We start from the raw sequence: 57,671 nt of genomic DNA on the forward strand, positions 1-57,671 counted from the left end.
GCGTCATCAACTTTCTTAAGGTTCAACGCCAAGTTTGAACCCTTGCGGCTGTATGATACGCGGCCCTTAATAAGCTCAACTTTTGGAGAAGCTTTCTTCGCTGGCGCTGGCGCCAATTCAAGAATCCAACCTTCCAAAGTTTCTGTCACGTCTTTGGTTAGACGAGTTACGCCTTGAGCTTCGCTACGCTGCCATACAAAACCTTCAGAAGCATCACACTTAGTCAGCAGTGTTTGCTGCTGTTCACTCGTCAATCCACCAAACTGCTTGTGCAGTTTAACAATGGTTGGACGACCAAGGTCGCTCACATTTGGGTAAGCTTGTAGCAATTCAAGTGGTAAAGCGGCTGCTTTCAATGCACCACTCACCAAAGCTTCACTGCACTGGAACATTTTCGCCAGTGCTTTCTGGTCTTCAGCTTCGCCTTTATCTAGCTTCGCTTGCATCTCTTTGCCCTTCTCATAAAGAGAAAGCGGTTTATGAGCGTTAGCTACGTCTGATAGGAATTTAGCGTGTTCGCCGTTAATGTTTTCAGCAACATAGATTAGGAACTCTTTGTCAGCCAAAATACATGACATACGACGACGGCTACCATCAAGAACTTCAATCTTACCGTCTTTGTTCTTACGACCAACCGCTGGGTATTGCTGACCACGTTCTTTCAATGTTGTAAGAACATCAGAAAGCGCGTGCTCGTTTAAGAAAGATTGCTCACGAGCGTTCTCTTCAAAAACAACCGTTCGAGTAGCCACTTCAGCCGCAGGAATTCGAACCAATTCAAATGAAACCAAATCTTCGCCAGCAACAGAAAGCTCAATCACTTGAGCCTGCTCTTTTGCCGCTGTTTGCGCTTCTTGTGGTGTTGCTACGCGACGTTTGTTTGCTTTACCAAATAGCTTTGCATTTAAGTCAGATGTTTTAATTGCCATTGTTGTTATCCCTGATTAAGTGAAGGCCAGTTGCTATGTAATACGCGCTCCAATTCTAGAGCACTTTTTTGTACTGCGTCTTGAGCAACAGCTAGAGTTTTCTTACCGCCCTCAAAGTCGCTTACCGTTAGATCGAAAACCGTGCTGTAAGTGTCAGCACAGGTTTCAAAAGCACGGCTTCTTGGAATGGTTGCCATCATTACTTGGTCATTCAACAGGTAGTTCATTTCAGTCAGAACTGACACCTGTTTCTTGTTGTCGTCTTCAAACATGGTTGGCATTAGACGAACAAATTCGAGCCCTTTCCAGTCATCCGGGAACATTTCGTAAACCGTTGGTAAGTGCTGGAAGAAGTTAACCGTTGAAGCCCAATCCAAACGCTTAGCTGCACATGGAATCAGAAGTGCGTTCGACGCGTACATTGCATTCCAAACTAGAGGGTCAACGTGCGGGCCGGTATCAATCATAATCACATCGAAGTCATCGGCGATTTTGTCGATAAGCTTCTCTTTTAACAGACGAACAATATCAAGTGACTGATCTTGTGAAAGGCTTTGCCACGCTTCAGCGTTAAACATCGCATCTTCTGGGAAAGCAGAAATTGTCTTCAGGTTTGGATACTGAGTTGGCAATAGTACGTTCTTACGAAGAAACTCTAGATCGACATCTTGGCCTTCAGGCACATTGTCCAACATGATATCGACGGCAGAATAGATGCTGTCGTGCTCTGCCCCACTAATTTGTGGATTTAGGAACAGACGCAAAGAGCCCTGTGGGTCCAAGTCAATCAGACAGATACGGTAGCGCTTATCCAAATTCAGAGACAAACAAGCGGCTAAGTGAACTGCTGTCATTGATTTACCCGTACCACCCTTCTGGTTTTGTACGTTGATAATCCATGGCTTATTGTCAGCGTGCTGCTTACGTTCATGGAACTTCGGCACTTCTGCCGCGTCCATCAACATGTGAGCTTCTGTCAATGAAATCGAGTAATGATTAGCGTTGTTCTTTGTGAACTGATGGCCATCAGCTTCAAGTTTAGTGATCGCTTCATCGAGCTTACGACGCGTTAAACCAGAACGAGTCTCCATCATAGCTTTAGACATTGGAGGGAAATGTTCATCACTTCGCTCTTCCAAAATAATCTCAATTCGGTCAGCCTGAACTTGTTGAGTTTGTTCGGCTAGCTGATAGAGCTTATCAATCGTTTGTTCTCTTTTCATTGCCAGTTTCCGTAATGATTAACTAAGTACAAATTGTACAGCGATTAACAACAAACACAACAAAAACATGAACATACATTTATGAGTAAAATCACATAAAATAGACCGCGTTTTTACAATTTGATGAAACATCGCCTTAGACAAACACAAAAATGACTGTTTCTATCATGTATAACCATGCTATTTCTAGTCTACATTTTAAATGTTACAGCATCACTTATTTACAATGTAAATGGAATTTCAACGAAAAACCTTCGGAACGATTGAAATACAACCGTAGATTACGGTTGGTGTGATTTGCATTCGAATTTATAGATTTTCAATCCAATAAAAATTAAAAAACACTCAATGACCAAAAAATTCAAAACAGAAGAGAAGATGGGGTGTCAAAAAACAACAGAGGATTGGAACCTAACCGGAAGAATGATCATGGAGCACATCCAGTGTAAGATAATTGATAACGCCAAATTATGAAGCATGATCAAGGCGTAAACTGAGCAATATTGATCCGAGCAACTGCACATTGAAAATGATCAACCTCCGGAAAAATGATCAAGTAAACATAGTTCCGGAAGCATGTAATTTATGAACTAAGTTACGGACAAATGCTTTTGGAATGGGGATTCAACGCCTATAAGGGCTCAATGATTGAAAATTCAATCGACACAGACCAAGAATACACAAACATGACAATTTCATGATCATGCTTCCTAGTTAAGACCCACCCGCTCTAAATACATCAAAGCAATCCATTTCCAGCGGATACAGACTAAATTTTGCACTCAATAGGGTAGGAACGATAAAAAAGTATGCTCTCTTGATCATTGTTCCGATAGATTGGCCACCACAAGTGGCCACTTAGACAAGTCAAAAGCGACTTAGAAACCGATGTTGAATTCCGATCTGTGGATAAGCTGTATAAGTATAATGATCATGCTTTCGAACCAATAATGATCATGCTTACAATGACTTAATGATCATAGTTCTGATGTTCTGTGATCATGCTTTCTTAAGTTTAATGATCATAGTTTCGGAACCTTTATGATCATGCTTTCCAAGGCGGTTTATTTTAATGCTTTAAATTCAGCCACTTATAAGCAAAGTCACGTCCAGATCATTAGATCACTTAATCATTTAAGATCATATTAATCAAAAAGATCAGTTATTTAAAAGCCAATAAATTCTCTTTATTTATGATCATTCTTTCTTTATCATTCAGGAACTATAGTGAAATTACGGTTAGTGTGATACGGATCAAAAATGAAACCAGAAGAGAAATTGTTAATTAAGGCACGAAGCCACAAAGATGGTCATTTATTTGAGGTATCTGAAACAGCCGTTGAATGGATAGAACAATATCAACACTTCAAAGGTGTCACCAAAAGCATAGTTGAGCTTCTTAACCTAATTTCACTTCGTGGGTTTAGCAGTAAAGACGGGTACGTTTCCACCACTGAGATTATTGAATCAACCGATGGTCAAGTCACTCGCGCAGCCTTACAGCAAAGGCTGAGAGCTGCAGTTAATATCGGATTGTTCAAACAAATCCCCGTTCGCTTTGAAGAAGGCCTTGCTGGTAAAACCATGTTGCATCGCTTTGTGAACCCAAACCAATTGATATCGGTGCTGGGTGCCACCAGCTTAGTAACAGAAAGCGTGAAGCAAAATGAAAAGCAAAAGCGCTCTAAAGCCCTAGCTCAAACCAAAGTAAACAAGCGCTTACTGAATGAACATGGGTTGAATACCCCACCAACGATGAAAGATGAAGCGGATCAATTCATTGTTTCGCCAACCAATTGGGCGGGGATTATTGATCAAGCGTTAGCGCCACCTAGAACTCGTAAGAGCTACCAGAAATCCATGGTTTCGATCTCTGGCACTCGCGCTGTGATCGAGACACGATCTTCTAAAAATATCATGACCGTTGACGATCTGATGACGCTATTCGCGTTATTCACTCTCACCGTTCAATATCATGATCATCACCAAGATGATTACCATCTAGACGCGAAACACACGCCAAACAAAACACCACTCTACATCACTGATATTTTGTCTTTACGTGGCAAGAAAGACAGCGGCCCTGCACGTGATTCTATCCGCGACAGTATTGATCGTATCGAATTCACGGATTTCCAACTGCACGAGCTTACAGGCCGTTGGCTTAGTGAGAACATGCCAGAAGGCTTTAAGAGTGATCGTTTCCGATTCTTAGCTAGAACCATTACCGCATCGGAAGAAGCGCCTACAGAAGGCTCTGACGGCGAAATTCGCATTAAACCGAACCTATACATCCTGGTTTGGGAGCCTTCGTTCTACGAAGAGCTGCTGACGCGTGACTATTTCTTCCTATTTCCGCCAGAAATCCTGAAGCAACATACCTTGGTCTTCCAAATGTATTCGTACTTTAGAAGCCGCATGGCACGTCGCCATTCAGATAGCATGTTGCTCAGTGAGCTCAACCAGAAATTGGCGCGTAACATCGATTGGCGTCGTTTCTCGATGGATCTGATCCGCGAGCTCAGAAAATTGGGTGAAGTCGGGGATCAAGAAGATACCTTCCTGGTTAATCTATGGGGTTATCACTTGACGATCACCGCGTTGATCGAAAAAGGGAAAACGACCGATTATCAGGTAGATATCAAATGTAATGTGGAAGAAGTATTACGTTACTCAAGAGCGCGTACCACTAACGCAGGTAAGCGTAATATGGCACCAACGCTGCCGAACCCACTTCGTAACGAAATGGTGTCTAAGCAGAAACTGGAAGAGCTGTCTGAGATTATCGACGGTGAGTTTGAGCCAATTCAGCGTAAAGCACCGTCGCCAAGAGGTAAATTGGGACGTCGAGTTAAGCAGCGTAAACACTCTGTTGAGATCAACGCTGACGAGATCATGATTACTCTCTCTAAATATACCTCTGCAGAGGCTCTAGAACGCAGCATAACGGCTTTATCTGCTATGACAGGGCACTCACATGCCTCAATCAAAGAAGAGTGCTCAGAGCTCATTGAGAAGCTTGATTGGTTGAGAGTAGGGGAGGACGTTATCCCATACGAAACACTGAGTCGCTTGATTGAGCTATATAACGACCGAGATAGCACCAGCAATCGACATCTGTCCATTGAACGTTTGATCTCTGGTTTAGCGGTGCGTCGTAAAGTGTGTAAACAAGTTCATGAAGGTCATTTAGACGAAAACGTGTTCCTTGCGCTCGATGAAATGGCGATTGGCCACTAGTCATTATCCTATCGCGATAAGCCTGTTTTACCGTCGCTGAATGGATAGTTTTGAACACATTAGGTGCTGATTAAAATCGCACCTAACGCTGACAAAGTGATGACAAAGTGATGACAAAGTAGCGCATCTAGTTGATTATTATTTATCCCGAATAGACAACCTTTGTCCTTTCTTGTGATTAATAGATTGGCTCATATTTTGTTACATCATACTGAATAGATTTTTGCGAGTTCCCAAGGGACTCGCTTTTTTTTGCCTAAAATTCAGTCAATCATTAAAATTCAATAGCTTACAGAGTTAAACGCCGAAGCATGATCAAGGCTCGATCATGCTTTCTACGGATCTAGCTCTGGTGAGATTCTGATTTGATGCTTGATCGAGAAGGGCTTGATCAGTGGAGATGGCGTTGAATAATTCCTTGATCATCGTTTCGGGGATGGGTTGCCATAAAGCGTACATGCGACTCGATCAATTTTTCAGACTCTGCTTTCCAACGTGGTTCTTGCTGTTGGTTCGTAAACTCCAAAGCCAATACACACAAGTGTTGTAGCCGCTGTGTACACCACTCTTGCAATCCTGCTTCTGATTTTGGGTCACATGACACCGCTTGCAGCTTACTGTAGGCAAACATTAGGTATTGGTAGGCTTTATCTTGATGGCTTGAGCTGTTGGCCTCCTGCGAAGCCAAGTCCGGATTCGATGAATCCGCGAGGTGGCGATAGAAAGTAAAGATTCTCAGGCATCCGTCTAGCCAACATGCGATGCCTTTGCTCTGCTCATCCGTGATCAATGGCCCCCAGAGCGCATCTGGAGGCGTTAAGATCAAAGGTTCTAACCGGTCCACTTGATCATGCTTTCGGTCTTTGTACCAATCTCCGATCCGCTCTAACCAAGTGTCTAGTTCATTCATGCAACGTTATCCCACTGTTTTACAAAGTGATTATCAGAAACTTGTTTGATTTCATGCTGTATTTCACTGCTCTGCTCTCGAATACGATCAGCGTCTATTGAATAGTTTGGCTCATTTTTGAAGAGTTCGCCAAATGGCAGATCGGGATCTGGTACCGCAGAGATCAACAACTTAGTGTACGGGTGTTGTGGATTGGTCAAGATCGACTGGGTTGATCCCCACTCGACGATCTGCCCTTTGTACATCACCGCCGTCTCTTCAGCGATGTAATGTGCCGTGGCAAGGTCGTGGGTTATGTACAAAAAGCCTATGCCTAACTCTTGCTTCATTTTTTGCATCAAGTTCAACACGCCAAGTCGAATCGAAACGTCCAACATCGAGGTGGGGTCGTCAGCAAGAATAACCTCAGCGCCAACGGCCAGTGCTCTGGCTAGGTTAACCCTCTGTCTTTGGCCCCCACTGAGCTCGTGCGGGTATTTGGCTAGCGTTTCGATGGGTAACTCCACCAGCGTTAATAACTCTTTGAGGCGCTCTGTGAGAGCCTGTTTAGTGGCTACCTGTTTATGGATCTTAAGTGGGCGCGTTAAATGGTGATCAATAGTGTGAGTGGGATTGAGTGAACCAAAGGGGTCTTGAAAAACCATTTGCACACGGCTGCGATAATCCAAGATATCTTTACGGCTTTTCAGAGTAGAGATGTCTCTGCCTTTGAACAGTATCTCTCCCTCTGTCGCAGGGTAAACCTTGGTCATCAATCGTGCGCAGGTGCTTTTCCCGCAGCCTTATTCTCCGGCTAAGCCGAAAATCTCGCCTTAGCCTATGTGAAAGCTAACGGATTTGATTGCATTGAAAGAGGGGAAAATGAGAGTTGGATCAAACCACATTTCTTATGGGGAATCTTTTAAATATAATTGCAGAAAATGGCTTTGGCAAAGTTTAAATGAGGCATTTATTAATTAGCTTTGTGAAGCGTCGGAATCATCACACTTCAGTACAGAATTTCTTAACAAGCGAAAAAGCATTTGCTACAGATTACCTGTCCATTACATGGTGCTTTTCGGAGGAAAACATGTCCATTAATTCTATCAACCATGATGAAATGACAAATATTGCAAACAAGTGGGATGCTGAAGAAGAAGTATCTTTCAAACCAGAAAAGAAAATGAAGTCTGCTGAAGCTCGTCGTCGTATCGAGACTCTAAGAGAAATTAGAGAAAGCGGTTTGAGTCTGGAAGAAGCGAGGGAGCTAGGTCTTATTCACTAATAATCCCCATTGCATTTAGAAGGGTGGCACAACGCCACCCTTTGATTTATAAGTGTTTTTTCATGTTTCCTATCCAGATTTAATCAACTCCTTGATTCTTTGGCTCACTGTTCCGTTTAGCCTATCCCTTGTGATATTACGCTTTTCAGATGAAAAACACGCACATGGCATACTCTTGAACTAAGTTGTTTGACAGTCATATTCAACGCCACTAATTTTAAAGTTAAAGCAAAAATATGCGATGTCGTTGGTAAGGAGAAGGCTATGTCTAATTCTGTGGCTCAAGCTAAAGAAGTGCTGTTTTACGAACCCGAAGATCCGAACGGATACCTGTCAAATTTTGCCGCTTGTCCTATCAAGGTAGGTGATCAAGTTTGGGCAACCAGCGAACATTATTATCAAGCGATGAAGTTTGCCTCCGAAGCGCTACGTAATACCATTTTGGAAGCCAGTACACCTGCTGAAGCGTTCTCTTTAAGTCGTGACTACGAAGACCAAGTTCGCGAAGATTGGTATGACATTCGTGTTGAAGTGATGCAGTTCATCGTCACCGAGAAGTTCAGACAGAATCCACAGTTTGCGCTGTTTCTTACCAATACCGGAGATTCGGTGATCAAAGAACATTCGCACAAAGACCACTTCTGGGGCGATGGCGGCGATGGAACCGGCGAGAACCATTTGGGTAAGATTCTGATGGCAGTGCGTCACCAGCTTCGCACTCAGCAACTGCATTTAATTGCTTCGCACTGATTCGTCGATTCAGATAGCGGCATGCTTATGATTACCCCTTAGACGCATTTAAAAGGCCGCCCTGCTATCTAGTATGAAGCAGGGCGGCCTTTTCGGTTTTAGAGAGTCAGGCATCAACGAGAGTTAACGTACGTGACTAAGCTATCCGTTGCTAAGTTCTAAGTTACGCTGGTGCTATAAGTAACTCTGTACGATGTCGTCAAGCTGTCCATCGTCTTTCATTTGGTCTAGGCGTTGGTTGATGAAGCTTTGCAGTTTAGGATCCATCTCAGGGTCAAACGCCAAATGGATAGGGTAGTTATTGATGACAGAACCAAACTCTTGCATCTGGTAATCATCAATACTCAGTTTTTGCTCGTTTAGGTTGTATTTGATTCGTGATTCCATTTCCACAAACACGGTGTCGCCAGGTGCTCGGTTCAGGACACGAAACGCAGCAGTGTAATCTTTTACTCGAATCTCGTTGAGCTTGCCCTGTTGGATATAAGGTTCCAAGTTCGGATACTCAAATCCTTTCAGCAATACCACGGCTTTCCCATCGAGATCATCGATTGTATTGAACTCAAATGGCTTTTTACCGCTGCTGAGTAATACGTGTTTTACATTGTAAATCGGGTCTTCAGATAGGTTCGCAGATTGAATATTCCCCCAACTAGGGCTGCCATAGGTAACCCAGTTTGGATTCTCTCTCGCATCGAGCTTGTCGATCATTCGATTAAAAGGGTAGGTGTGGTAGTTGATCTCATATTGGCTGTCATCAAACACGGCTTCCACAATATCTGAAACAATTCCTCTGTGAGATGACCCGTCAGTTTCGATTTGAAAAGGTTGCGCTTGGCTCGCAATAATGTAGTAGTGAAGAGGTTCGCTTGCAGAAGCATAACTGCTTGAAAACAAACTGACTATGGATGCAACGATAAGATGTTTTTTCATAACCTTCCCTAGTTATTTGATGAATGACTACTATTATACTAGTTGAGTAATTGTAGTTTGCTAGGATAACAATAATGGTAATTTGTGTATGGTGACAAAAGGAAAACGCTACGTTGGACTCTCCCGACAGTTGATCGGGATGATAATAGCGATCAGTACCTTATTCACAGTTATAGTGACAGGTCTCGGGTTGTATGTAGAGTACCAAAGTCGAGTTTCTTTTATCAGCTCTCAGATCGAGCAGGTCAAGGCTGGCTACCTTTCTGGTTTAACGGCAAGTTTGTGGGTTGAAGATCGAGAGCAATTGTTTGTGCAAGCCGAAGGCATCTCTCGCCTCCCTTCGGTCAGTTACCTTCTTATCGAAAGTCCTGATGAAAAAATTCTAGAGTTAGGTCAAAAGACCGAAGGCCAATCTTATTCTCAGTCTTGGGAAATGGTGCACCAGATGGGCGGCACAGACTTCCCGTTGGCGACGCTCACGGTGCAATCAGACTTGAGCATGATCCTAGATGACTTTGAAGAACGAGTGTTATTGTTGCTCGCCTTCGAAGCCGTTAAAATCTTCTTGTTGTCTCTCGTATGTTTAACCATCGTCTATCGTCTTGTCGTAAAACGTTTGATGACTATGTCTTCCCAAATCAACCAACAACAGGTCGAAGACAACAAACCGCGCTTTATAACGCCAACTCACTCTACTTGCAAAGATGAGATATCGACTCTAGAGAGTAGCTATAACCGATCGGTAGAACGTATTCGTCAACAATATCAAGAGCTGGAAAAAGCTAAAGATGTTGCTGAGGTGGCCAACCGCAATAAAAGTGAATTCCTTGCCAATATGAGTCACGAAATCCGTACACCAATGAATGGGATTATCGGGTTGTCGTCTTTGCTCTCTGAAATGGATATGCCGAAAGAGCAAAAAGAGTACATCAACATGCTCAACACCTCTTCGCTTACGTTGCTCGACTTAATCAACGACATTCTCGATTACTCGAAGATCGAAGCGGGGCGACTAGAGCTTCAGCAAGAGCCGATGAAAATGATGGGCATTGCGGCCGACGTTGAATCAACCTTTCGAGTGAAAGCCGAACAGAAAGGGCTTCGATTCCAATTAGCGATCGACCCTAAGATCCCAACCATGGTGATTGGCGACGGTACTCAACTAAGACAAGTCCTAAATAACTTAGTAGGCAACGCGATTAAATTTACCGAGCATGGCCACGTCACGCTCTCGCTTCGTTTGGAAGAGGTGGTTGAGCCTGAGCAAAAACTCAGAGTGAGGTTCGAGGTTGTCGATAGCGGTATCGGTATTGCAGAAGACAAACAGAAATCGGTGTTCGATAAGTTTCAACAAGCCGACGGCAGTACCACACGTATTTATGGAGGCACAGGGCTTGGTCTAACAATATGCGAGAAGATAGTGACATTGATGGGCAGCAAGCTTGAACTCACCAGTGTTGAAGGTAAAGGCAGTACCTTCTATTTTACGGCTGACTTTGACCCGTGTTTAGAAGCCGATGAAAGCAATATCGATTTCAATAAGGTTTCGGTTCTGCTTGTGGATGATAGCCAGCTGAACATGCGTATAACGTCTACACAGCTTCAATCCTTTGGCGTTAAGTCTGAGTGCTGTGAAACGGCAAACCAAGCGTTAGAGTTGGTTTCAGAGTCTGTGGCTAAGTCATCACCTTATGATCTCGTTCTGATAGACAAAGTAATGCCGTCCGTTGATGGCTTTCAACTGGCGAGAAGCTTAGTTGAACGCTTTGGTAGCGAGTGTCCCAAGTTAGTGATGATCTCTGCTGACCCTAGAAAGCAAGATGAAGCTCGTGCTAAACAAGTCGGTTTTGTTGCCTACATTGCGCGTCCTTACCAAGATAATCAGCTTAAATGGACCATCAGTGAGGTACTCGCGAGAGCGGCTGATACTTCAGTCTTTACCTATCCGAACAGAGGAGAGGTTGCGTTTAAAGACAATGAACCTGTGCCGTTAAGTAAACCTGCAGCGGTTGTTAAAGATGCTCCCATTGTCTCTGTAAACGCCACACCAGCCGATAAACAAGCTCCAATTCAAGCAGAGTCAAAACCTGTCGCAGTTGCCGGAGAATTTAGTGGTACAGTTTTAGTTGTTGAAGACTCGCGAGTAAACCAACAAGTCGCCAAGATGATGCTCAAGAAGCTTGGCTTTGAGGTTGATATTGCCGACAACGGTGAAATTGGTGTCGAGAAATTCAAAGCCAACGAATACGAGATGATTTTTATGGATTGTCAGATGCCGGTTCTCGATGGCTTCGAAGCGACCAAGCAGATCCGAGCGCTCGAAGAAGGGGCTGCAAAGCATATTCCAATCATTGCGCTGACGGCCAACGTCGTGCAGCGAGACAAGCATTTGTGCTTCGATGTAGGCATGGATGAGTTTTTACCTAAACCGGTTAACCAAGGCAAACTGAGAGAGATCGTAGCGAGTTTCTTGTCGAAAGAGACGGAATCAAACAAAGAACATGAGCAGCAAATTGTTTAGTTGAGTATCTCTAATCTTACTTTCATTAAAAGAGTAATGAGGCGAATTAGACATAGTCTTTTATGCCGTTGGTTATATTTGAAGTATCGTATGAAAGAAATGATAAAGGTGGCCTGAAAAGACCACCTTTTTTGTATGTGTCGGTTTGAACTTAATCTCTATCGATTGCGAACGCAGACCATGCTTGACGTGTCGGCATCACTTCGACTCGGTTAATGTTGATGTGATCTGGCAAGGTTGCGATATAAAACATCTGCTCGGCAATATCCTCTGCTGACAACGGTGTAGTGCCTTGGTAAAGGTTGTCTGAAGCCGTCTGGTTACCTTTAGTTCTTACAAGAGTAAATTCCGTTTCTGCAATACCAGGGGAGAGGTCAGTCACTCGTACCCCTGTGCCTTGTAAGTCACAACGTAGGTTGTAACTGAACTGCTTTACGAACGCTTTGCTGGCACCATACACATGGCTTCCTGGGTAAGGCCACTGTCCGGCGATTGACCCAACATTGATGATTGAGCTTCCTGCGCCTTTTTTAATTAACGTAGGCAACAGCGCATGAGTAACATTAACCAAGCCTGTGACATTGGTATCGATCATAGTGTGCCAGTCTTTCAAGTCCACATCAGGCGCGCCTTCTGGTGCCAAAGCTAACCCAGCATTATTGACCAATGCGGTAATCGATGAAAATTCAGCGGGTAATGAATCAATGGCTTGTTTTACGGCGTCTGCGTCTCGAACGTCGAGTTGAATTACATGCACAGGCACCGTTAATTCTTCCTTTAGGTCGAGTAGCCTTTCGATTCGACGACCAGACAGCACTAACGACCAGTTATCTTCTGCGAAACGTTTTGCTGCCGCTTTGCCGAAACCAGAGGTTGCCCCTGTAATGAACGCTATCTTATCCATAAATACATCCTTCTAATTTGAAATTAACATAAGTAGTGCCATGCCGATCAAAATCGGCGCGGTCGTTGTTTTTGCAGACAAGTTCGGTACTGATAGATACAGTTTTTGCCCCAGTACATTGCCAATCAAAGCTGCCGGTAATAGCCATAAACCTGTGATGAACGATTCTTGGTTAAATGCGCCAATCCATATGAAGCCGATCAGTGAAATCGCTGAACTCAGCAGAAAAAACACAATCGCGGTGGCTCTCTGTTCACTGGTTTTAATGGTCAGGTTCATCAAATACGTCACTAATGGCGGACCTCCTGAAGAAGCGGTGGTCATGCTAAACCCCGAAATGGCTCCCGCCCAAAACGCGTGTCGTTGGTGCAACCAAGTGAGGCGTAAGTCCAAAATAATCAGCGTGCCAGCGACCAAAGACATCATCGCGATAAAGGCCTTCAAGCCTGATTCCGATATCGTGCTAATGAAATACAGCGAGAAAGGCACCGCAACCAACATGCCAATACACAGCGGCGCAATAAGCCGGATATTGATGGTGGTTTTACTTCGCTTGAGCAGAGGAAAGGCACTTAAAAAGTCCAACAAGATAGCGATGGTTACCGCTTGCAATGGTGGAACAATAAAGCTGAGGGAAAGCGCTACGATAATCGCAAACCCAAATCCTGAATAGCCTCGAACTACTCCTGCAAACAGAATCAATGTCATCGCTAATCCTAATTCCACTCTTGCTCACCTCTTTGCTTTTGATATTGCTGCTGCGTTAATTAGCGTTCGATGAGACCTGTCTCGTCTGCCTTTCAATCTATTCACACCTAAGAGTTTTGAATAGAGCCAGATCGACGATTGGATTGGGTCAGGCTGTTTGTTGGATCGGGGATGAGACTTGGGCTGATGTACTGGCCCAATGTTTTGTTGAAACTGACACTATGACCTCCGCCCTGTTTGGGATGAAGATTATTCCATCCGATAGCGCAGCCTTTTCAATGTCGTGTTTTGTGTCTTTCATTCTCGAAGACGAGCCAAGCACGAGCGGCTGTGAATCTAGTGTTGTTAATGGAGACGATGAAATGGAAGTATCAACAGAACAGCTTGTGAACCAAGATATTATCGACCTCGACAAGAGCGTATTTCATTCTTGGTCGATTCAAGAAGCAGCGGAGCCTATCGCCATTGCGGGTGGGCAAGGATGCAAAATGTGGGACTACGAAGGTAAAGAATACCTTGATTTTAGTAGCCAACTGGTTAACACCAACATTGGTCATCAGCATCCACAAGTGATCAAAGCGATTAAAGATCAGGCTGATTCATTAGTGACCGTTGCCCCTGCGACCGCCAACCTCACTCGTGGTTTGGCGGCTAAGCGTATCTTGTCGAAAGCGCCAAGCTCGTTTAAGAAGGTGTTCTTTACCAATGCAGGGGCAGATGCCAACGAAAATGCGATTCGCATGGCGCGACAATTCACAGGGCGCGACAAGGTGCTATCTGCTTACCGTTCTTACCATGGCAATACAGGTACTGCTATTGCTGCGACGGGGGATTTTCGTCGAATTCCAAACGAGTATAGCCGTGGGCACGTTCACTTCTTCAATCCATTTCTCTATCGAAGCGAATTCAACGCGGCGACTGAGGCAGAAGAGAGTGAGCGTGCCCTGCAGCATTTAGAGCGAGTGATTGAATGCGAAGGACCAACGGCGATTGCGGCGATTATCCTAGAGACGATTCCGGGAACGGCTGGTTTTCTCATTCCGCCCAAAGATTACCTTATCGGCGTGCGTGAGCTGGCAACCAAACATGGCATTCAGTTGATATTCGATGAAGTCATGGTCGGCTTTGGCCGCACGGGTAAGTGGTTTGCGTTTGAGCACTTTAATGTAGTGCCGGATCTGATTACTTTCGCGAAAGGGGTGAACTCGGGTTATGTGCCGGCTGGTGGCGTGGTGGTCAGCGAACCGATCGTTGAGCACTTTAAGTCAAACTTCTTTATGGGCGGCTTAACGTACTCTGGTCACCCTTTGGCGATGGCTTCTATCGTTGCAACGCTCGATGTGATGGAGCAAGAGGGCATTGTCACACATGCTGATAACGTCGGTAACAGCGTTCTAGGGCCGCTCCTACTGAGCCTTCAAGAGTTGCACCCTATGATTGGTGATGTGCGCGGTAAAGGGATGTTCTGGGCGGTTGAGCTGGTGGAAGATCGTGAAAGTAAAACACCTTTAAGCAATGAAAAAATGGGGCAATTGAAAGCGCAATTGACCAAGCGAGGCCTGTTGACCTTCATTGTGAATAACCGCATTCACGTTGCGCCACCTTTGGTTATTCAGCCAAGCGATATAAAGAAAGGCGTTAAGATCATTGATGAAGTGTTGTTTGAACTCGCTTCTTAAGTCTCCAATAAGATAGCCAGCACAGCAACCAAGGCACTTTGACAAAGAATTCCCCGTTCTTTTCAACGTGCCAAACCTAACCTTCAGAAACGACAAAAGAGCATCGATTGATGCTCTTTTTACGTTCTTTCACTAAATCAGTCTGGTCAAACTGCTCTTAAGTGATGTTAGATCTTCATCACCTCTGACAGCTCTTTGATACCGGGTGCGATCAGATCTTTGTCGATGGCGTGAAAGCCCAATCGAAAATAGGAATTGGGGTCATATTCTGACAATGCTTCACAGCCCGATTCCGTTTCGGTATTCGTCATAAAGTGTGAATAGCCTGTCTCAATCAATATGCCCTTTTGGGCGGCTCGTGAAGCTAAACGCTGGCTATTGATGTGGCTGGGCGTTTGTAGCCACAGAGAGTTGGCCTGCTCGCTTTGAGCCAGTCGCTTGCAGTCAGGTAGGTACTTCAAGACCGCATCGTTGATCAGCTTCCAGCGCTGGCGTGTGTTTTCCCTAAAGCGCCTCACAAAGCTGTCGTAGTAGCCTTGTTCAATAAAGTGCGCCACTTCCATCTGAACGCGGCTTGGTGCGTGTCGATACATCAAGCGACGCAGTATTCTAAGATCGTAGATCAACTCTTCAGGTGCCACGATGTAGCCTAATCTCAAGCCGGGTGCTAATAGCTTAGAGAAGCTGCTGACGTAGATGACACGTCCTTCTTTGTCACTGGCTTTTAGCGCGGGTTTAGGGTTCCACTCCACGTTACACTCGGCGTCATAGTCATCTTCGATAATTACCGCATCATTGGTTTTGGCCATTTCCAGTAACTGAGTTCGACGCTCGTCACTCATGGTGACGCCGGTTGGAGCTTGATGGCTAGGCGTGACATAGAAGTGATCACACAGTGAAGAGTGCTCATTGAATCTCAATCCTTGTTCATCCACTTGATGCGGGTGTAACTGCGCGCCAGAGAGATTGAAGATGTGATTCGCTTCTTTGTAGCCGGGGTTCTCGACTCCGACTCGACTCTGATGGTTCATGAGCAAAGTCGAAATCAAATACAGCGCATTCTGCGAACCTAAGGTTATGAGGATCTCATCACTTTGGGCATGAATACCGCGCTGTGGGAGCACCCTTGTGCGTATCTGTTCGACCAGCATGTCGACGTCTTTATCGACCTTGTCGCAAAGCCAGCGGTGATCATGTGGGTCTGAGGTGACCTTTCTTGTCGCTTCTCGCCATTGAGCTAATGGGAAGTCATTGATAGAGGGTTGGCCAAAAATAAATGGGTATTGGTAACAACTCCAATGCGAGGGTTTGACGATGCGTGGGTATTGGCCCAATTGCAGCTTAACGCGTTTGCTCCAATCCGGTGCATTGTCGCTGTCGGCTGATTCAAAATGATCCAAACTCGCGTCGATAGTATCACTCGGGTTTTCATACTTTTCTGAAAGGTAATAACCACTGCGAGGCTTACTGATGAGGTAGCCATCGTCGAGCAAACTGTCGTACACCAAGGAGACAGTATTGCGTGAAACACCCAATTGGCTAGACAGCTTACGACAAGACGGAAGCGCTTGTTCAGCCGGAAAAATACCATTCAATATCGCCGTCACCAAATAGCTACGTACTTGTTCTTGCAGGCTTCTTTTGGAATCAAACTCGATGAAACAATTGTGATTTATCGCCATGAGATACAGTCCTTATTCTCAGTGAACCTCAGTCCAATTTGTATAAAAGAGCAAGAAATGCGCCAGAGTTCATATTGATGTTTTAAGAGTGTGTTTTGCTCTCTCTCAACCCCGAAAATTACGTTGTCCCAAACTAGAAAATCGTTCTGTCCCAACCTGAAAATTAAATTGGCTCTACGTCTCCGATGCATTCCGTTCATAAAGTAAAGGCAGGCAAATAATCTCGATAAGGAAAGCGTATGAAACAGGGAATGACGATGAAGGCATGGGTTTCAACAGCGGCAGCGACAGTTGTACTGGGTTGTTTTGGAGTCGCACAAGCATCGGAGCTTGCAGCCATCGAAAAGCAAGGCTTCATGAAAGTGGCGACAGAAGACAACTACTCTCCATTCAACTATATCGACCGCGGTAAGCCTGCGGGGATTAACAAAGATTTGCTTGATGAGTTACGTGAATATTCGAAGTTCGATATCGAACAAGAGATCTTACCTTGGACAGGACTACTCGCTTCGGTATCTGCGGGTCAATATGATGTGGCGTTAACTGGCGCGATCATTACCGATGCTCGCTTGAAGGCCTTTGATTTCACTCCACCTATCGCTTCAGCGCAGCATTACTTCTTAACCAGAGCTGACGCGGAAGATATTAATACGGTAGCCGATTTAGATGGAAAAACAGTGGGCTTACAAGCGGGCAGTGCTTTGCTAGAAAGGCTTCCAGAGCTCGAAGTGATGCTCGAAGCACAAGGCAAATCTTTGGGTAAAGTGGTGCAGTATCAATCCTACCCAGAAGCGTATTCCGACTTGGCAATCGGCCGAATAGACTATGTGATCAACAGTGTGGTTTCAGTTAACGAGGTAGTGAAGTCGAAGTCAAAGGTATTCAAAAAAGGCGAAGCAGTCTCTGGCCCAGGTTTCGTTAGCTGGCCAGTTCCTAAAGATAATCCTGAGCTTTTGGCTTACCTAACGGAATTCTTCCTACACCTTGAGCAAACAGGAAAAATGGCAGAGTTGCAGAAGAAGTGGTTCGGTGAATCGTTCGACCAACTCCCTTCAGAAGCCATCACTTCGGTTGAGCAGTATCACAAGCTAACAGCCGTTCAATAGATGAATAAGCATGCGCCGACACAAACAGTTAGCGGCTGTTTGTGTCCATGCCAATGGGTTCAAAGCGGTTTAACCCATGAGTCTTTGGCGCACAATCTATCGAAAGAAGTCGCTGATCAAAGAGGTCGTTTATGGATTATTACGCTTGGGAACAGTTACTACAGGGCGCGTGGGCAACGGCATGGATATCGGCAGTATCGATTGTATTAGGTGTCGTCATCGGCCTAATGATTGCATTAGTTAGAATGATGAAAATCCCGTTTGTGGATCAAATGTTGGGTATCTATGTCAGCTGGGCGCGAGCAACGCCTTTGGTGACACTGGCTCTGTTTATTTTCCTTTCTTTTCCGTCATTTGGCATCAATTTAGATAAACACGTTTCTGCCATTTTAGCTCTCACACTCAATACATCGGCATTCAATGCAGAGATTTGGCGCAACGCCTTTCTTAACTTTTCAAAAGGGCAAATGGAAGCGGCTGAAGCCATTGGTATGAGACGCATCACTTACTTTCGCCGCATCATGTTCCCGCAAATGGTGATCATGAGCCTACCAGCGCTAGTCAATGAGATGTCGTTCTTAATCAAAGGCAGCCCAGCGATTGCGGTGATCGGCATCGTCGACCTAACTCGTGTCACCAATCGAATCTCTGCGGTTACCTATGAACCACTTGGGCCGATTCTATGTGCCGGTGCCATTTACATGTTGATTATTGGCGTGTTGGTGAAGTTGCAAGCGGTGGCTGAAAACCGAGCTACTTATCTGCAGTAGTAAGTGTGGCTATCAGTAATCTACCTCAGTCACAGCTAACAACAACAACCACAGTTTAGCCGTCATGGCTACTTGGTCAGAAACACCATTTACCTGCTTGTGATGCGTTATTGAGCGGGTAAGTTTAAGGAGTAAATATGGAAGAATGGAATATTATCTGGCAACAAAAAGAGCTGTTTGCTTCAGGGTTTGTGACCACATTTTATCTTTTTGTTTCGTCTTCAATCTTGAGTTTCATCATTGGCATCGGTTTGTTGTATTGCCTCGAAAACTCAAAACTTGGTGTGAAGTACACCATCAATAGTTTGATAGGCATGATGCGCACCTTGCCGTTTCTTATCTTAGCGTACCTGCTCTATTACGGGTTGCCGCAGGTTGGTATTCGACTCGATGCGATTACAGCGGGAATCATCGCGCTAAGTCTCTATCACGGTACCTATTTTTGTGAGATTTTCCGAGGTGTTCGTAAAGGATTAGAGCCAGGTTACATCGAAGCGGCGCACGCTTATGGCTTCTCTAAATTCAAAACATTTACCCGAGTTATTACCCCAAATGTGTTGTTTAAGTCGGTTCCACTGATCACGAACCAACTCATCATCTGCTTAAAAGACACTGCGTTTCTTAGCATCATCACCGTCGCAGAAATTACCGCGGCCGCCAACAGCATTCAATCAACGTACTTCATCCCATTGAATGCGTTCATCATTGCTATCGCGCTCTACTGGGCCGTGAGTATTGCACTTGAAACCATCACCAAACGAATCCAAACCAAAGTTGAACTTAGAGGGCTTAGCCATGCTTAAACAATCAGAGATTATTGAAACGGAAGCACCGATTAACCCTTCTTTGGGCGTGAATTTGGAAGTGATTGAGTGCGAACCACTATTGGAAGAACGAGAGACGATCATCAAGGTTGAAAACCTGTCGAAACAGTTTGATGGCATCGAAGTACTGCGAGACATCAACCTCAACATCAACAAAGGCGATGTGGTGAGTATTCTCGGCTCGTCAGGTTCGGGGAAATCGACGCTACTGCGTTGCATGAACTGGTTAGAGCAGCCAGAGCGCGGCACGATTTTTATGGGTGATGAGCGTATTGGTATCAACTCTGAAACGGGTAAGCCACTCAAATACAAAGAGTTGGCGAAACTTCGAGAGCGTCTTGGAATGGTTTTCCAAAGCTTCAACTTATGGCCGCATCTCACCGTGTTGCAAAACGTCATGGAAGCGCTGGTTCATGTTAAGAAGATAGCGAAATCAGACGCCGAGGAGATGGCTCGTAAGCAACTCGACAAGGTTGGGATGTCACACAAACTAGAGAGTTACCCAAGCATGTTATCGGGTGGGCAAAAGCAACGTGTCGCGATTGCCAGAGCTCTCGCGATGGAACCGGATGTATTGCTGTTTGATGAGCCAACCTCCGCGCTCGACCCTGAATTGGTCGAAGAGGTGTTACTGGTAATGAAGAAGCTATCGCAAGAGGGTTACACCATGGTGGTGGTGACTCATGAGATGGAATTCGCGCGTCAGGTGTCGGATCAGGTGGTATTCCTTGAGAAGGGCATCTTGATTGAGAAATCCAACCCTGAGAAGTTCTTCACTAACCCAGATTCAACAAGGGTAAGGAAGTTCCTCAAGCTTGATTCATGAGCTAGATGATTCGCGCACCTTAATGTTTGATTGTTAAAAAACTCCGACTGAATCAGTCGGAGTTTTTGTATTTGTGTTGCTACCGCATTAAGAGGATGTGGTACTAGCCAATGCTATCAATGTGGATCACTACTGAGTCTGGTCGCCAGTATTCCAGTTCGCAGTCCATCAACTCGCCATCTTGCTTGTAGTTCACACGGCAGATCTTCAGCACCGGTTGACCCTCAGCCAAATTTAATGCCTTGGCGACATGCGCAGGGGCAGAGGTGGGTATCACATCAAAGCGCGATCGTTTGGTCTCGTAGCCGTATTTTTCTCGGTAGATGCCTGTCAGCGACATGGTGAGGTTTTCTGACAACACCTTCTCAAACAACGGCGCTTTTAAGACGTTTTCAACAAACAGCACCGCTCTGCCATCAATAAAGCGTAATCGCTCAATCACGTGTATTGGCGTTATCTGCTCTATCTCTAATGCTTTGGCGTAATCGCCTGTCGCCATCTCTGTACGGGTGCTGAGCAGTCTGGTTTCTGCTATGCGGTGTTGTTCGCGGATCATTTGATGAAAGTGAGAACGTGACAATGGGTTATAGCGAACACGTTCGGGTGACACATACCAGCCACGGCGCTCTTCTCGGTATATCAAACCTTCGGTTTCCAGAGACACCAACGCATCTTTGAGCGTGATTCGTGTGGTGGAAAACAGTTCGCTAAGGTTTCTTTCTGATGGCAGTTTTTGCCCTTCAATGAAGATACCTGATTGAAGCTGCTCTCGAATACTCGCCTTAATTCTTCCTAACTGTGTCCCTGACTGCCCGGTGCCCAATGTTCTCATTACTGATCTAGTCCATAAGTTCGTGTGCTTAATAAGGTAAACCATGGAGTTAACAGGAATGTGACAGTAAACAATGGCTTATTGTCATATGAGTGAAATATAACTGCCACGTAAATGCACTCGAACTGTCAAATAACTTACGGCAAACCGTCACATTCCGGCTATAGCATACAAAACGAACTTACTGACCTAGTCCAGAAGGATAGAGACAATGAAAACTTTGCTTAGCCGTTCTACTGTATCGCCAGCTAAATTAATCGGTTCACCTGCAAAATTAATCGGCGCAACGCTAATAACGGCAACACTTTCAATGCCAGCGATGGCGAAGGATGCTGATCTTGAGTCACTGATTGAAGCCGCTCAAAAAGAGGGTGCGGTTTACAGTGTAGGTATGCCAGACAGTTGGGCAAACTGGAAAGGCACATGGACTGATCTGAAAGCAAACTACGGTTTGAAGCATCAGGATACAGACATGAGCTCGGCTCAAGAGATCTCGAAATTTGAAGCAGAGAAAAGAAACGCAACTGCAGATATCGGTGATGTTGGTTTCGCCTTTGCACGTGTCGCTGTGCAGAAAGACGTAACGCAGCCATACAAGCCAACGACTTGGGATGACATTCCAGATTGGGCGAAAGACAAAGATGGTCACTGGGCTCTGGCTTACACAGGTACTATCTCGTTCATTTCAAACAGTAATCTTGTTGAAGATGCCCCAAAATCTTGGAGTGACCTACTAGAAGGCGACTACAAAGTCACTGTTGGTGACGTAGGCGTAGCAGCACAAGCAAACAACGCGATTCTAGCGGCTGCATTTGCTAACGGTGGTGATGAGTCGAACCTAAAACCAGCGATTAAATTCTTTGGTGAACTAGCGAAGCAAGGCCGTCTATCTTACACAGATCCAAGCATCGCTAACCTTGAAAAAGGCGAAGTGGAAGTGGCAATCATGTGGGATTTCAACGCACTGAATTACCGCGACAAGATTGACCGTGAGCGCTTTACCGTCAGCATTCCACAAGATGGCTCAGTGATTTCTGGTTACACCACCATCATTAACAAATACGCACAAAACCCGAACGCGGCGAAGTTGGCTCGTGAATACATCTTCAGCGACCAAGGCCAAATCAACCTAGCAGAAGGTTACGCACGTCCAATCCGTAGCAACGTTACGCTACCTCAATCAGTACAAGACAAGCTGATCTCGAACGAGCAATACAGCAACGTTCATCCCGTCACTGACTTCTCAGCATGGGAAAAATCAGCACGTCGTCTGCCGCGCCAATGGCAAGAAAGCGTATTGATTCACCAGCAGTAATCCCGCTTAACACACCACCTGTAACGGGTGGCTTATAGAAACAAGCAACAGAGAATAGACCATGAGCAATAAGGTTATCCTTGTTGTTCTAGATGGACTGAATTATCAGGTAGCCCGTGATTGCATGGGTTACCTGAACGGTCTTCTAGAGCAAAGTGATATGTATGAGAAACAGGGCGATTCGTACAATAACCAAGGCGATTTGCACAATAAACAGAGCAACTTGCAAAGCATGAGCACGCAAAAAAACAAGCTGCGCACCACGCTTTACCCTGTGCAGTGTGAGCTGCCATCTATGTCCCGTCCACTGTATGAGTGCATTTTAACTGGGGTTCGCCCTGTCGAGAGTGGCATCGTCAACAATCAAATCGTGCGTTTATCGAATCACGAGTCGGTATTTAGCTTGGCGAAGTCGCAGAACAAAGTGACGGCTGCAGCGGCATATCATTGGGTGAGCGAGTTATATAACCGAGCGCCATTTGATGCAGTACGTGACCGTTTCACCAACGATGAAACCATGAACATCCAACACGGTTGTTTCTACCACTGGGACCACTACCCAGATGAAGCCTTGTTCTTGGATGCTGAGCACCTGCGCGTCACTCATCAGCCTGATTTCTTATTGATTCACCCAATGAACATTGACGACATGGGACATAAGCACGGGCTGGATTCTCGCCAGTACCGTAATAGTGCTCGTGGCGCGGATATCTACCTATCGAACTACCTTGAGAAATGGGTAGATGATGGTTATCAAGTGATCATCACCAGTGACCATGGCATGAACAATGACCTGTCTCATGGTGGCATTCTGCCTGAAGAGCGTGAAGTGCCTTTCTTTGTGATTGGCGATAAGTTTACACACCAAGCTTGTGCAGTGAAACAGACCGACATCTGCGGCAGCGTGTGTCAGCTACTCAACTTAGATCACGATAAATCTTACACTCAGGAATTGTTGGCCCTATGAGCAGTTCTGTAATCACGCAGAGCGATGGCTCTGCGCTTAAACCCAAAACCAAATCTTTGTTTCAACGCTTCAAGCCCGCTTTGTGGCTTGCGCCTTTCGCATTGTTTTTCTATCTGTTCCAACTGGCACCTATGGTTTGGGTGCTGATCAACAGCTTCTTCTATGACGACGAACTCTCTCTCGAAAACTACGCTGAAGTGTTCGATTCTGCCTTTATGATGCAGGCTTTTGGCAACAGTTTATGGTTGTCGATTTGGTCGAGCATTGTTGGCTTAGCGATTGCGACTCTGCTCGTTTCTTCACTGCGCCGCGTTGATTCTAAAATCCGCGATGCGGTGATTGCTTTCACCAACATGAGCAGTAATTTTTCTGGCGTTCCGTTGTCTTTCGCTTTCATCATCATCCTTGGGACCAACGGTGCGATTACCTTGTTGCTCAAGCAGTATGGATTGCTGGGTGATTTCGACCTTTACGGCAAGTGGGGCTTGCTGGCGATTTACATCTACTTCCAGATCCCATTGGCGGTGTTGTTGCTCTATCCAGCGTTTGATGCTCTGAGTGACGACTGGCAAGCCGCTTCTGCATTGCTTGGCGCGAAAACTTGGCAATACTGGACCAAAATAGCGCTGCCAGTGCTGTCTCCTGCCTTGTTTGGCACCTTTATCATCTTGATTGCCAATGCGATTGGCGCGTATGCGAGCGTGTATGCGTTGACCTCAGGCAACTACAACGTGATTACGATTCGAATTGCGAGCTTGGTATCGGGCGACCTGTTCCTAGAACCCAACCTAGCTGCCGCAATTTCTGTGATTCTGATGGCGATGCTGGCCTTCATCACCGTGATTAACCAATGGCTGATCAGCAAAAGCTACGCAGGGAAGAGAAAGTAATGAATACCGTAAATACTCGCTTTCATAAAACGGTTGTCTATTCGATTGTCGGCGTCATGGTGATCCCGATCTTAGCGACCTTTATCTACTCGATCTCTTCTCGATGGGGCGCGACGATCCTGCCGGATGGCTTCACGTTAGATTGGTATATCAACCTGCTGACCGATCCTCGCTTCTTACAAGCCTTTGGTCGTTCGCTATTTATCTGTGTGGCGGCGCTGTCATTGAGTGTGGTGTTGGTTCTGCCTGCGATTTTCGTGGTGTTTTACTATTTTCCGAAGCTCGACAAGGTGATGAATATCCTGATCTTATTGCCATTTGCTGTGCCACCTGTGGTGTCGTCGGTTGGCTTGCTTCAGTTGTATGCCGATAGCGAAATATCACTGATTGGCACACCGTGGATCTTGATTGGTACTTATTTCACCATCGCGCTGCCATTCATGTACCGCGCGATTGCCAACAGCTTTGAAGCGATCAACCTGCAAGACTTGATGGACGCGGCACACCTGCTCGGCGCGAGTACTACTAAAGCATTCTTGTTGATTATTCTGCCAAACCTTAAGAAAGGCTTAATGGCATCACTGTTCTTGTCGTTCTCGTTCCTATTGGGCGAGTTCGTGTTTGCCAATATCTTGGTGGGTACACGTTACGAGACACTGCAAATCTACCTATACAACATGCGTCAAACCAGCGGCCACTTCACGTCAGCCCTTGTGATGACGTACTTCCTGTTTATTTTCTTACTGACTTGGTTGGCAAGTCGTTTCAGCCAGGGAACAAAATAATGAGCTATGTAAATGCAAAAAACCTCACCAAGAGCTTTGGTGACAACACGGTGTTTGAAGATATTGAATTTTCCATCGAGAAGGGCGAATTCATTACTCTGCTTGGCCCAAGTGGCTGTGGTAAATCGACTCTACTGCGCAGCTTGGCTGGCCTGAATCCTGTTGATGGTGGCGAGATCTGGGTCAACGGTGAAGAGATTACTCACCAAGTGCCGCAACAACGTGGCATCGGCATGGTGTTTCAATCTTATGCGCTGTTCCCGAACATGACGGTTGAAGGCAATATTGCGTTTGGCCTCAAGATGAAAAAGCTTGCTGCTGACGAGATTAAACGTGAAGTGGCGAAAGTGATTGGACTGGTGGACTTAACGGGTAAAGAGAAATTCTACCCGCATCAGCTTTCGGGAGGTCAGCGTCAGCGTGTTGCCTTGGCAAGAGCCTTGGTGGTCAAGCCGCGTATTCTATTGCTCGATGAGCCACTTTCGGCGTTGGATGCGAAGATCCGTAAACACCTTCGCCAACAGATTCGAGATATTCAAAAAGAGATGAACCTGACCACGATCTTCGTGACTCACGATCAAGAAGAAGCGATGATCATGTCTGACCGCATCTTCTTGATGAATAAAGGTGAGATCGTACAAGCCGGCACACCCGAAGAGATCTACACTCAACCTGCTAATGAGTTTGTTGCTGGGTTCATGGGGCACTACAATCTGGTGCAAGCGAACAAAGCCAAGCAACTTTTCAATATTGAAACAGAGTGGAAAGTGGCGATTCGCCCTGAATCTATCTACGTGAAAGAGCAAGGCCGACAGTATGGCGAGCATATCTCTGCGCCGAAAACGGGCACAATTCGTAACCACCAGCTCTTGGGTAATGTGATTCGCTACCAAGTGGACGTCGATGAATGTGAATTAACTGTCGATTTACTTAACCGTTCCTCTGAGCGACTGTTGGCAAACGGCAGCCAACTTGAACTCCTGTTTAACCTTAACGAAATTCAACCTGTGAGAGCCTAAGATGTTCAAACCTTTGTATGTATTTGATATGGACGAAACGCTGATCAATGCCGATGCAGCGATGCTCTGGAATGAGTTCTTGGTTGAAAAGGGCATTGCCACTGCGCCCAACTTTATTGATGAAGATAAACGCTTAATGGGCCTGTATTCGGAAGGCAAACTGAACATGGAAGATTACCTCACGTTTTCCATGCAGCCATTAGCCGATATGCCAACAGAGCAAGTCACCGCCTTGGTGGAAGAGTGTGTTGAACAGCATATTTTGCCTAAACAGTTCAAGCAGTCGAAACCTTTGATTGAGCAGTTAGAGCGTGACGATATCGACATGTTGATCATCTCAGCCAGCGTCACTTTCTTAGTAGAAGCGGTCGGCCGTAAGATTGGTATCGAGAATGCACTCGGTATTGATTTGATTGAAAACCAAGGTCGTTTCACGTCTCAAATATCAGGCGTACCAAGCTATCGTGAAGGCAAAGTGACGCGTTTAAAAGAGTGGTTAGACAATCAAGAAACCAATTACTCAGATATCCACTTTTATACGGATTCAATCAACGACTTACCTTTGTGTGAACATGCCGATTTTGCCTATCTGGTGAACCCATGTCCGCGTTTAAAAGCGTTAGCCGATCAACTGAACTGGTCGATTCTCAACTGGGATTAACGCTGATCTCATCTTTGAATTATGTTCGCTTTAGAACGAAAAAAGCCGCTGATGAAAGCGGCTTTATGATTCGTATTATTCTATTTCTAGTTTGTAACCTATCCCGTAAATGGATTTGATGTAGTCACATTTTTCATTTATCGAGACCATTTTTTTGCGTAAGTTTTTAATATGGCTATCGATAGTGCGATCACTGACCACTCTTCTATCGTCGTAGATTTTATCAATCAATTGATCGCGACTATAAATGCGGCCAACATTTTGATAAAGAAGGTGCAAAAGCCGAAACTCAGCTGGCGTTAAACTTAGCTTAATACCACATAGGACGGCGGTCATACTCAATTCATCAATATCAATGGCGTTCGTTGCTGACGTGGCTTGGGGCTTGTTGGAACGGCGCAAAATATTTTTCACCCTCACGACTACTTCTCTCGGGCTGTACGGCTTACATATATAATCATCTGCACCCAATTCAAGCCCAACGAGTCGATCGATCTCTTCGACCTTGGCTGTCGCCATAACCACTGGGATGTCACTGAACGTTCTCAGCTCTCGATAAATATCCAACCCGTCTCTATTGGGTAGCATGAGGTCGAGAATAATGAGTTTAGGCGATGCTTGCTTTACCCAGTCAATGACAAGGTTACCATCGATAATATGATGACTTTCAAGGCCAGAGTGCTCTAAGTACTCACACAGTACACTTGCTAATGCAGGCTCATCTTCGACGACTAAGATCACGATTTTATTTCCTTTGGTAACGCTATGATGATTCGTAGTCCACCCAATTCTGAGTGGTCGGCAGTAATGTGTCCTTGGTGCGCTTCAACGATATTTTTACAGATAGATAAGCCAAGCCCAGAACCGCCACTTGAGCGACTGCGCGATTTATCAACGCGGTAAAGCCTCTCAAACAAACGCGGAAGTGATGCATCAGGTACACCTGGATCACTGTCTTCAACGTTGATAATAATACTATCACTAATGTCGGTAACATCTATCGATACATGCCCATTATCGCTAGTGTATCGTGCGCTATTTTCCAACAGATTCACAAACAGTTGTGTCAGTAATCTCTCATCACACGAGGTAAACAGTGGCGCCGAATGGTCATAGTGCTTTGTTAATGTGATGTTTTTTTGTTCTAAACGGATCGAGTTTTGAACGATCACAGAATCAATCAGTTTATGTATATCAACGTTGTTTTTAACATTGAGGTTAAATCCGATGTCATACAGGGAGAGTTGGTGAAGATCCTCAACGAGTTGACCCAGTGTGATGATTTGTTGATGTAACGAGTCGATGTATTTTGGTTCAGGTGATCGGATACCGTCTTGTAGCGCTTCTAGTTCACTTCTAAGCACGGTGATAGGCGTTCTAAGTTCATGTGAAATATCTGATAACCACTGTTCTCTAAGTGTTTTCTGTTTTCTTAGTGTCTCGACAACACCGTTGAATATTCCGATGAGATCAGACAATTCATCATTGCCGCTTTTTTTAATGTAGAAATCGAGATCGCCATTTTCGATAGATTTGGCACCTTTCGACAAAGCACGCAATGGTTTCAAAAATCGCCTAACAAGAAACAAAGAGATAAGGAATGAAAGCAACACGGTAATCGATGCGATAGTGCTTACATGCGTCGTTTGTTGTTTGAAAAAGCTTTCTGCTAAAGGCCCTGATATTTCATCCATCTGGACGATGGAGATATACCCAATAACTTGATCATCCCGTGTTATTTCGACTAGCGCTTGATGCTGACCATCTTCAAGGTGATGTAGGTTTTCAGGCGGTCCAATTATGGCTCGCCCGTCTTGATCTAAAATGTTGAGTCGTTGCCAAATAGGTTGAAGGCCTGGCGATTCCGGCTCTCTTAATGGTGGTGGCGATGGGTGTCTGTCACGAGGATGTGGTCGTGAGGGGCCGCCAATGCTACTGGCGATTAAATGTGGTTCACGCTCTAGCCGCCTCCATTTTTCGGAAGGTGAGTAATATTGCTTTAAGTTATTGGCGAGTTCTTGAGCTAGGGCAATCTCATTATTATTTGTGAAATCTTGGAGCCCTCTTTGAAAACTGGAGTTAATAAAATAGGTCAGTACAAAGAGCATGGTCACGCACACCATTAGTATTGAAACAAACAGTTTGGTGAAAATTGATATGCGCACGTTCTCTCCAGAAATTAAAGTGAATTAAGACGATAGAGTGAGTTAAGACAATAAAATGAGATAAACCAATATTAGCCCTCGATCGTGTGGGAAATATGGACATTGATTTCTTTATTCATCTTAGGCCATGTATAAGCACTCTTTTGTTAGAAATGAATAGCGAGCTGACAGGGTGCTATACCCCATCAGCTCGCATTGAATTATCACTATTTTAGGATAACCCTCTAACCATTATTGACGTCTTGGTGGTGGTGGCGGAACTTCCTCTTCCGATAGACCACCGCTTCCATCTGCGTCTAGTTTATCAAAGTCATCGGCGAGTGGACCTCTGAGCTCTTCTAATTGTAATTCGCCATCACCGTTTGCATCCATTTCTTCAAAGCTTGGCATTTCTCTTGGGCCTTCACGGCTTTCAGCACACGCTTGAAGCGCGAATGTCGATGTCAGTAAAAGTAATGCTGTCGTGATTTTGTTCATAATTTAATTCCTATTCGTAACCAAATATAAGTGTATTTCTTTGACGCAAATAGGTTAGCGATCAAATTAGCAGAGAAAATGGATAAATCTAGGAGATGAAAGTTAGCGTTTAACTTTAATAGGGCATCAGATCATCAGCCCATCAAGTCAGGTTGTTTAAACCTCCATTGTTTCTACATAGTTTCCACATTTTCTATTTTTATCCTAGTCCACTATTGAACTCATGAATTTAATGCCTTTAGCAATAAAGGCAGAAAGCTATCGTTGGTATTGAAATGGATTATTTTTTAGGAGCCGTAGAATGAAGGCAATGGTAAAAAAATCAGTCGTTGTCTCTTCTACGTTGTTGGTTGCTTCTTATAGTAACGCTGCGCTTTATAGGGTGGTTTTGGAGGAATCACCAGTAGAAACTGAATCGGTGTATGGGGTCGCAGTTGAACCAGAGCTTGGTACAACGGATTGCTTTAGTACCAGTTGTGGTGACACCGACTACGCATTCGCAGGGGAAGCTCAAAATGCAGAACCAGGTTTTTCCTTTAAAGAGGAGGTCCCCTTTGGTATCGATAACACGTTCTACTATTTGGATTATGACGATATCTATAGCTACTGCACGAGCGAACTTGGCTACGCGACTTGTGAAGCTTGGAGTTCTTTATTGTGGTATGGCGATGATGATGCGGGCATTGGAGGCTTGAAAAATGAGCGTGATGCGTATTACGGGCTGAGCTATCAGACCAATTTCACGGCTTTTTATGATTCTTCTTCGCTAAGCGAGATCCCAGATGTTGGCAGCAACCCACCTGATGTGAGCAGTTATAGTTATTCCTTTGTTGATGGAACAGAGGAGAAGGTCATCACTAAAGTTGACGAGAATGGTTTTGTTCTTGGTAACACCAGCAGTGGTTACTACAGTTATAACAACCAATATATTCAGTTGTATAGGCAGCGTGGTTACTACGATACAGGCACTGAATTTACGGTTCTCCAACCTGAAGCCGATACCAGCATTACGATCAGCGATGCTGACGGCGAAGCGAATATAATATCCCAAATGGGAAGAACGATGGCTTTTGACTCTTTCAGTTATGGAGGGGAAAGCTATGTGGTCGGAAGCGCGTCCGTTGCGACTTTTTATTACAGTGATGGATACAAAGATTATGACTCTCCGTACACATCCGACAGTGATGCTGAGGATCTAGATAATTGTATCGATGAAGATATTGAGCCTGCTTTATATCCAGAGTGTCAGAACTTTGCTTTTGCTAATCGAGCTTTTGTCTGGAATATAACCGATGCGAATGGTCCCAATGATGATGGAAACCGTTTTGCAGTATCCGATTGGGAAACCAGTTTGACCTATTACTCTTACAACGATGATGAAGCTTCAGCACAAGCGAGTGTGAGGGCTGCAACGATTTCGTCTAGAGGGACATATAGCTCTTATCCTGTTTTAGTTGGTTACAATACGGAACTAGATGATTCAGATAACTTTCTTATGCAGGCTGCTGTGTTTAGGCCAAGCAGTACGTCAAATTTCAGCGTTTCGGAAAATGCTTGGACGACTACATTTATCGCTAATGCGACGGTAGAAGTGAGTGATTCATACATTCACAGTAATTCTGTCGCAACAGACATTAATGAAAACATGATGGTTATTGGTTATGCAAAACGAGATGGTGATTATCCGTCGGATCGTGTGTCTGATAATCGTATGTTCGTCGCTGATGCGAATGACACAACGCCAACAGCCACATTCTTCGCAAGTTTAGGTGAAGACATTTTCTTTGACAGTGCAGAGGGAAAAGCAAGTGAGATCAACAGCTACAATGAAATCGTTGGCTATGTTGACGCCGAAACTCACGCTGAAGTAGACGGACATGAAAGAAGGCATCGCGGCTTCATTTTCCCTTATAACGACACTGGTACCGATGCTGATAGACGTGCAAGATATAATGATCAAGCTTGGTGGTTAGACGACCTAACTAACGGTGGTGACGACAGTGATGCCAACAACCACTTTAGAATATTGGACGCAACCGACATTAATGACGCGGGTGTTATCTCAGGGACGGCAATACAATGTTTTGCGAGTGAAAGTAGCTCCTCTTCTATGGCTTATGATTCAACCGCACACTTTGCTTATTGTAATGATGGAGTAGGTGACGAGAGGGTAGTGGCTGTAAAACTTATCCCGATATCTGGAGCAACAAGTGAAGACATTGCTGAAAGAAGTGATGATAGCGCTGAAGATGTTGAACGTAGTGGTGCCGGTACCGGGCTATTGGTGCTTATCAGTTTAATGTCCGTGCTTTCAGTTCGCTTGAAAAAGTCTCGTTCTGTGATTGCCTAAATTGATGATGGGCTCACGAGAGAAACAACCTCTATTTGACCGTCAACCATTAAAGTAATGGGTTAGGTTTGATACTTCGTCCCATAAGAATACCGCTGGGATATGAAGCTTTTTAAAAGAGCATCACCTGTTTTGTGATGCTCTTTTTACGTTCAACATACACTTATCTCTTTCTGCTTTAGCCAAAAAAATCAATTGTAACAATTAAGTAACATCTCTTGCTTTGCTGTAAATCAAACCACCACTCTTCAATCCCTTGATAGCACTCACTTTGTTGTTGTGAGGGTTTGTGTGTAACAAATATTTTACAATTTGACGTGTTTTTAGCGTTATTGCCCATTTCCTTCGATGCATTCCAATCTTTCCGCTTGTGGGCCAAATTTAATTAAGGACAAAAAACACGTAATACAAAACCAATAGGTACAAGGAGAAAGTTCATGGTGGATACATACAACCCGCTTGGCACGGATGGATTCGAGTTTGTTGAATACACGGCCGTTGACCACAAGGGAATTGAGCAACTTAAAGCACTGTTTGTGTCACTTGGTTTTGCTGAGGTCGCCAAGCATCGCTCAAAAGAGGCTTGGCTGTATCGACAAGGTGACATCAACTTCATCGTTAATGAACAACCGCACAGCCAAGCGGAAGCGTTCGCTAAAGTGCATGGGCCATCGGTCTGTGGCATGGCTTTTCGTGTCAACGAAGCGACAGCTGCAATGGAACAAGCGTTTAAGGGCGGCGGTGAAGAGTACAAAACAGAAATAGGGCCGATGGAGCTGAGTATTCCTGCCATTTACGGCATCGGTGAAAGCCTGCTCTATTTTGTGGATCGTTATGGCAAGCAGAGCATCTATGACGTCGATTTCCGATTCTATGACGATGCGGAACAGCGCATGGCCGAAGCCAATGTTGGCTTGTATGAAATCGACCATCTCACGCACAACGTGAAACAAGGCAATATGGATGTTTGGTCTGGGTTTTATGAGCGCATCGGTAACTTCCGCGAGATTCGCTACTTCGACATTGAAGGCAAGCTGACAGGCCTTGTGAGCAGAGCCATGACCTCGCCATGTGGCAAAATCCGCATCCCTATCAATGAGTCTTCAGACGACAAATCACAAATCGAAGAGTTCATTCGTGAATACAACGGCGAAGGTATCCAACACATCGCACTTGCTACGGATGATATCTACAAAACGGTGAAAACCTTGCGTGATCGCGGCATGGACTTTATGCCAACCCCAGACACCTATTATGAGAAAGTTGACGATCGTGTGAAGGGCCACGGTGAAGACACCGATCTGCTACGTGACCTACGTGTGCTGATTGATGGTGCGCCGACTAAAGACGGCATCTTGCTGCAAATTTTCACGCAGACAGTAATCGGGCCTGTGTTCTTTGAAATCATTCAGCGTAAAGGCAACGAAGGTTTTGGCGAAGGCAACTTCAAGGTGCTGTTTGAATCGATTGAAGAGGACCAGATTCGTCGAGGAGTATTAGACGATGCATAAATGGATCTCGTTTCCTCATCGGGAGGGGGTGTGTTCTAAACAAGCGCATGCCGACTTCCCTGAAGAGGCAATCTATGAGCGAGAGGCGGGTCGAAGTGGTTTCTTCGGCCCTGCCGCTCACTTCCATCACCAACATGCCCCAACAGGTTGGTCGGAGTGGGAAGGTGATTTACGCCCTCGCGCTTTTGATTTTACGCTGGTGGAAAAAGCCAGCCAGATAACCCCTTGGGCGGTGCCTCATCTTTTGCACAACGCTGACTGCAAAATCCGAGTGTGGCGCATGGACGAGAAGATGGATTTCTTGGTGCGTAATTCCGATGGTGATGAGCTGTTGTTTATTCACCAAGGCAGTGCAAATCTCTATTGCGACTATGGTCATTTAGAAGTGAGTGAAGGGGATTACGTGATGATCCCGCGCTCAACCAACTGGCGCTTGGAGCCAAGGGAGCCGATGTTCATCTTGATGATAGAGAACACAGACGCGGCTTACTCCCTGCCAGAGAAAGGCATGGTCGGCAATCACGCGGTGTTTGATCCGGCGGTTCTTGATATCCCGTCGATCAACGACCAGTTTCGCGCTCAGTACTCCGAAGAACAAACCCAAGTTCAGGTGAAACGCCACGACAAAGCCAGTGTGATCACCTATCCGTTCAATCCATTGGATGCAATTGGCTGGCATGGCGACTTAGCCGTGGTCAAAGTGAATTGGCGTGATATTAGACCGTTGATGTCACATCGCTACCATTTGCCACCGTCTGCACACACGACCTTTGTTGGCGCAGGCTTTGTGGTGTGCACCTTTGTACCACGTCCGATTGAGAGCGACCCTGGGGCGTTGAAAGTGCCGTTCTACCACAACAATGATGATTACGACGAAGTGCTTTTCTATCACGCAGGGGACTTCTTCAGCCGCGATAATATTGAAGCGGGCATGGTGACCTTCCACCCTGCGGGCTTCACTCATGGACCTCACCCGAAAGCCTTTAAGGCTGGGCAAGCGTATAAGAAAAAGTTCACCGATGAAGTGGCGGTGATGATCGATACTCGCCATGCACTGCAGTTCTCTGACGAACTTGATAGCGTTGAGAACAAAGAATATGTCTACAGTTGGCAAGAGAAGTAAGGGGCAACAAGGATGAAATTAGCAACCAAGAAAAATGGTACTCGCGATGGCCTATTGATGGTCGTGAGTAAAGATCTCAAACAGTGCGTGCCAGCGACGGAGATTTTCCACGCAATGCATCTTGCACCCACCATGCAGGTAGCCTTGGATAACTGGGACAGCGTTGCTCCTCAGTTAGAAGAGTTATACACCTCGCTCAATAACGGGCATGTGACTGGCAGTGAAGTGTTTGCCACTCAGTATTGTGAATCACCATTGCCACGCGCTTATCAATGGGCTGATGGCAGCGCTTATGTAAACCACGTTGAACTGGTGCGTAAGGCGCGTGGTGCTGAAATGCCAGAAAGCTTCTGGGTCGATCCATTAATGTATCAAGGCGGCTCAGATGCCTTTATTGGTCCACGTGACAATATTGAATTTGCCAGTGATGAATGGGGTATCGATTTCGAGGGTGAAGTCGCGGTTGTCACCGGAGATGTGCCAATGGGTGCTAGTGCTAAGCAAGCGCACGATTCGATTCGTCTGCTGATGTTGGTGAACGATGTGTCGCTGCGTGGCTTGATTCCAGCAGAGCTCGCCAAGGGCTTTGGTTTCTTCCAGTCTAAGCCCTCTTCAGCGTTTTCCCCGGTTGCCGTTACGCCTGATGAGCTAGGTGAACAGTGGAAAGGCAGTAAGGTACACCTGCCACTGACTTCAACCTACAATGACCAGCCTTTTGGTTGTCCGAATGCGGGCGTCGATATGACTTTCAATTTTGCCGAACTAGTTGTGCATGCTGCGAAGACTCGTCCACTGTCGGCTGGTGCGATCATTGGCTCTGGCACGGTTTCCAACAAGCAAGGCACTGACCACGGCACCTCAATTGCCGAGGGCGGCGTGGGCTATTCATGCATTGCCGAGGTGCGCATGATAGAGACGATTCGCGATGGCAAACCGTCGACTCAATTCATGTCGTTTGGTGACTCGATCAAGCTTGAGATGTTTGATGAAGCGGGTGACTCGATCTTTGGCGCGATTGACCAAAAAGTCAGTCAATATCGAGCGTTATAGCCCATATTATAAAGATTCAGCTCAAGCGAGATCATTGTATGAATCAGAACATGACACTTTACGGTTACTGGCGCTCTTCGGCTGCCTATCGGGTGCGTATTGGATTGAACCTAAAGCAACTCGACTATGAGTCTAAATCGGTGCATTTGGTGCGTAATGGCGGCGAGCAGCATGATCCACATTATCGTGAGCTCAACGCCAGTGAGTTAGTGCCTGTGCTGGTGGATGGTGAAGTTAAACTCAATCAGTCGCTGACTATTTTGCAATATTTGGATGAAAGCTATTTATGTGAGAGCAGCCCAGACTCATTGTTGATTCCCGAGCAAACACCATTGCGCTATCAAGCGTTGGCAATGGCTCAGGATATTGCGATAGAAATTCACCCTCTGAACAACCTGCGCGTGTTGCAGTATTTGGAGCGGGAATTGTCGTGCGAGCAAGAGGCGAGAATGGACTGGCTTCATCATTGGATGAACCAAGGTTTCCGTGCTCTAGAAGAGAAACTGGCAAAGCACAGAAAAGCACACGGTGATTCGGTTTATAGCCTCACCGATTCACCATGCATTGTCGATATTTGCTTGGTGCCACAGGTGTATAATGCGCTGCGCTTTGGCGTTGATATGTCGCCTTATCCGCTGATTAACTCAATTGTCGAAGCGTGCAATCAGTTACCTGCTTTTATTGAGGCGATGCCAGAGAATCAAGCGGATGCGAATGATTCCATGTAGATTCACTGATGTAAACGCAAATACTTTTCCCTTACGCTACCAAAACCGTTTTTGGACTATTCTGTTCTAGCCTGATTGCTCATTTAGCAATATACGAATATCTTCACGTATTGGAAAGTCGCTTGATTGAGTGTGCAGTTTTATTGGTGCAGATTAGTATCAATGAAACGGGAGAAGTCATGATCATTAGTATACCAACCGGAGAACGCGCCTCCGGTTGGTATGTTGTTACATCGAAAATATAATCAAGCTGTTACCACTTATACTTCCAACCCGCTTGAGCTAGATAGAATTTCTGGCTGTTGTCTGAACCACTGGTTAGGCCCGCAGACTTAGACTCATCCCACTTGGTTTCTTCGTAAGCCATACCTACCCACAACGTTGATTTAGGGCTCAGTTTATAGTCGATATTCAAACCTAAACGCAGCCCGTCGTCTGTCTCATTGACGACGTTGTAGTTGTTTGACGCATCATAGATTTTCTCGTTGATGAAGTAGCGGAAATAAGGCATCACGCTCCATTTGTCATTAATTTTAGTTGGGAAGTACCCACGAATCTGGTTTTGTTCCCAGTTCTTGTTTTGGTCGTTATCCCAAGTCCAATCGGTGTATAGGTAGACTTTTGCTGTGAAACTATCACTGTGTTTATACGCAAAACCATGCTCCGCTTCCCACTCGTAATCGTTCTCTCCTACGAAGCGATCATAGTAGTAAAACGCATCCCAGTAAGAGAATGAGAGTTTATCGGTGATCTTAAACTCACCACTAGGCATTATCCAGTACAGGTTGTTGCTGCCACGAGCATCTGTTCCCGGTGCAGAGTCGTTAGATTCTTTTCGGTATGTAGCGTTCAGATTAAAGACCACATCATCGTTGCGAACTAAGTTACGAGTCGCACCAATCTGAGTACGGTTTCGTTGAAACGAGTTATCTGTGTTATTTAGATCCTCAGTGATCGAACGGCGCGCCACTTTATGTTCAAGAAAATAGCTCCATTTGGAGTTAGGGCTATTAATGAATAGCTGTGCGACTGGGGTGAGTTTGTCTATCACTGCATTGCCATCAGGGTCTCTGTGCCCTTCAAACTTTTCCATTTCCATGTAAATGTTCGACGCAACGTTCCACTCAGAGGTAAAGTTTTGGGTTAGCTCTTCCGTTTCAACTTTTACGGCGTTGTCTTCAGTCGCAAGCGCGAGACTAGGTAGAAGCAGTGCTAGTAGGGTAGCTCCAGACTTTTTATTTATCATTTTTATTATTCCTAGGACGAATTATTGGTAGTTCACTGAATGGCCGAATGGGTAAATAACGTCACCGTTGTCATTTTTTACATCTACTGGAAGAGTTCCTGTTGGTGCGTTCAGAGGCAGTCCCGTTTGAGGGTTTAAAAACAAGGTGCGAATACCAGAGCTAATGTTTGCTTCAAGTGAATTGCGGTCATTGTTGGTCACGTCGAACCCTGTGATACCGTAAATAGCGATGTTCGCTTGTACACCGTCTACATGGGCAATGTCGTAAGGATTACGCGTTGAAATCATCACCAGTTTTTTGCCTTCAGCGTTCGCGATATCTACGATTTTCTGAGCATTTGCCGCGTGGCCCATTAGGTTGTATGTCGACATGATAATCAGATCGGACTTTACAATGGTGCTACGAAGCTCATTTTCATTTAAGTTATCTTCCATTAATGCCGCTTTCTGCTCGCTAATGAACATTGGGTGATTACCTGTCTCTTGTTTCACAACGTTCAGGTACTTGGTTACAAGTGCATTGCGGCTATCTTCATCAGAAATAACTAGGATATTGCTGGCTTCACTTGGATCGACAGGCAATACATTATTTTGGTTTTCAATAAGCGTGATTGATGCATCAGCGACCTTTTTCTCTTCAAGTTTGTTCGCTTCAGAGCCTACTGAGTCGATGGCAAACTGTTTGTCTGTGGTTTGGTAAACCAGACCCATTTGAAGCTTTTTCTTTATAACGCGAGTTGCGGCTTCTTTCATACGCTCAAGGAACTCTGGATTGGTTTCCATTTTGTCTTCTAGGTAGACAAATAGGCTTTCCAACTGTTTGATTTCTTCTTGGTTGGTAATTTGAAGCGGCATCAAAGCAATATCAGCACCGGCGACCAGTGAAGCGTGAACCGCGTAGTTGCGATCAAAGTTGTCAGCGATGGCCCCCATATCGAGCGCATCGGTCACAATCAGGCCATCAAAGCCAATTTGGTCACGTAAAACCCCTGTCAAAATAGGTTTAGAGAACGTTGCTGGAATCAACATTTCTTTGTCACTTAAGGTCGCTTTGATCATGGTGTCATCTACGCTTGGTAGCGTCACGTGCGCAGACATAATTGAATCGGTACCGTGCTCAATCGCGTACTTAAATGGGGCAAGGTCGATCGCTTCCCACTCTTCGCGCGAGTAGCTCACTTCTGGTAAGTCGTAGTGAGAATCGACGCTCACATTGCCATGCCCAGGAAAGTGCTTCAGTGCACTGATGACGCCAGCTTCATGAATACCATCCATGTAGGCGGTAGACATTTCATTGATCACATCAACATTGCTGCTGTACGAGCGCACACCAATGATCGGGTTGTTCTGGTTCACATTGACATCAACCACAGGGCCGAAGTTGTAGTTAATGCCTAAAGCGGACAGCTCTGAGCCGTGAATCTGGCCAGCAACGTAAGCATTGTTCGCGTCACCAGAGGCAGCTAGCGCCATGTTTCCTGGCATCTCTGTGCCATTCTGCAATCGAGTGACGTAACCGCCTTCTTGGTCAGTCGCGATGAGAAGAGGTAGGTTACTGCTCGCCTCTTGCAAGGCATCAGTGAACTCGACGATTTGATTCGAATTCACTAGATTTTGGCGAAATAGAATTACACCGCCGATATGGTAGTCGGTGATCATCGAGCTTATGTCATGGTTAATTCGAGTTACAGGGATCTCTTCATCGGTGTATGGGTCTTTGCCCCACGAGCGAAAATCCATCATCAATGTTTGACCGATTAACTCTCTGTTATTCATCATACTTACGACGCTTTCAGCGTATTTTTCTGGTTGTTGCTGGTACTGCTCTAGGTCTTGATTACTGAATTTATTCATGCCACTCGAACAACCCACAACAGACAATACTGCTGTACTCAAAATGATCTTATTCAATTTCATCACTGCTTTTACCTAAGTTAAATCAACGTTTTTGGAACCAAACATGTACGTAGCAAAGAAACCCACGACATACGAAATAAGAAGACCAATAACAAACACCGCCATCCCTGCAAAAATACCGCTGTTAGAAGTCATTAATGGCACAGCGACAATACCCGATGGGCCAAACACTGTATTTAAACCGACTGGCATCCCTAAGTAAGAGACCAATCCAATAAAGAACCCGCCTGCTGCACCGCCAATACAAGCGGTAACAAACGGTTTTACTCGTGGAAGTGTGACGCCGTAAATCAGCGGCTCACCTATACCCAACAAACCAGGCACAATAGCCCCTTTGACTTGAGTGCGAAGAAGAGAGTCTTTTTGGGCTTTGAAGTACAACGCCATTGACGCGCCGACCTGACCGCCACCCGCCATCGCCAAGATTGGGAACAGAGAGTTAAAGCCTTGCGCTTCCATAAGTGCAAAATAGACAGGAACAAACCCTTGGTGAATACCAAACACGACAGAGATAAGAAATAGGCCAGCCAGTAAAGCGGCACCAAATGGGTTGTCGTTTAAGTTAAGGAATAACCAAGACATGCCTTTGAACAACTCGCCACCAATCGGCATGATCAACAAGTAGGTGACCGCGCCCATAATGAGAAGCGTGACGACAGACGTTAGGATCATATCGAGGTCATCGGGCATGTATTTTCGAACCAGTTTCTCTACGTAAGCACCGGTGATTGCCGCGAGTAATACCCCAATGATGTTGCCACGCGGGTCGATAGAGAATCCGAAAAACTCATTCATCCCTGAGTAGACGCCGGACGTGGCGGTTGGGTCATATCCCAAGACGAACAGTGAAGCCAGAATCGCCCCGTTAACGCCAGAGCCGCCAAAGGCTTGCTGGGCGTTATAGCCAATCAGAATGCTCAAAAAGGCAAAAAGGCCGGTACCAAATACTTTCATGTAGGCAACAAGGTCTAACAGCGACTTGCTTGGTTCTTGATCGATAATGTAGGTCTGCTCAAGTAAGGTTGCAAAACCAAGCAACAGACCCGCCGCGATAAAGCCAGGGATTAAGGGGGTAAAGATGGTAGCGAACTTACTAAGAAATCGCTGTACTCCACTGGTTTGCTTGCTCTTCATTTGCTTTTTTTGTTCAGCCGCAACCGTAGACAAATCTTCCTCTGCATTAGTTTGTTTTACGGTCGCTTCAGGCTGCTCAAGCATCAAGCTGTTCATCAGATCAGAAGCTTGTTGCGCTTTACCTGGCCCAAGAATGATCTGAAGTTGTTCGTCACTCTCTACCACACCCAGAACGCCTGGGGTTTTCTTGATGGTATCCAGAGACGCTTGATTGATGTCTACGAGGGCTAAACGTAAGCGGGTCATGCAGTTCCCACATTTACGAATGTTGCCACTGCCGCCAACGGCCAACAGTAAAGCTTCAATCATGGTAGGCGTTATTTTTGCCATTTGAATTACCTTTTATAACTGAATTTAATTATTCGTCGGCGAGTGCAGTTCGGATGAAACCACCGCTTTTATTGAGTCGTGCACAGGCTTCTTCGGCGCTGATGCCAGCCAAAATCATGAGAATTGCGGTTTTGCAGTTGTTATTACAAGCGTTAAGCGCATATTCAGCGTGTTTGCTGTCAACTCCGGTTGCTTCAATAACAATGTTGATTTGACGTTGGACGAGTTTGGCGTTGGTCGCCTCTACATCAACCATCAAATTTCCAAACACTTTCCCACTGCGGATCATGGCGCCGCTGGTCAACATATTGAGAACCAATTTCTGAGCGGTACCGGCCTTCATTCTTGATGACCCAGTCACCACTTCAGGGCCGACAACTGGAGTAATCGCAATGTCTTCGGAATTTGCCATTGGAGATCCGGGGTTACATGAAATTGACACAGTGGTCGCTCCGATGAATCGAGCATAGGTGAGGCCACCCAACACATATGGAGTTCGACCGCTCGCGGCTATTCCGACGACTACGTCTGACTCTGTTAGCGCCAACGATTTTAAATCTGCTTGTGCGATCGCAGGATCATCTTCCGCGTTCTCTACAGCTTTTAAGATGGCTTGGTGCCCGCCAGCAATAACGCCAATGACTTGTTCAGGGCTCGTGCCATAAGTCGGTGGGCATTCGCTTGCATCTAAAATGCCTAAGCGCCCAGAAGTGCCAGCGCCGATGTAGATTAATCGGCCACCTTTTGCAAAAGCACTTGTGATCGCGTCAACGGCTTTTGCAATGTGAGGAAGGACTTCTTCTACGGCTAACGCAACACGTTGGTCTTCTTTGTTGATGACGGCTAGCATGTCAATTGTTGATAGCTTATCAATGTCTGCGCTTGCAGGATTGCGGCTCTCTGTAACCAAACGGTTCAAATCGATCTTCATTACTTGTTCTCTTACCCAATACAAACTGAGGGCGATACTAAAGAATAAAATATTCCGTTTGAGTGATAAAAATCACAGTTAGAGTTATTCTGAAGTGGTGATTTAGGTGGAATAATTGTGATAAATTTATACTAAATCCCAGGCATTCCGACTTAAGTGGCGGTTTGAACTGAATATTCATTATTCTTCATTAGGAATATTTTATTCTAAAATAATCGAGGTGAAATGTGTCAGTCGTGAATAAAATTGTCAGCCGTCGTACTCAGCTCTCTGCCAATGCGAGAAAAATTGCGGATTGGATAACATCAAATGTGGAACAGGCAGCCTCATTGACAAGCCAAGAACTGGCGCAAGCGACCAACGTGAGTCAATCAAGTATCGTGAAATTTACGCAGCGAATTGGTTTTAAAGGCTACAGTGAATTCAAGTTAGCGCTGACGGAGGATATAGGTCGAAAGCACGCCATTCAAACCACCCCACTGCACAGTAATATTCTGGCCGATGACCCATTCAGCGTTATTTCTCAAAAGCTTGTGCAAGAAAAAACCGATGCGATGATCCAGACAACCAATGCGCTGTCACTTGATACCTGCACGGAAGCTATTCGACTGTTAGATGGTGCCAATAGAGTGCAAGTCGTGGGTATTGGAGGCTCAGCACTCACGGCAAAAGAGTTTAGCTTTAAATTGCTGAAATTAGGCATTACCGCTTTAGCAGAACAAGACAGTCACGTTCAGATAGCGATAGCCCGTACGCTTACCCCGCAAGATGTCCAAGTTGTTATTTCGTTTTCAGGGGAAAGAAAAGATGTGTTAATCGCCGCAGAAACAGCAAAGGAGCAAGGTGTTAAGGTCATCGCTCTTACCTCCGCTCGTAAAAGTAAACTTCGAAGCATCGCGGATTTATCCTTTGATACGATTGCTGATGAAAGCCAATACCGAAGTTCATCGATAGCATCCCGAACAGCTCAAAACATTATTACTGATTTGCTGTTCATTGCATTAGTGAAGCAAAGAGATGAATCAGCAAGACAGCTTATTGATGACATCAACTCAGATATTCGTCAGGTTTCGCATAGATAACTGGTTACTTTACTTTCTTCTAGCTTGGATTTTTTGAGATAGGAACACTAAAGCGAAACAACACTCTTTATCTCTTCCAAAACCTCGGCGTTAGCGATAGCCCCGAGGTTTTCTACATTTTTGCCATTGATCACCTGTTTCACAGCCAACTCCACCAGTTTGCCAGATCGTGTTTTTGGCACATCGCTGATCGCAAATATCTGGCTTGGCACGTGTCTTGGCGAACAAGAGGATTTGAGTTTGCTTTTGATGGCTGTCAGTAACTTTTCATCTAAACTCACACCTTGCTGCAGCTGAACAAACAGCCATACCTGTTCATTGCGGTCGATGTTTTTACCGACTGCTATCGAATCGATGATGCCGTCAATGGTGTTCACTTGCTGATAGATTTCGGCCGTACCAATTCGCACGCCACCGGGGTTGAGTGTGGTGTCGCCTCGCCCGTAGAACAGGTAGCCGCCATGTTCGCTCTGTGCGACTTCATCACCGTGATGCCACACATTGTCGAACCTATCCCAATAGGTGCTGTGATAGCGCTCTCCGGTGTCATTCCAAAAGCCAGCGGGGAAGTTGGGTAGGGAGTTGGTGCATACTAATTCGCCACGTTCGTGATCGACCTTTTGACCAGACGAATTGAACACCTTGATGTCGACGCCGAGCCCGGCCTGTTGGCACTCACCGCGATACACAGGCGAGATTGGGTTACCCAAAACAAAGCAGCCACAAATATCCGTGCCGCCAGAAATCGACGCTAAATGCAGATCTTGCTTGATGTGTTTGTAAACGTAATCGAACTGCTCTGGGTAAAGCACAGAACCCGTCGAGCACAGTGTTCTTAATTGAGGCAGAGAGTGGCTGTCGATTGGTGAGAGTTCGGCTTTCTCAATCGCTTCTATGTACTTGGCTGAGGTGCCAAATGTCGATACGTCAGCACGCTGCGCTAAATCCCATAGAACGTTAGGTTGCGGGTAAACCGGGCTACCATCAAAGATAACCAAACAAGCACCGCTGGCGAGCGCAGATACGTGCCAGTTCCACATCATCCAACCACAAGTGGTGTAGTAGAACACGCGATCTCTTGGTTTAATATCGCAATGAAGCTGATGCTCTTTTAGGTGGTTGATGGTAGTGCCACCGACAGAATGCACTATACATTTGGGTTTGCCTGTGGTGCCGGAAGAGTGGAGTACAAACAACGGTTCATTGAAGCCGACACGAGTAAATCGAAGAGGTTTTGTCTGATAGTGATTAATGATGCTGTGCCAGCTTAGAATCGACACATCATGTTCAACTTTTTTCTTCTCTAAATCGCTCTTCTCTAAGTCATTACTCGGTTTCAAATAACCGATCTCACACACCTGTTTTAATTCGTTTAAGTGTTCGATGATTTCACGGTTCTTGCCCGCCATATCGAACGTTTTGCCATTGAAGGTGTAACCGTCACAGGTGAACAGCACCTTAGGTTTCACCTGTCCGAATCGCTCAATCACACTCTCTACTCCAAAATCAGGCGAGGTCGATGTCCAAATCGCGCCTAAGCTGGTGGCGGCTAGCATGGCTATCACGGTTTGTGGCAGATAGGGAGTATACGCAGCAACTATATCACCTTGTTTCACTCCGCTATCGACAAGCCATTGCTGAACACTAGAGACAGCTTCACACAGGGTTTCCCATGTATAACTCTGTTGTTCGCCACGTTCATTCTCAAACCAAATCGCAAGCTCATCAGGCATGGTGTGTGCCAAACGCAGCAAGTTCTCGGCGTAGTTTACTTGTGCATTGGGAAACCAAACCGCATCACGGTTCGATTTAGGCTGCTGCCAGCGGCTCCCACCTTGAGCTTTGATGGTCTCGCTTTCTGCCTTGTTAATAGAGTCTTGTGAGCCGACTACTCCACAAAACTGCCACACGTTTTGCCAAAACGATTCCGGCTGAACTACAGACCATTGGTGGAGTTCGGCATAGTTTTTTACGTCCCTATCTAGGTTTAACCAAGACTGTTCAAGGCTATCGATGAATCGGGTTAAGTTGGCATTGGCGATACGCTGCTCGCTTGGCTGCCAAATGGGCTTATTGCTTTCGTGCATTCCTTTACCTTTAACAAAAAGTTAACGTTTTCAGTCTGGTATTTAGGTTTTACAAAGTCAAAAGTTCAGCAAAATAAGCGCTTGGTGGAATTGTGTAAATAAAATGTTACACGATCGCTTGTTTCGAAAAATCGCGCAAATTGGCGCTTATAAGGAGTGGAGATAGGCTTAAAGTGAGACATTCGAAAGGAGGTGTGTAATGACTCAATATCATTCTAAGCCCGTGAGCCAAGAGGGATGGGTTGAGTGGAGCCTCGAAGAAGATGCCATTTGGCACGACTTGGTGAAAAGGCAACTGGACGTCATTAGTGACCGCGCTTGCGATGCCTATTTGCACGGTCTGACCTTGCTGGATCTGCCATTGGACAGAGTTCCTCAGTTGCCAGAGATAAATAAAGTGCTAATGGAAACAACCGGTTGGCAAGTTCAGCCTGTGCCTGCATTGATCGATTTCGACCGATTCTTTGATTTGCTCGCCAACAAGAAATTCCCAGTTGCGACATTTCTGAGAACGCGAGACGAGTTCGATTACTTACAAGAACCTGATTTCTTTCATGAAATTTTCGGCCATTGTGCCATGCTCACTAATGCCGATTTCGCGGCTTTCACTGAGCATTATGGAAAACTAGGCCAAGCCGCCACATCTAAACAGCGCTCTTATCTTGCCCGTTTGTATTGGTTTACGGTTGAGTTCGGTTTAGTAAAAGAAGGCCAACAACTGAAAATCTATGGCGGTGGCATTCTTTCGTCTCCAGCGGAAACTATGTATGCGTTGGGAGGGGATTTGGCCGTTCGCGAGCGGTTCGATCTGCAAACGGTTTTAAGAACGCCTTATCGTATCGACATCATGCAGCCGAAATATTACGTGATCGACGAGCTATCTGAGCTCTTTAAAATCAGTCAGGAAAACCTATTACAGCAAGCTGATCTCGCCATCGATGCGGGGTTACTACCACCACTTTTTGAACCCAAGGAACCAACACATGTTGAATGAACAAAAATGCGAAGCCTGCAGTATCGACGCGATTGCCCTAAGTGAAGATGAACAACAATCTTTACTGTTGGAGTTGTCAGACTGGCAGATCATCGAAAGAGACGGCATCCCGCAGCTTGAGAAGGTGTTCAAGTTTAAGAACTACAAGCAAGCATGGGCATTCAGCAACATAGTGTCAGAACTGGCAGAAGAAGAGTTCCACCATCCTTCGATCTTATTGGAGTGGGGCAAAGTCACCGTCACTTGGTGGAGCCACTCAATCAAAGGCCTGCACAAAAATGACTTCATCTGCGCCTCACGCTGCGATGTGTTCGCGGTGAGTGAATAGTTTTGTAGGTTAGGAGTTACTCTTGCAACCTCTGTGATGCGATTAACTCATTATTCGGCTCATAATGTGAGTTGAATAATTGCCTTAAACAGCTCATAGTATGAGTTTAATAAGTGATACTTTCGCATCATGGGGCGTAATATGTGGATTTGGCAGCAAGATAATTGGCCAAACTTTGTTTGGGATAATCAGAGAATAGGCGTGAGGTTAAGAGAAGTTCGGCTTAATCAGGGCATTTTATTGGGTAAGATTACCTCCCAGTCGGCAGACCAATCCCAAACCATGCTCGACACCTTATTAGCGAACATAGTCCATTCCAGTGCGATTGAGGGAGAAAAGCTTAATGCTTTCTCGGTCCGGTCTTCTTTAGCCAATAAACTCGGTGTCAGTGAAGATCGACCTTTTCCAACGACAGAACAAACCGATGGCCTAGCTGAAATTATGTTGGATGCGGTGCAGAACCTAACAGAGCCACTAGCGCTTGATAGGATCTTACATTGGCACGATAGACTGTTTCCTCAAGGCTACACCATGTTTAACCCTGTAGTTGGAGGTCAGCTACGAGGTGACGCTCCGATGCAAGTGGTATCAGGAAGAATTGACCGCCCAACCGTGCACTTTGAAGCGCCTAGCCGAGACATTCTTGATGCTGAGCTAGATACATTTATCAAATGGTTTAATGATTCACTTACCGACGCCACACTCGATCCTCTATTGCGAGCCGCAATCACTCACCTTTGGTTTATCACCTTACACCCGTTAGATGATGGTAATGGTCGTATTACTCGATTGTTGACCGACTTGGCGTTAGCACAGGCCGAGCAGCAGTCGGTACGCTTCTATGCGATGTCGGTGGGAATTCTCGCTAACCGCAAGCATTACTACGAGATATTGGAGCGAACCCAGAAAGGGGGACTCGATATTAGCGAATGGTTGATGTGGTTCTTAGATACGTTAGACGAGACGTTTACAGGCGTTTTCGCTGAGGTCGACCAAACTGTATATAAGACTAACTATTGGCGCAGCATCGATCAAACCAAGCTTACGGCAGAACAAGTAAAAGTGCTGAATAGGATGCTCGATGGTGATTTTTCAGAAGGTATCAATGCCAGTCAATATCAGAAAGTAGCAAAGGTGAGCAGCGCCACAGCAACACGTCATTTGAACGCTTTGATTGAGCATGGCTGCTTAGTTAAATCTGGTTCTGGTGGCAGAAGCACGCGCTATCTGTTGCCGGAGTAGGGCTCACTTCAATTTATATACTTAAAGGTGCTGAGAATGTTGGCAGTTCTTTAGCCACAGAAGGTTGTTAAACGAGCCAACTTATAGGTTAAATCTCGCTCCTTCTTTTTACTACTATTAAAATGTGCAAATACAATGACAAATGAAGAAATACAATTATATAACGATATAGTTAAGTCTGGGTTTCCTGTATTAGGGACATTATGTGGTGGTTTAGTTGGTGCAGCATCAACTTATCTTTTAACAAAGTTGAATAACGACAATGACGAAAAGAAAGACGCTCAAAAGCTGCGGAATGATCTGTTAATGAAAACTGCAAATGATGTAGCAGAATTTGAGCATTTAATGGCGATTTATACGACTACATTAGCGAATTATCTAAGAGATCAAGTCGATGACGGCTCTTTGAAAACAGCTTACCTAAATTCATTCAATAGTAATCTAACTTTACGTAAGGCTAGAATGAATCTCCATATTCTCGGAATGGAAGCATCGTTAGAGTTATTAGAAGGGTATGTTGAGGCTACAAGAGAAGTGCTAGCTTATGGAAAGCGGTTAGATATAAAAAGAGCTATTGAACTAAATCAGAAGATATCTAAGGGTCCAATTTTATTCTATCAATCATTATCGATCGATCCTTAACGCCTTTTTGTTGTTTAGCAAGCTAACTTTCAAAACTCTGCTTTTCACTTTTTAGTTGCTCTTCACCAAACGCACTTTCCCAAACTAGCTTGACCTGCATCAGTGACTTGCTTGGTTTCGGGTCTCATAAACCCTTTCTGTTACTCATAGTATTGGTTTTATGAGGCTGCTCTATGATATATTTCTCGGCCAAGCGTATTACAGACGAAGGCTAATAATGTCTATCAACCTTTCACTCCTTCCACCCAGTGAGAAAAATAAAATCGAACTGGATAAGCAAGCATCGTTTCTTGTATGGAAACTGAAGCAAGCGAAATGTGGCCCTGAAGCCATTGTTGAAGAAGCAATGAAGCTAGGTGACCCAGAAGAAAAGGCTTGGTTTGATCAGTCTGTAGAAAAATACAAACGGGTAATGGGTGTCGCATAAACGCAGACAAACCTTGCCCAGCAGTGCTGTAGAATTGAAATGACACAGTAATTTGCTAGAATTTGCACCGTTAATTGAATCAGAGAGAAGATCCCGATGGGAAGAAGTTTTGAAGTGCGCAAGGCCTCAATGGCGAAAACTGCAGGCGCAAAAATTAAAGTTTATTCTAAATACGGTAAAGAGATTTACGTACTGGCTAAGAACGGCAGCTCTGACCCAGACATGAACCTACCTCTTAAGCACCTGATTGCTAAAGCGAAGAAAGACCAAGTACCAGCTCACGTTATCGACAAAGCGATCGATAAAGCGAACGGCGGCGGCGGTGAAGACTTCCAACCAGCTCGTTACGAAGGTTTTGGCCCAGGTGGCACAAGCGTAATCGTTGACTGTCTAACTGACAACGGCAACCGTACTTTCCAAGACGTTCGCCAATGTTTCGTTAAGACTGGTGCGAAAATCGGTGTTGAAGGTACTGTTTCTCACATGTTCGCTCACCAAGCTGTATTCCAGTTTAAAGGCGAAGACGACGAGATCATCCTAGAAACGCTAATGATGGAAGACGTAGACGTGACTGACGTTGAGCTAGAAGACGGTGTTATCACTGTATTCGCTCCAACGACTGAGTTCTTCAAAACGAAGACTGCACTAAACACTGCGTTCCCAGAGCTAACGCTAGACGTTGAGGAAATCACTTTCGTTCCCCAAACAACTACGCCAGTAGCTGAAGAAGATTCTGAGAAATTCCAGAAGTTCTTAGACATGCTTGACGACTGTGATGACGTTCAGCAGGTTTACCACAACGCTGAGCTGTAATATCAATCTATAATTGATAGCTTTGCTCTTGTGAGTAAATGTAGAATACAAAAAACCGAGCCTAGTGCTCGGTTTTTTTATGAACGTTATACCTGATTTTCCTTGATCATCGTTCCATAATGTACGGCTGACAAAGCGTTCTCTGGTCGCGATTTATCGCTGAACTTCATTATATTGTTCGTCTTATCCCGACATGAATCTGATTTAAGTACTCCCTGAGTATCATCGGGGTGATCGCCAAGCGTATTTAGTGTACAAAGAAAGAAAATATCAGCCAAAGGCTTTGACCCTGCTTATTGATGCATTGATTGAGAGTGTTCGATCTTTTCATAGCGATGGTTTGGTCAAATAAAAGGAGAAAAAAATGAAAGTAAGTTTTATCGGGCTAGGCGTTATGGGTTTCCCAATGGCAGGCCATCTAGTCAAAGCCGGTTTTGAAGTAACGGTATTTAACCGCACTCACAGTAAAGCGCTAGACTGGGCTGATAAACACCAAGGTAAAGCGGCAGAATCTGTGGCTGAATGTGTAGCGGAAGCTGACGTGGTATTGGTTTGTGTGGGCAACGATGACGACGTACGCAGCATGACAACCAGCGAAACAGGCGCATTGGCAGCGATGAAGCCAAACGCGATTCTTGTCGATCACACTACAACGTCTGCAGTTCTGTCTGAAGAGCTTGAAGTGGCAGCGAAGCAAGCCGGTATTCGCTTTATGGATGCACCTGTATCTGGTGGCCAAGCGGGCGCAGAAAATGGCGTGCTAACCATCATGTGTGGTGGCGAACAAGCGCTTTTCAACGACCTTCAACCTGTGTTCGAGGCTTACGGTAAGTCGTCAGTTCTTATGGGTAAAGTCGGCCAAGGCCAACGCGCGAAAATGGTTAACCAGATCTGCATTGCAGGAGTGTTGAATGGCTTATCTGAAGGCTTAGTGCTTGCTGAAAAATCAGGTTTGGATATCCCAACTCTGGTTGATTGCCTTAAAAACGGCGCTGCTGGCTCATGGCAGATGGAAAACCGTGCTACCACAATGGCACAAGACAAGTTCGATTTTGGCTTTGCAATTGATTGGATGATCAAAGACTTAGGTTTCTGTCTAGATGAAGCTGAGCGCCAAGGCATCCAGCTTCCACTGACTGAAAAGACCAACAACGCCTACAAGGCACTGTCTGCCGAAGGACAAGGCCGCATGGATACATCAGTATTGATGAAAGCCGTGGTTGAAGAGACAAAGAAGTAGTCGCATCGAAGAAGCAGTAAAAGCTTCGTTTGAAAATTAAAAATAGCCGCTGATTAGCGGCTATTTTTGTTTGGTTTGAGCTCTTTTAAACGTATTGAATTTTCTGTTTGATTCCTAATTCAGCAATCTATGAATTATCAATGGGACGAAAATCGTTAAAATAGATGTCCAAAATTGATGATTTAAATGAGTTTATTCACCTTTATCGATTTGCTCTTTCTGAACTTGATTGGCTTTCTGTTTAACTGCTGATGCTTTCTCTTCGGTTGCTTTCTTGATTTGAGTTGATTTTTCAACGGCTTTTTCTGAGGCTTTTGAAGAGTAGTGTTTCAAGATTACATCTAATGCCTCGAAGCGAGGGTGAAGTTTGTAACCTACAAACATAAAAATGTTTAACGAAATGAAGCCAAGTAGTAAGGCGACAATGCCAATATTTGCGCTTTGTAGAGCTAATTCAATGATCTGTCCCAGTTCACCACCACGACGCCCCCCCATCATTTGCGCCATTTCATTTAAATCACCGATGGCTTGAAACAAGTGGTAATAAAGATACGCTAATGACACTGCACCAATGCCTTTTGCTACGATTTTTGGTAAGCCAAGAGCGCAGGATGCTGAGCCTACAATCATTAGTAAGACTATAGTGAACCCGTAGACATCTAAACCTGTAATTGATTCAGACACTCCCCACATTTTGATAGTAATTGCAGGTAAGAAAGACCCAATTGCAACGAGACCATATGATGCAGTTCCAAGTTTGTTTAGAACTTTTGGCGTTTGAGTTTCGTTAGCATTAACTGTTGTTGCTTCCATGATATTGATAAATCCATAACTAATTTGATATAAACATTGAACCATTTCAATGTGCAACAATATTGTATTAACTTTGTCTCGTATTTTAAAGCTGTAAGTGGTTATGCGAATGATTTATTTCAACAATTACTCATCGATCTCCTGAATCACCGTTTCTATTCCGAAGATTACAAAAACAATACATAGCTCCAATGTATCAGGTATGTTTATGTCTACCCAGTATGAATAATTAGTAAATATGGGTTGTGCAAAATAAGCACGACTTTTACTGAAATACAATAACTGAATCCTATATCCCCACTCACACCGCCTCTCAACCATTCACTCCTCATTATTACCATTCGTCGCATTGGTAAAACTGCGCGACAAATTCTAGTTAACCTTTCAACGTCAACATTTGAAAGGGATTAGAAATTATGACTACTTCACACTCATTTAATTCAGGCTCTACCGCTTCTCTGCTTAAGCGTTCATTACTGATTGCACTTGTTTCATTCGCACCCACTTTGGTGCAGGCCAACCCGAGTTCAGACGTGCTCGATATCTATAACCAAGCCGCGCAAGGCAATGAAGATTTGGTTGAGGTGGCGTATGAACGCCTTAACGAAACCTTACAACAAGACGGAGCGACACCACTGACCTTGGTTTACCTCGGAAGCACAGAAACCCTGATGGGGCGTGATGCGTTCTTACCTTGGAACAAGATGAAGTATGTGGAGAAAGGCTTATCAACCATTGATAAATCACTGGTGCTGCTAAAAGACGAAGACCAACCGATTCATGAGCAACCTCGTGTTCAAGGGCTGCCAGATTCTTACTTAACTCGCGCAATGGCCGCGGTGACTTACACCTCGCTACCAGACATGTTTAACCATTTTGATCGTGGTTATGACCTGTTCCTCGCGTTACTCGCGGAAGATGATTTCCAACAGCAACATTTCGCTGCGACATCGTGGATTTACCGTTACGCCATTACTGCATCGATTCGTGCTGAGGACTTCGAGCAAGCACAGGTGTGGCTTGAAAAGATGGAAAACACCGATGCTGGCAACATCGAGACAATGACGGCGAAAGCCCTAATAGCGAAAGCCAAATAGCGGTTTACTAAAGCTCATTAACAACTGCGAACGCTTAAAAATTATGGGTCAGCGGAGGACAAAGGAATGATTGAATTTAAAGATATCGGCAAAGCATATGTCACGGGCGGTCAACGTGTTGATGCATTAAGCGGGGTCGATGGACATATCCGGCGCGGTGAAATGGTGGCGTTGTGTGGCCCGTCGGGTTCAGGGAAAAGCACACTTTTGAATATTTTGGGTTTGTTGGATATGGACTATCGAGGACAGATCAATATTGATGGCCAACCGTATCCGACTGAGCAAATCGCCGCTGCGCGTTTTCGTCGTCAGTCGCTGGGTTTTGTGTTTCAGCGCTTCAATCTGGTTCCAGTGATGACGGCACTTGAGAACGTGGCCTACCCATTGATGTTGAACCAATGTTCGAAACAAGAACAGCAGACCAGAGCACAAGAGATGTTGGAGCGTGTTGGGCTAGGCGAATATGTACATCATCGCCCAGACAATCTTTCAGGCGGCCAGCAGCAACGTGTCGCGATAGCCAGAGCGCTAATCCACAACCCAAGCTTAGTCATTGCCGATGAGCCGACCGCTAGCTTAGACAGTCACACCGCCAACCTTGTGATCGACATTATGAAAGAGCTCGGCCATGAAATGGGCACCACCTTTATTGTCGCAACGCATGACCCAAGAATGGCGCAGCGTTGTGACCGAGTCATTGAACTTATCGATGGTCAACTGGCACTACAAGCCACAGCAATGGAGGCAATCTCATGGGCAAGTTAACACAAAGAATGAGCACTTTTTTGCTTCCTACCTCGGTGCGTTTGGCGTGGCTTAATTTATTGAGAAACGGTCGCCGTAGTCTGCTTTCGGTATTGATCATCGCAATTGCCGTATTTGCGCTGACCTCGGCTGGAGGTTATGGGCTTTATACCTATGAATCTCTGCGTGAATCGACCGCGCGCGATACTGGTCATCTTACTTTGAGTACGCCGGGATATTTTGAGCAAGATGAAGACATGCCGCTGAGCAATGGTCTAGACAATGTTCAAGCCCTAACCAAGAGCATTATTGGCGACAGCGACGTGCGTGGTGTGCAGCCTAGGGTCTATTTTAGCGGCTTGGTTTCTAACGGCAGCAAATCGACCATTTTTATGGGAACGGGTGTCAATGAGCGTGAGTTCGACATGAAAGGTCCTTTCTTAGATGTGCGCAGCGGTCAGACCCTCTCGGATGTGAAATCGCCAAGATACGACAGCCAAGAGCCACAAGTGATGCTGGGAACTGACCTTGCTCGTAATCTCAAAGTTGCCGTTGGCGATTGGGTGACACTGCTCGCGACTACCAGTGACGGCGCATTGAACGCTTTTGATTTTAAGGTGCAGGGTATTTACTCGACAGGAGTGCCTGAGCTGGATAAGCGTCAGTTATACGTACACATCACCACTGCCCAAGAGCTTTTAGCGTCAGACAAAGTCAGTACCTTGTCGGTGTTTCTATTTGAAACAAGCAAGACCTCGACCGTTCAACAGCGTATCCAAACAGCTTTAGATCGAAATAGTGCGAGCCAAAGCGATCAAGGCACAGAGATCGAGATCACCCCGTGGCAAGATCGCGCGTTTTTCTACACCAAGGTGAAAGATCTTTACGACCGTATCTTCGGCATCATGGGCGCGGTGATGGCATTGGTAGTGTTTGTGTCGTTGTTTAACACCATGACCATGTCGGTGACCGAGCGTACTCGTGAAATTGGCACCTTGTCGGCACTAGGCAGTTACCCGTCTGAAATCGTCGCAGGTTTCTTAAAAGAGGCGGGATTGTTGGCTGTGATTGGCAGCGCGATCGGCGCGTTAGTGAGTGGCTTCGTGTCGGTGTTATTGCTGGTGGTGGATATCCAAATGCCACCACCTCCCGGCAGAACCGAGGGTTACCCACTCAACATTTACTTCTCATTGGAATTAGTTGGTTACGCCACTTTAGGTGTGTTGACGATATGTTTGCTAGCTGCTTATTTTTCTGCTCGCAAAGGCGTGAATAAGCCAATCACGGAGGCGCTGGTTTATGTATAAATTTACTCGTTCACTCACTGTTTTAGGTTCTGTATTGGTTTTGGTTCTAGCATCGGCACCAAGCTGGGCTATCGATTCACAGCAAGTTACCGAGATGATTGCTAAGGCAGACAGCTACCGTTTGAACAGCGAACAGGCATCAAAAGTGGTATCTCTGGTCGCGCTATATCAAGACGAGCAACTAGACAAAACCCGCGAATACAACGTCTACACAAGACCAAACCGAGAGTCGCTGGTCGTGTTCAAGTCGGCGGTCGAGGCGGGTCAAAAGATGCTGATGATAGAGGACAACTATTGGTTACTGATGCCGAAATCGCGCCGACCTATCCGAATCACACCAATGCAGAAACTCTTGGGTGAAGCCTCGGTAGGCGATATTTCAACGCTGACGTGGAGTGAAGATTACCAAGGTAAGTGGGTTGCCGAGCAACAGGTTGAGAGGTCGACTGGCGAGACACTCGATACTTATCATCTAAAGCTAACGGCGAAAACCAAGGGGGCGAGTTACCAGTCGATTGATCTGTGGTTAACAGCAGACCGTGCATTCCCAGTTAAAGCGGATCTGTATCTGCGTTCTGGAAAACTGGCGAAACAAGCTTGGTTTACTGAAGGCGTGCGTGATGGATTACCAACAGTGGTGTCGATGACCTTGCTCGATAAGATTCAGCCGAGTAAGAAAACCGTGATTGAGTACCGCGAGGTGAGTGAACAAGCCTTGGCTGACAAATACTACAACCCTGCTTACTTATCGCGTAACAGCGTGTCTGGGCTGTAGGTGAGCGTCATGAAAGCTTCCAATTGCCGATTCCACATAAAGCCTTCAATCGCTACTTTGCTTGCTTTGTCTTGTGTGAGTAACACGATTCAAGCGGACGACCTGAGCTTGGCGTGGGATTGGCAACTCAGTGCAGAAGTGATTGAATCGAGAGAGTCACCATTTAGCCCTTTAGCGTCTGATAATCGTCAGTCTTTAAATGGCTTGCTGGATCTAGAGGTTGGATATAACAATTGGCTTGGTCTGTTCGCAGTTAAAGCCAACGATATTTTGAGCAACGATCCACAGGGGAATGAGGCGAGCTTTGAATCGGAATTCATTGTGCGCGAGCTGTTTTGGCAAGGTGGTGTTGAACTGTCTAATTCAGCGTTCGGTGACCACTATCTTGATGTCACGCTTGGCAAGGTTCGTTTGGATTGGGGCGTGGGCTATGGCTATCGACCGTTAGACATCATCAAACCTTATCGACAAAACCCAGTGGGCATTGTCGCAGAAGAGGGCGCAGGTGTTGCCTCGGCGTCACTGTTCGATATGACGGGCGAATGGACACTGCTTTACAGCGATTCGTCATGGACTTCCCAAGACGTAAATGAATTCGAAAAGCAGAATCAGCAACAAGGCTTTGGGATACGTCGTTACAATCTGGTTGGCGACCACGAATATCAATGGATCGCTTATTACGACGATGTACGCCACGGCTTGCTTGGAGCGAGCTTGGTGTCGGTATTAAATCTCGCGTGGGAGTTTCACGGTTCGATGGTTTATCAGCGACAAAGTTTGGGTTACAGCCAGCCTAACTCACTGCTTAAACCGGTTTATCTTGAAGAGCAGGGCGAGGCTTATCAAGCGTTAGCAGGATTAACATGGGCCAATGACACGGGCCATAATGTGGTGCTGGAATACTGGTTTGATAGCCGTGCTTGGAGTCATTCTGAGTGGCAAAGCGCGATAGAAAGTGCAGAGTCTTTGTCGGTTAATCCGATGACATCTTCGTTGGTAGGTTCTTATGCGCAAGGCTATCAGCACGCCAATTTGGTTCAACACAACATCATGTTTCATTGGTCTCTGGATTCGACACATGGCTGGCTTGAAGATATCACGCCAACATTCGATGTCATGTTGTCTCCTCAAGATGGCGGTTTTATTGCGACTCAGTGGCTCAATTATCAGGCTTTAGATAATGGCAATTCATCGTTGGATTTGGAACTTGCTGCACGCTTTCTAGGTGGTAAAAGTGATTCTGCTTACGCCAGTTTACCCGATAGTCATATGATTCTCTTAAATATCAAAGGACGATTTTAATGGACACTTCTTCAAACAGTCGATTTTCATGGATTAAGAGTTTCGCGTTCACCACGCTATTTTGTGTTCTTATTGCGATTACAACCCATACGATTTGGGGCGGCGGATTAACGGTTAACCTGGCAATCAGTTTTGGCTTTGGCTACAGCGCCGTGGGTTCTTCTTTCATCTTGGTGAAGTTGTTTAAGAGGACATCTCGAACGCTTGAGGTGGGTATCTCAATGGTGATCGCGATGACCTTTGGTACCTTGAACGCACACTATTGGTTGAACGGGTATTTCGGGGCTAATATCTCGGATCTTAAATCTGTAGTCTTGCTCGGTGTGATCTTCTGTTCGGTTTGCTATTACTATTTCTATACTCGGGAGCAGCAGTTACGTGCCGATAACGAATTGGAAGTGGCCAAGCGTCGTCAGGCCGACCAAGAAAAGGTGGTGGTGCTAAGCCAGCTTAAACAACTGCAAAGCCAAATTGAACCGCACTTCTTGTTCAACACGCTTGCGACCATCAATGTATTGATTGAGAGTGACAGCGCGAAAGCCAAGTTGATGCTCGAAAAACTGACTGACTTATTGCGTGTAACTCTGAAAAACAGCCGCACTGAACAATCGACCATCGCACAAGAGGTCGACTTGTTAGACGCTTATCTTAATATCCAAAAGATACGCTTGGGTGAGCGCTTAACGTTCTCGATTGAAATACACGAGATTAGCGATTTGCAGGTGATTCCACCGTTCTTGATTCAACCTTTGGTCGAGAATGCACTCACGCACGGCATCGAGCCCAAAGCCGCTGGTGGCCAAGTGAATATTCGTATTACTCAACAAGCACAGCAGCTAAAAATTGAAGTGGCTGATAATGGCGCTGGGTTGAAAACGCCTTCTGCGAATACGGGTCACGGTGTTGGGTTAAGCAATATTCGTCAAAGAATCGAAACCCTGTATGGTGATAAGGCGAGCCTAACGATTACTGAACACGCTGAAGGCGGGGTAGTCTCGACGATCTTGTTACCGTTGACTGAGGCAGCCGCCTAGAATTACAGATCAGAAAACACCGAACAGTGACGCAAAATAGACGA

General features: G+C 45.5%; 51 protein-coding genes and 2 pseudogenes (1 of these 53 only partly in view). 35 read left to right on the top strand and 18 right to left on the bottom strand.

All coding sequences use genetic code 11. The features are described from left to right. Window positions 1-929, bottom strand: partial view of a ParB/RepB/Spo0J family partition protein gene (locus AB6E52_RS02450; RefSeq protein ID WP_017061212.1) — the 5' portion only. The gene continues 46 nt to the left of window position 1, outside the view; 929 of the gene's 975 nt are visible here — the first part of the coding sequence; it begins with the start codon at window positions 927-929; its stop codon lies beyond the left edge, outside the window. Window positions 930-934: 5 nt separating this feature from the next. Continuing rightward, window positions 935-2,152: a ParA family protein gene (locus tag AB6E52_RS02455; protein WP_017061213.1), complete on the bottom strand. Its 1,218-nt coding sequence runs from the start codon at window positions 2,150-2,152 to the stop codon at window positions 935-937. Between the two features lie 1,260 nt (window positions 2,153-3,412). Here AB6E52_RS02455 and AB6E52_RS02460 point away from each other — a divergent pair. Then, the gene (locus AB6E52_RS02460; RefSeq protein WP_017071247.1) at window positions 3,413-5,392 is read left to right on the top strand and encodes a replication initiator protein RctB domain-containing protein; all 1,980 of its coding nucleotides are present in this window, start codon (window positions 3,413-3,415) and stop codon (window positions 5,390-5,392) included. Window positions 5,393-5,783: 391 nt separating this feature from the next. Here the strand turns inward: AB6E52_RS02460 and AB6E52_RS02465 are convergent, their stop codons facing one another. Together AB6E52_RS02465 and AB6E52_RS02470 are read right to left on the bottom strand one after the other, a co-directional pair. Next, a complete protein-coding gene (locus tag AB6E52_RS02465) occupies window positions 5,784-6,302 on the bottom strand; it encodes a transcriptional regulator (RefSeq protein WP_102320933.1) in 519 nt (172 codons plus the stop codon). Continuing rightward, window positions 6,299-7,186 (bottom strand): annotated as a pseudogene (locus AB6E52_RS02470) (ABC transporter ATP-binding protein). The gene AB6E52_RS02465 and the pseudogene AB6E52_RS02470 overlap by 4 nt, the downstream one beginning before the upstream one ends. Before the next feature lie 185 nt (window positions 7,187-7,371). Here AB6E52_RS02470 and AB6E52_RS02475 point away from each other — a divergent pair. Then, a complete protein-coding gene (locus AB6E52_RS02475; protein WP_017061218.1) occupies window positions 7,372-7,566 on the top strand; it encodes a hypothetical protein in 195 nt (64 codons plus the stop codon). A 189-nt stretch (window positions 7,567-7,755) separates the two neighbouring features. Next, the gene (locus AB6E52_RS02480) at window positions 7,756-8,316 is read left to right on the top strand and encodes an NADAR family protein (protein WP_050643559.1); all 561 of its coding nucleotides are present in this window, start codon (window positions 7,756-7,758) and stop codon (window positions 8,314-8,316) included. 174 nt (window positions 8,317-8,490) lie between these two features. Here AB6E52_RS02480 and AB6E52_RS02485 read toward each other — a convergent pair whose 3' ends face one another. Next, complete coding sequence (locus AB6E52_RS02485; protein ID WP_019823349.1) at window positions 8,491-9,249, bottom strand: ABC transporter substrate-binding protein; 759 nt, start codon at window positions 9,247-9,249, stop codon at window positions 8,491-8,493. Window positions 9,250-9,337: 88 nt separating this feature from the next. On the opposite strand from AB6E52_RS02485, the gene AB6E52_RS02490 reads away from it, so the two are divergent. After that, window positions 9,338-11,770, top strand: a complete 2,433-nt coding sequence (locus AB6E52_RS02490) for a response regulator (protein WP_102320934.1) — start codon at window positions 9,338-9,340, stop codon at window positions 11,768-11,770. 151 nt (window positions 11,771-11,921) lie between these two features. On the opposite strand, the gene AB6E52_RS02495 is transcribed toward AB6E52_RS02490, so the two are convergent. Further along, window positions 11,922-12,674, bottom strand: a complete 753-nt coding sequence (locus AB6E52_RS02495) for an SDR family NAD(P)-dependent oxidoreductase (protein WP_017061222.1) — start codon at window positions 12,672-12,674, stop codon at window positions 11,922-11,924. 12 nt (window positions 12,675-12,686) lie between these two features. Continuing rightward, a complete protein-coding gene (locus tag AB6E52_RS02500) occupies window positions 12,687-13,382 on the bottom strand; it encodes a sulfite exporter TauE/SafE family protein (RefSeq protein ID WP_017061223.1) in 696 nt (231 codons plus the stop codon). 362 nt (window positions 13,383-13,744) lie between these two features. Here AB6E52_RS02500 and AB6E52_RS02505 point away from each other — a divergent pair, with 362 nt between their 5' ends. Further along, the gene (locus tag AB6E52_RS02505) at window positions 13,745-15,061 is read left to right on the top strand and encodes an aspartate aminotransferase family protein (RefSeq protein ID WP_017066353.1); all 1,317 of its coding nucleotides are present in this window, start codon (window positions 13,745-13,747) and stop codon (window positions 15,059-15,061) included. 167 nt (window positions 15,062-15,228) lie between these two features. Here the strand turns inward: AB6E52_RS02505 and AB6E52_RS02510 are convergent, their stop codons facing one another. Beyond that, complete coding sequence (locus AB6E52_RS02510; RefSeq protein WP_017065134.1) at window positions 15,229-16,743, bottom strand: PLP-dependent aminotransferase family protein; 1,515 nt, start codon at window positions 16,741-16,743, stop codon at window positions 15,229-15,231. A 239-nt stretch (window positions 16,744-16,982) separates the two neighbouring features. Here AB6E52_RS02510 and AB6E52_RS02515 point away from each other — a divergent pair, with 239 nt between their 5' ends. From AB6E52_RS02515 to AB6E52_RS02530, 4 genes are all read left to right on the top strand, one after another. Then, window positions 16,983-17,849, top strand: a complete 867-nt coding sequence (locus tag AB6E52_RS02515; RefSeq protein ID WP_065584482.1) for a transporter substrate-binding domain-containing protein — start codon at window positions 16,983-16,985, stop codon at window positions 17,847-17,849. Between the two features lie 131 nt (window positions 17,850-17,980). Further along, on the top strand, window positions 17,981-18,619 hold the full coding sequence (locus AB6E52_RS02520) for an amino acid ABC transporter permease (protein WP_017061227.1): 639 nt from the start codon (window positions 17,981-17,983) through the stop codon (window positions 18,617-18,619). A gap of 137 nt (window positions 18,620-18,756) precedes the next feature. Beyond that, complete coding sequence (locus tag AB6E52_RS02525; RefSeq protein ID WP_017061228.1) at window positions 18,757-19,422, top strand: amino acid ABC transporter permease; 666 nt, start codon at window positions 18,757-18,759, stop codon at window positions 19,420-19,422. Next, window positions 19,415-20,269 carry an amino acid ABC transporter ATP-binding protein gene (locus AB6E52_RS02530; protein WP_017065130.1) on the top strand — a complete coding sequence of 285 codons (855 nt, stop codon included), beginning with the start codon at window positions 19,415-19,417 and terminating at the stop codon, window positions 20,267-20,269. Before AB6E52_RS02525 ends, AB6E52_RS02530 begins: the two co-directional genes overlap by 8 nt. A gap of 103 nt (window positions 20,270-20,372) precedes the next feature. Here AB6E52_RS02530 and AB6E52_RS02535 read toward each other — a convergent pair whose 3' ends face one another. Continuing rightward, on the bottom strand, window positions 20,373-21,101 hold the full coding sequence (locus tag AB6E52_RS02535) for a UTRA domain-containing protein (RefSeq protein ID WP_102320935.1): 729 nt from the start codon (window positions 21,099-21,101) through the stop codon (window positions 20,373-20,375). A gap of 211 nt (window positions 21,102-21,312) precedes the next feature. On the opposite strand from AB6E52_RS02535, the gene AB6E52_RS02540 reads away from it, so the two are divergent. The 6 genes from AB6E52_RS02540 to AB6E52_RS02565 all read left to right on the top strand — a co-directional run bounded on the left by AB6E52_RS02540 (window position 21,313) and on the right by AB6E52_RS02565 (window position 26,738). After that, window positions 21,313-22,416 (top strand): ABC transporter substrate-binding protein, encoded by a 1,104-nt coding sequence (locus tag AB6E52_RS02540; protein ID WP_102320936.1) that lies wholly within the window; start codon window positions 21,313-21,315, stop codon window positions 22,414-22,416. A 61-nt stretch (window positions 22,417-22,477) separates the two neighbouring features. Further along, on the top strand, window positions 22,478-23,383 hold the full coding sequence (locus AB6E52_RS02545) for an alkaline phosphatase family protein (RefSeq protein WP_102320937.1): 906 nt from the start codon (window positions 22,478-22,480) through the stop codon (window positions 23,381-23,383). Beyond that, window positions 23,380-24,273: an ABC transporter permease subunit gene (locus tag AB6E52_RS02550; protein ID WP_017067196.1), complete on the top strand. Its 894-nt coding sequence runs from the start codon at window positions 23,380-23,382 to the stop codon at window positions 24,271-24,273. The genes AB6E52_RS02545 and AB6E52_RS02550 overlap by 4 nt, the downstream gene beginning before the upstream one ends. Further along, entirely contained in the window at window positions 24,273-25,058 is a 786-nt protein-coding gene (locus tag AB6E52_RS02555) for an ABC transporter permease (protein WP_102320938.1), read from the top strand. Before AB6E52_RS02550 ends, AB6E52_RS02555 begins: the two co-directional genes overlap by 1 nt. Beyond that, on the top strand, window positions 25,058-26,077 hold the full coding sequence (locus tag AB6E52_RS02560; RefSeq protein WP_017078395.1) for an ABC transporter ATP-binding protein: 1,020 nt from the start codon (window positions 25,058-25,060) through the stop codon (window positions 26,075-26,077). The genes AB6E52_RS02555 and AB6E52_RS02560 overlap by 1 nt, the downstream gene beginning before the upstream one ends. Window position 26,078: 1 nt before the next feature. Continuing rightward, window positions 26,079-26,738 carry an HAD family phosphatase gene (locus AB6E52_RS02565; RefSeq protein ID WP_102320939.1) on the top strand — a complete coding sequence of 220 codons (660 nt, stop codon included), beginning with the start codon at window positions 26,079-26,081 and terminating at the stop codon, window positions 26,736-26,738. Window positions 26,739-26,813: 75 nt separating this feature from the next. Here AB6E52_RS02565 and AB6E52_RS02570 read toward each other — a convergent pair whose 3' ends face one another. The 3 genes from AB6E52_RS02570 to AB6E52_RS02580 all read right to left on the bottom strand — a co-directional run bounded on the left by AB6E52_RS02570 (window position 26,814) and on the right by AB6E52_RS02580 (window position 29,380). Then, complete coding sequence (locus AB6E52_RS02570) at window positions 26,814-27,479, bottom strand: response regulator (RefSeq protein WP_010432275.1); 666 nt, start codon at window positions 27,477-27,479, stop codon at window positions 26,814-26,816. Further along, entirely contained in the window at window positions 27,476-28,846 is a 1,371-nt protein-coding gene (locus AB6E52_RS02575; protein ID WP_102320940.1) for an ATP-binding protein, read from the bottom strand. Before AB6E52_RS02575 ends, AB6E52_RS02570 begins: the two co-directional genes overlap by 4 nt. Before the next feature lie 288 nt (window positions 28,847-29,134). After that, the gene (locus AB6E52_RS02580; RefSeq protein ID WP_017072318.1) at window positions 29,135-29,380 is read right to left on the bottom strand and encodes a hypothetical protein; all 246 of its coding nucleotides are present in this window, start codon (window positions 29,378-29,380) and stop codon (window positions 29,135-29,137) included. 301 nt (window positions 29,381-29,681) lie between these two features. Between AB6E52_RS02580 and AB6E52_RS02585 the strand changes: the two genes are divergently transcribed. From AB6E52_RS02585 to maiA, 5 genes are all read left to right on the top strand, one after another. Further along, complete coding sequence (locus tag AB6E52_RS02585) at window positions 29,682-31,730, top strand: DUF3466 family protein (protein ID WP_102320941.1); 2,049 nt, start codon at window positions 29,682-29,684, stop codon at window positions 31,728-31,730. 437 nt (window positions 31,731-32,167) lie between these two features. Next, window positions 32,168-33,241 carry a 4-hydroxyphenylpyruvate dioxygenase gene (gene hppD, locus AB6E52_RS02590; RefSeq protein WP_102320942.1) on the top strand — a complete coding sequence of 358 codons (1,074 nt, stop codon included), beginning with the start codon at window positions 32,168-32,170 and terminating at the stop codon, window positions 33,239-33,241. Then, the gene (locus tag AB6E52_RS02595; protein ID WP_102320943.1) at window positions 33,234-34,364 is read left to right on the top strand and encodes a homogentisate 1,2-dioxygenase; all 1,131 of its coding nucleotides are present in this window, start codon (window positions 33,234-33,236) and stop codon (window positions 34,362-34,364) included. The genes hppD and AB6E52_RS02595 overlap by 8 nt, the downstream gene beginning before the upstream one ends. Before the next feature lie 12 nt (window positions 34,365-34,376). Then, window positions 34,377-35,414: a fumarylacetoacetate hydrolase family protein gene (locus AB6E52_RS02600; RefSeq protein WP_102320944.1), complete on the top strand. Its 1,038-nt coding sequence runs from the start codon at window positions 34,377-34,379 to the stop codon at window positions 35,412-35,414. A gap of 38 nt (window positions 35,415-35,452) precedes the next feature. Next, the gene (gene maiA / locus AB6E52_RS02605) at window positions 35,453-36,142 is read left to right on the top strand and encodes a maleylacetoacetate isomerase (protein WP_102320945.1); all 690 of its coding nucleotides are present in this window, start codon (window positions 35,453-35,455) and stop codon (window positions 36,140-36,142) included. Between the two features lie 253 nt (window positions 36,143-36,395). Here the strand turns inward: maiA and AB6E52_RS02610 are convergent, their stop codons facing one another. From AB6E52_RS02610 to murQ, 4 genes are read right to left on the bottom strand one after another with little or no spacing between them, the layout of a single operon-like run. Beyond that, window positions 36,396-37,388 carry an OmpG family monomeric porin gene (locus tag AB6E52_RS02610; RefSeq protein WP_017065119.1) on the bottom strand — a complete coding sequence of 331 codons (993 nt, stop codon included), beginning with the start codon at window positions 37,386-37,388 and terminating at the stop codon, window positions 36,396-36,398. 21 nt (window positions 37,389-37,409) lie between these two features. Continuing rightward, the gene (locus AB6E52_RS02615; RefSeq protein ID WP_102320946.1) at window positions 37,410-39,305 is read right to left on the bottom strand and encodes a glycoside hydrolase family 3 protein; all 1,896 of its coding nucleotides are present in this window, start codon (window positions 39,303-39,305) and stop codon (window positions 37,410-37,412) included. A 12-nt stretch (window positions 39,306-39,317) separates the two neighbouring features. After that, window positions 39,318-40,769: a PTS N-acetylmuramic acid transporter subunit IIBC gene (gene murP / locus AB6E52_RS02620; RefSeq protein WP_102320947.1), complete on the bottom strand. Its 1,452-nt coding sequence runs from the start codon at window positions 40,767-40,769 to the stop codon at window positions 39,318-39,320. Between the two features lie 28 nt (window positions 40,770-40,797). Next, window positions 40,798-41,700: an N-acetylmuramic acid 6-phosphate etherase gene (gene murQ / locus AB6E52_RS02625; protein WP_102320948.1), complete on the bottom strand. Its 903-nt coding sequence runs from the start codon at window positions 41,698-41,700 to the stop codon at window positions 40,798-40,800. Window positions 41,701-41,927: 227 nt separating this feature from the next. Between murQ and AB6E52_RS02630 the strand changes: the two genes are divergently transcribed. Next, window positions 41,928-42,782, top strand: coding sequence for an SIS domain-containing protein (locus tag AB6E52_RS02630; RefSeq protein ID WP_017065115.1), 855 nt, complete (start codon window positions 41,928-41,930; stop codon window positions 42,780-42,782). 47 nt (window positions 42,783-42,829) lie between these two features. Here AB6E52_RS02630 and AB6E52_RS02635 read toward each other — a convergent pair whose 3' ends face one another. Beyond that, on the bottom strand, window positions 42,830-44,869 hold the full coding sequence (locus AB6E52_RS02635) for an acetoacetate--CoA ligase (RefSeq protein ID WP_102320949.1): 2,040 nt from the start codon (window positions 44,867-44,869) through the stop codon (window positions 42,830-42,832). A 199-nt stretch (window positions 44,870-45,068) separates the two neighbouring features. Here AB6E52_RS02635 and phhA point away from each other — a divergent pair, with 199 nt between their 5' ends. The 8 genes and pseudogenes from phhA to AB6E52_RS02675 all read left to right on the top strand — a co-directional run bounded on the left by phhA (window position 45,069) and on the right by AB6E52_RS02675 (window position 50,555). Beyond that, the gene (gene phhA, locus AB6E52_RS02640; RefSeq protein ID WP_102320950.1) at window positions 45,069-45,863 is read left to right on the top strand and encodes a phenylalanine 4-monooxygenase; all 795 of its coding nucleotides are present in this window, start codon (window positions 45,069-45,071) and stop codon (window positions 45,861-45,863) included. Next, window positions 45,853-46,191, top strand: a complete 339-nt coding sequence (locus AB6E52_RS02645; RefSeq protein ID WP_017065112.1) for a 4a-hydroxytetrahydrobiopterin dehydratase — start codon at window positions 45,853-45,855, stop codon at window positions 46,189-46,191. The genes phhA and AB6E52_RS02645 overlap by 11 nt, the downstream gene beginning before the upstream one ends. A 141-nt stretch (window positions 46,192-46,332) precedes the next feature. Beyond that, complete coding sequence (locus AB6E52_RS02650) at window positions 46,333-47,433, top strand: Fic family protein (protein WP_102320951.1); 1,101 nt, start codon at window positions 46,333-46,335, stop codon at window positions 47,431-47,433. A 135-nt stretch (window positions 47,434-47,568) separates the two neighbouring features. Further along, window positions 47,569-48,075, top strand: a complete 507-nt coding sequence (locus tag AB6E52_RS02655; protein WP_017066729.1) for a hypothetical protein — start codon at window positions 47,569-47,571, stop codon at window positions 48,073-48,075. A 217-nt stretch (window positions 48,076-48,292) separates the two neighbouring features. After that, on the top strand, window positions 48,293-48,502 hold the full coding sequence (locus tag AB6E52_RS02660; RefSeq protein ID WP_004732615.1) for a DUF3283 family protein: 210 nt from the start codon (window positions 48,293-48,295) through the stop codon (window positions 48,500-48,502). A 96-nt stretch (window positions 48,503-48,598) separates the two neighbouring features. Next, window positions 48,599-49,315, top strand: coding sequence for a YebC/PmpR family DNA-binding transcriptional regulator (locus AB6E52_RS02665; protein ID WP_017057670.1), 717 nt, complete (start codon window positions 48,599-48,601; stop codon window positions 49,313-49,315). Window positions 49,316-49,502: 187 nt separating this feature from the next. Then, window positions 49,503-49,667, top strand: a pseudogene (locus tag AB6E52_RS02670) (LysR family transcriptional regulator); the annotation flags it as partial. 12 nt (window positions 49,668-49,679) lie between these two features. Next, entirely contained in the window at window positions 49,680-50,555 is an 876-nt protein-coding gene (locus tag AB6E52_RS02675; RefSeq protein WP_017070192.1) for an NAD(P)-dependent oxidoreductase, read from the top strand. Window positions 50,556-50,747: 192 nt separating this feature from the next. Here the strand turns inward: AB6E52_RS02675 and AB6E52_RS02680 are convergent, their stop codons facing one another. Then, window positions 50,748-51,428 (bottom strand): hypothetical protein, encoded by a 681-nt coding sequence (locus tag AB6E52_RS02680; RefSeq protein ID WP_133151240.1) that lies wholly within the window; start codon window positions 51,426-51,428, stop codon window positions 50,748-50,750. Window positions 51,429-51,784: 356 nt separating this feature from the next. Here AB6E52_RS02680 and AB6E52_RS02685 point away from each other — a divergent pair, with 356 nt between their 5' ends. The 6 genes from AB6E52_RS02685 (at window position 51,785) to AB6E52_RS02710 (ending at window position 57,627) form a co-directional block, all read left to right on the top strand. Beyond that, a complete protein-coding gene (locus AB6E52_RS02685) occupies window positions 51,785-52,465 on the top strand; it encodes a hypothetical protein (protein WP_102320952.1) in 681 nt (226 codons plus the stop codon). Between the two features lie 66 nt (window positions 52,466-52,531). Continuing rightward, window positions 52,532-53,230, top strand: a complete 699-nt coding sequence (locus AB6E52_RS02690) for an ABC transporter ATP-binding protein (RefSeq protein ID WP_102320953.1) — start codon at window positions 52,532-52,534, stop codon at window positions 53,228-53,230. Next, window positions 53,218-54,516, top strand: a complete 1,299-nt coding sequence (locus tag AB6E52_RS02695; protein ID WP_017061256.1) for an ABC transporter permease — start codon at window positions 53,218-53,220, stop codon at window positions 54,514-54,516. The genes AB6E52_RS02690 and AB6E52_RS02695 overlap by 13 nt, the downstream gene beginning before the upstream one ends. Further along, window positions 54,509-55,291, top strand: a complete 783-nt coding sequence (locus AB6E52_RS02700) for an outer membrane lipoprotein-sorting protein (protein WP_102320954.1) — start codon at window positions 54,509-54,511, stop codon at window positions 55,289-55,291. Before AB6E52_RS02695 ends, AB6E52_RS02700 begins: the two co-directional genes overlap by 8 nt. Before the next feature lie 9 nt (window positions 55,292-55,300). Continuing rightward, window positions 55,301-56,593 (top strand): hypothetical protein, encoded by a 1,293-nt coding sequence (locus AB6E52_RS02705; protein ID WP_102320955.1) that lies wholly within the window; start codon window positions 55,301-55,303, stop codon window positions 56,591-56,593. Beyond that, entirely contained in the window at window positions 56,593-57,627 is a 1,035-nt protein-coding gene (locus AB6E52_RS02710) for a sensor histidine kinase (RefSeq protein ID WP_017061259.1), read from the top strand. Before AB6E52_RS02705 ends, AB6E52_RS02710 begins: the two co-directional genes overlap by 1 nt. Window positions 57,628-57,671 lie beyond the last annotated feature (44 nt).

It is taken from the genome of Vibrio sp. 10N.247.311.13 (genome assembly GCF_041467595.1).
In the GTDB taxonomy this organism is placed as follows: Bacteria; Pseudomonadota; Gammaproteobacteria; order Enterobacterales; family Vibrionaceae; genus Vibrio; species Vibrio crassostreae_C.

Bases quoted from the DNA above. Each gene is read 5' to 3' on its own strand.
- AB6E52_RS02455 (WP_017061213.1), bottom strand. From the start codon at position 2,152: ATGAAAAGAGAACAAACGATTGATAAGCTCTATCAGCTAGCCGAACAA.
- AB6E52_RS02460 (WP_017071247.1), top strand. From the start codon at position 3,413: ATGAAACCAGAAGAGAAATTGTTAATTAAGGCACGAAGCCACAAAGAT.
- AB6E52_RS02465 (WP_102320933.1), bottom strand. From the start codon at position 6,302: ATGAATGAACTAGACACTTGGTTAGAGCGGATCGGAGATTGGTACAAA.
- AB6E52_RS02475 (WP_017061218.1), top strand. From the start codon at position 7,372: ATGTCCATTAATTCTATCAACCATGATGAAATGACAAATATTGCAAAC.
- AB6E52_RS02485 (WP_019823349.1), bottom strand. From the start codon at position 9,249: ATGAAAAAACATCTTATCGTTGCATCCATAGTCAGTTTGTTTTCAAGC.
- AB6E52_RS02490 (WP_102320934.1), top strand. From the start codon at position 9,338: ATGGTGACAAAAGGAAAACGCTACGTTGGACTCTCCCGACAGTTGATC.
- AB6E52_RS02495 (WP_017061222.1), bottom strand. From the start codon at position 12,674: ATGGATAAGATAGCGTTCATTACAGGGGCAACCTCTGGTTTCGGCAAA.
- AB6E52_RS02500 (WP_017061223.1), bottom strand. From the start codon at position 13,382: ATGACATTGATTCTGTTTGCAGGAGTAGTTCGAGGCTATTCAGGATTT.
- AB6E52_RS02505 (WP_017066353.1), top strand. From the start codon at position 13,745: ATGGAAGTATCAACAGAACAGCTTGTGAACCAAGATATTATCGACCTC.
- AB6E52_RS02510 (WP_017065134.1), bottom strand. From the start codon at position 16,743: ATGGCGATAAATCACAATTGTTTCATCGAGTTTGATTCCAAAAGAAGC.
- AB6E52_RS02515 (WP_065584482.1), top strand. From the start codon at position 16,983: ATGAAACAGGGAATGACGATGAAGGCATGGGTTTCAACAGCGGCAGCG.
- AB6E52_RS02520 (WP_017061227.1), top strand. From the start codon at position 17,981: ATGGATTATTACGCTTGGGAACAGTTACTACAGGGCGCGTGGGCAACG.
- AB6E52_RS02525 (WP_017061228.1), top strand. From the start codon at position 18,757: ATGGAAGAATGGAATATTATCTGGCAACAAAAAGAGCTGTTTGCTTCA.
- AB6E52_RS02530 (WP_017065130.1), top strand. From the start codon at position 19,415: ATGCTTAAACAATCAGAGATTATTGAAACGGAAGCACCGATTAACCCT.
- AB6E52_RS02535 (WP_102320935.1), bottom strand. From the start codon at position 21,101: ATGAGAACATTGGGCACCGGGCAGTCAGGGACACAGTTAGGAAGAATT.
- AB6E52_RS02540 (WP_102320936.1), top strand. From the start codon at position 21,313: ATGAAAACTTTGCTTAGCCGTTCTACTGTATCGCCAGCTAAATTAATC.
- AB6E52_RS02545 (WP_102320937.1), top strand. From the start codon at position 22,478: ATGAGCAATAAGGTTATCCTTGTTGTTCTAGATGGACTGAATTATCAG.
- AB6E52_RS02550 (WP_017067196.1), top strand. From the start codon at position 23,380: ATGAGCAGTTCTGTAATCACGCAGAGCGATGGCTCTGCGCTTAAACCC.
- AB6E52_RS02555 (WP_102320938.1), top strand. From the start codon at position 24,273: ATGAATACCGTAAATACTCGCTTTCATAAAACGGTTGTCTATTCGATT.
- AB6E52_RS02560 (WP_017078395.1), top strand. From the start codon at position 25,058: ATGAGCTATGTAAATGCAAAAAACCTCACCAAGAGCTTTGGTGACAAC.
- AB6E52_RS02565 (WP_102320939.1), top strand. From the start codon at position 26,079: ATGTTCAAACCTTTGTATGTATTTGATATGGACGAAACGCTGATCAAT.
- AB6E52_RS02575 (WP_102320940.1), bottom strand. From the start codon at position 28,846: ATGCTCTTTGTACTGACCTATTTTATTAACTCCAGTTTTCAAAGAGGG.
- AB6E52_RS02580 (WP_017072318.1), bottom strand. From the start codon at position 29,380: ATGAACAAAATCACGACAGCATTACTTTTACTGACATCGACATTCGCG.
- AB6E52_RS02585 (WP_102320941.1), top strand. From the start codon at position 29,682: ATGAAGGCAATGGTAAAAAAATCAGTCGTTGTCTCTTCTACGTTGTTG.
- hppD (WP_102320942.1), top strand. From the start codon at position 32,168: ATGGTGGATACATACAACCCGCTTGGCACGGATGGATTCGAGTTTGTT.
- AB6E52_RS02595 (WP_102320943.1), top strand. From the start codon at position 33,234: ATGCATAAATGGATCTCGTTTCCTCATCGGGAGGGGGTGTGTTCTAAA.
- AB6E52_RS02600 (WP_102320944.1), top strand. From the start codon at position 34,377: ATGAAATTAGCAACCAAGAAAAATGGTACTCGCGATGGCCTATTGATG.
- maiA (WP_102320945.1), top strand. From the start codon at position 35,453: ATGAATCAGAACATGACACTTTACGGTTACTGGCGCTCTTCGGCTGCC.
- AB6E52_RS02610 (WP_017065119.1), bottom strand. From the start codon at position 37,388: ATGATAAATAAAAAGTCTGGAGCTACCCTACTAGCACTGCTTCTACCT.
- AB6E52_RS02615 (WP_102320946.1), bottom strand. From the start codon at position 39,305: ATGAAATTGAATAAGATCATTTTGAGTACAGCAGTATTGTCTGTTGTG.
- murP (WP_102320947.1), bottom strand. From the start codon at position 40,769: ATGGCAAAAATAACGCCTACCATGATTGAAGCTTTACTGTTGGCCGTT.
- murQ (WP_102320948.1), bottom strand. From the start codon at position 41,700: ATGAAGATCGATTTGAACCGTTTGGTTACAGAGAGCCGCAATCCTGCA.
- AB6E52_RS02635 (WP_102320949.1), bottom strand. From the start codon at position 44,869: ATGCACGAAAGCAATAAGCCCATTTGGCAGCCAAGCGAGCAGCGTATC.
- phhA (WP_102320950.1), top strand. From the start codon at position 45,069: ATGACTCAATATCATTCTAAGCCCGTGAGCCAAGAGGGATGGGTTGAG.
- AB6E52_RS02645 (WP_017065112.1), top strand. From the start codon at position 45,853: ATGTTGAATGAACAAAAATGCGAAGCCTGCAGTATCGACGCGATTGCC.
- AB6E52_RS02650 (WP_102320951.1), top strand. From the start codon at position 46,333: ATGTGGATTTGGCAGCAAGATAATTGGCCAAACTTTGTTTGGGATAAT.
- AB6E52_RS02655 (WP_017066729.1), top strand. From the start codon at position 47,569: ATGACAAATGAAGAAATACAATTATATAACGATATAGTTAAGTCTGGG.
- AB6E52_RS02660 (WP_004732615.1), top strand. From the start codon at position 48,293: ATGTCTATCAACCTTTCACTCCTTCCACCCAGTGAGAAAAATAAAATC.
- AB6E52_RS02665 (WP_017057670.1), top strand. From the start codon at position 48,599: ATGGGAAGAAGTTTTGAAGTGCGCAAGGCCTCAATGGCGAAAACTGCA.
- AB6E52_RS02675 (WP_017070192.1), top strand. From the start codon at position 49,680: ATGAAAGTAAGTTTTATCGGGCTAGGCGTTATGGGTTTCCCAATGGCA.
- AB6E52_RS02685 (WP_102320952.1), top strand. From the start codon at position 51,785: ATGACTACTTCACACTCATTTAATTCAGGCTCTACCGCTTCTCTGCTT.
- AB6E52_RS02690 (WP_102320953.1), top strand. From the start codon at position 52,532: ATGATTGAATTTAAAGATATCGGCAAAGCATATGTCACGGGCGGTCAA.
- AB6E52_RS02695 (WP_017061256.1), top strand. From the start codon at position 53,218: ATGGGCAAGTTAACACAAAGAATGAGCACTTTTTTGCTTCCTACCTCG.
- AB6E52_RS02700 (WP_102320954.1), top strand. From the start codon at position 54,509: ATGTATAAATTTACTCGTTCACTCACTGTTTTAGGTTCTGTATTGGTT.
- AB6E52_RS02705 (WP_102320955.1), top strand. From the start codon at position 55,301: ATGAAAGCTTCCAATTGCCGATTCCACATAAAGCCTTCAATCGCTACT.
- AB6E52_RS02710 (WP_017061259.1), top strand. From the start codon at position 56,593: ATGGACACTTCTTCAAACAGTCGATTTTCATGGATTAAGAGTTTCGCG.